The 56,950-nt window shown below is 70.7% G+C and carries 50 protein-coding genes, 4 tRNA genes and 2 pseudogenes (2 of these 56 cut by a window edge); 39 read left to right on the top strand and 17 right to left on the bottom strand.

Annotated elements, in window-relative coordinates; translation table 11 throughout:
* From AC1QRC_RS06075 to pepN, 5 genes are all read left to right on the top strand, one after another.
* Positions 1-567: the end of a complex I subunit 4 family protein gene (locus AC1QRC_RS06075; protein WP_484205898.1), read on the top strand. Its footprint begins 1,026 nt before the window's first position; 567 of the gene's 1,593 nt are visible here — the last part of the coding sequence; the start codon falls outside the window, past its left edge; it ends in the stop codon at positions 565-567.
* Positions 564-2,132, top strand: a complete 1,569-nt coding sequence (locus AC1QRC_RS06080) for an NADH-quinone oxidoreductase subunit N (RefSeq protein ID WP_484205899.1) — start codon at positions 564-566, stop codon at positions 2,130-2,132. The genes AC1QRC_RS06075 and AC1QRC_RS06080 overlap by 4 nt, the downstream gene beginning before the upstream one ends.
* A 152-nt stretch (positions 2,133-2,284) precedes the next feature.
* Positions 2,285-2,416, top strand: a complete 132-nt coding sequence (locus tag AC1QRC_RS06085; protein WP_484206586.1) for a mycothiol transferase — start codon at positions 2,285-2,287, stop codon at positions 2,414-2,416.
* 113 nt (positions 2,417-2,529) lie between these two features.
* Entirely contained in the window at positions 2,530-3,435 is a 906-nt protein-coding gene (htpX, locus tag AC1QRC_RS06090; protein WP_484205900.1) for a zinc metalloprotease HtpX, read from the top strand.
* Between the two features lie 54 nt (positions 3,436-3,489).
* Positions 3,490-5,994 carry an aminopeptidase N gene (gene pepN / locus AC1QRC_RS06095; RefSeq protein WP_484205901.1) on the top strand — a complete coding sequence of 835 codons (2,505 nt, stop codon included), beginning with the start codon at positions 3,490-3,492 and terminating at the stop codon, positions 5,992-5,994.
* Here pepN and AC1QRC_RS06100 read toward each other — a convergent pair.
* The 3 genes from AC1QRC_RS06100 to AC1QRC_RS06110 form a co-directional block, all read right to left on the bottom strand.
* Positions 5,984-7,420 carry a hypothetical protein gene (locus AC1QRC_RS06100; protein WP_484205902.1) on the bottom strand — a complete coding sequence of 479 codons (1,437 nt, stop codon included), beginning with the start codon at positions 7,418-7,420 and terminating at the stop codon, positions 5,984-5,986. The two genes, pepN and AC1QRC_RS06100, sit on opposite strands and share 11 nt — an antisense overlap.
* Before the next feature lie 74 nt (positions 7,421-7,494).
* Positions 7,495-8,019, bottom strand: a complete 525-nt coding sequence (locus AC1QRC_RS06105; RefSeq protein ID WP_484205903.1) for an RNA polymerase sigma factor — start codon at positions 8,017-8,019, stop codon at positions 7,495-7,497.
* Positions 8,020-8,156: 137 nt separating this feature from the next.
* The gene (locus AC1QRC_RS06110) at positions 8,157-8,654 is read right to left on the bottom strand and encodes a YajQ family cyclic di-GMP-binding protein (protein WP_484205904.1); all 498 of its coding nucleotides are present in this window, start codon (positions 8,652-8,654) and stop codon (positions 8,157-8,159) included.
* A 179-nt stretch (positions 8,655-8,833) separates the two neighbouring features.
* On the opposite strand from AC1QRC_RS06110, the gene AC1QRC_RS06115 reads away from it, so the two are divergent.
* Positions 8,834-8,919 (top strand) — tRNA-Tyr (locus tag AC1QRC_RS06115).
* Between the two features lie 149 nt (positions 8,920-9,068).
* Positions 9,069-9,515, top strand: a complete 447-nt coding sequence (locus AC1QRC_RS06120; protein WP_484205905.1) for a hypothetical protein — start codon at positions 9,069-9,071, stop codon at positions 9,513-9,515.
* Between the two features lie 13 nt (positions 9,516-9,528).
* On the opposite strand, the gene AC1QRC_RS06125 is transcribed toward AC1QRC_RS06120, so the two are convergent.
* A complete protein-coding gene (locus AC1QRC_RS06125; protein WP_484205906.1) occupies positions 9,529-10,656 on the bottom strand; it encodes a class I SAM-dependent methyltransferase in 1,128 nt (375 codons plus the stop codon).
* A 126-nt stretch (positions 10,657-10,782) separates the two neighbouring features.
* Between AC1QRC_RS06125 and AC1QRC_RS06130 the strand changes: the two genes are divergently transcribed.
* A complete protein-coding gene (locus AC1QRC_RS06130; protein ID WP_484205907.1) occupies positions 10,783-11,472 on the top strand; it encodes an aminotransferase class III-fold pyridoxal phosphate-dependent enzyme in 690 nt (229 codons plus the stop codon).
* Positions 11,472-11,999 (top strand): aminotransferase class III-fold pyridoxal phosphate-dependent enzyme, encoded by a 528-nt coding sequence (locus AC1QRC_RS06135; RefSeq protein WP_484205908.1) that lies wholly within the window; start codon positions 11,472-11,474, stop codon positions 11,997-11,999. The genes AC1QRC_RS06130 and AC1QRC_RS06135 overlap by 1 nt, the downstream gene beginning before the upstream one ends.
* On the opposite strand, the gene AC1QRC_RS06140 is transcribed toward AC1QRC_RS06135, so the two are convergent.
* The 6 genes and pseudogenes from AC1QRC_RS06140 to AC1QRC_RS06165 all read right to left on the bottom strand — a co-directional run bounded on the left by AC1QRC_RS06140 (position 11,976) and on the right by AC1QRC_RS06165 (position 16,425).
* Complete coding sequence (locus AC1QRC_RS06140; RefSeq protein WP_484206734.1) at positions 11,976-12,242, bottom strand: hypothetical protein; 267 nt, start codon at positions 12,240-12,242, stop codon at positions 11,976-11,978. The genes AC1QRC_RS06135 and AC1QRC_RS06140 overlap by 24 nt on opposite strands.
* 189 nt (positions 12,243-12,431) lie before the next feature.
* Positions 12,432-12,854 (bottom strand): annotated as a pseudogene (locus tag AC1QRC_RS06145) (hypothetical protein); the annotation flags it as partial.
* Positions 12,832-13,392 (bottom strand): annotated as a pseudogene (locus AC1QRC_RS06150) (hypothetical protein); the annotation flags it as partial. The pseudogenes AC1QRC_RS06145 and AC1QRC_RS06150, both read right to left, overlap by 23 nt.
* Before the next feature lie 55 nt (positions 13,393-13,447).
* A complete protein-coding gene (locus AC1QRC_RS06155; protein WP_484205909.1) occupies positions 13,448-14,254 on the bottom strand; it encodes an acyl-CoA dehydrogenase in 807 nt (268 codons plus the stop codon).
* Between the two features lie 27 nt (positions 14,255-14,281).
* On the bottom strand, positions 14,282-15,748 hold the full coding sequence (locus AC1QRC_RS06160) for an acyl-CoA dehydrogenase family protein (protein ID WP_484205910.1): 1,467 nt from the start codon (positions 15,746-15,748) through the stop codon (positions 14,282-14,284).
* Positions 15,745-16,425, bottom strand: a complete 681-nt coding sequence (locus tag AC1QRC_RS06165) for a TetR/AcrR family transcriptional regulator (RefSeq protein WP_484205911.1) — start codon at positions 16,423-16,425, stop codon at positions 15,745-15,747. Before AC1QRC_RS06165 ends, AC1QRC_RS06160 begins: the two co-directional genes overlap by 4 nt.
* A gap of 97 nt (positions 16,426-16,522) precedes the next feature.
* Here AC1QRC_RS06165 and AC1QRC_RS06170 point away from each other — a divergent pair, with 97 nt between their 5' ends.
* The 13 genes from AC1QRC_RS06170 to AC1QRC_RS06230 all read left to right on the top strand — a co-directional run bounded on the left by AC1QRC_RS06170 (position 16,523) and on the right by AC1QRC_RS06230 (position 28,559).
* On the top strand, positions 16,523-17,812 hold the full coding sequence (locus tag AC1QRC_RS06170; RefSeq protein WP_484205912.1) for an acetyl-CoA C-acetyltransferase: 1,290 nt from the start codon (positions 16,523-16,525) through the stop codon (positions 17,810-17,812).
* Between the two features lie 20 nt (positions 17,813-17,832).
* A complete protein-coding gene (locus AC1QRC_RS06175; protein ID WP_484205913.1) occupies positions 17,833-19,212 on the top strand; it encodes a 3-oxoacyl-ACP reductase in 1,380 nt (459 codons plus the stop codon).
* Position 19,213: 1 nt separating this feature from the next.
* Positions 19,214-20,170, top strand: coding sequence for a MaoC/PaaZ C-terminal domain-containing protein (locus tag AC1QRC_RS06180; protein WP_484205914.1), 957 nt, complete (start codon positions 19,214-19,216; stop codon positions 20,168-20,170).
* A 98-nt stretch (positions 20,171-20,268) separates the two neighbouring features.
* Positions 20,269-21,774, top strand: coding sequence for an aldehyde dehydrogenase family protein (locus AC1QRC_RS06185; RefSeq protein ID WP_484205915.1), 1,506 nt, complete (start codon positions 20,269-20,271; stop codon positions 21,772-21,774).
* Positions 21,771-23,501: a choline dehydrogenase gene (betA, locus tag AC1QRC_RS06190; protein ID WP_484205916.1), complete on the top strand. Its 1,731-nt coding sequence runs from the start codon at positions 21,771-21,773 to the stop codon at positions 23,499-23,501. Before AC1QRC_RS06185 ends, betA begins: the two co-directional genes overlap by 4 nt.
* Positions 23,498-25,552 (top strand): choline BCCT transporter BetT, encoded by a 2,055-nt coding sequence (gene betT / locus AC1QRC_RS06195; protein WP_484205917.1) that lies wholly within the window; start codon positions 23,498-23,500, stop codon positions 25,550-25,552. The genes betA and betT overlap by 4 nt, the downstream gene beginning before the upstream one ends.
* A gap of 90 nt (positions 25,553-25,642) precedes the next feature.
* Positions 25,643-25,715, top strand: a tRNA-Thr gene (locus tag AC1QRC_RS06200).
* A 36-nt stretch (positions 25,716-25,751) separates the two neighbouring features.
* A tRNA-Met gene (locus tag AC1QRC_RS06205) sits at positions 25,752-25,825 on the top strand.
* A gap of 123 nt (positions 25,826-25,948) precedes the next feature.
* Positions 25,949-26,119, top strand: coding sequence for a 50S ribosomal protein L33 (rpmG, locus tag AC1QRC_RS06210; RefSeq protein ID WP_170230576.1), 171 nt, complete (start codon positions 25,949-25,951; stop codon positions 26,117-26,119).
* 88 nt (positions 26,120-26,207) lie between these two features.
* Positions 26,208-26,654, top strand: a complete 447-nt coding sequence (locus tag AC1QRC_RS06215; RefSeq protein ID WP_484205918.1) for an FAS1-like dehydratase domain-containing protein — start codon at positions 26,208-26,210, stop codon at positions 26,652-26,654.
* Entirely contained in the window at positions 26,654-27,076 is a 423-nt protein-coding gene (locus AC1QRC_RS06220) for a MaoC family dehydratase (RefSeq protein WP_484205919.1), read from the top strand. The genes AC1QRC_RS06215 and AC1QRC_RS06220 overlap by 1 nt, the downstream gene beginning before the upstream one ends.
* On the top strand, positions 27,069-28,169 hold the full coding sequence (locus AC1QRC_RS06225) for a UDP-N-acetylmuramate dehydrogenase (RefSeq protein WP_484205920.1): 1,101 nt from the start codon (positions 27,069-27,071) through the stop codon (positions 28,167-28,169). The genes AC1QRC_RS06220 and AC1QRC_RS06225 overlap by 8 nt, the downstream gene beginning before the upstream one ends.
* A 3-nt stretch (positions 28,170-28,172) precedes the next feature.
* Positions 28,173-28,559: a DUF3054 domain-containing protein gene (locus AC1QRC_RS06230; protein WP_484205921.1), complete on the top strand. Its 387-nt coding sequence runs from the start codon at positions 28,173-28,175 to the stop codon at positions 28,557-28,559.
* On the opposite strand, the gene AC1QRC_RS06235 is transcribed toward AC1QRC_RS06230, so the two are convergent.
* Both AC1QRC_RS06235 and AC1QRC_RS06240 read right to left on the bottom strand, forming a co-directional pair.
* A complete protein-coding gene (locus AC1QRC_RS06235; protein ID WP_484205922.1) occupies positions 28,537-30,213 on the bottom strand; it encodes an alpha/beta hydrolase in 1,677 nt (558 codons plus the stop codon). The genes AC1QRC_RS06230 and AC1QRC_RS06235 overlap by 23 nt on opposite strands.
* A gap of 23 nt (positions 30,214-30,236) precedes the next feature.
* Positions 30,237-31,268 carry an adenosine deaminase gene (locus tag AC1QRC_RS06240; protein ID WP_484205923.1) on the bottom strand — a complete coding sequence of 344 codons (1,032 nt, stop codon included), beginning with the start codon at positions 31,266-31,268 and terminating at the stop codon, positions 30,237-30,239.
* A gap of 37 nt (positions 31,269-31,305) precedes the next feature.
* Here AC1QRC_RS06240 and AC1QRC_RS06245 point away from each other — a divergent pair, with 37 nt between their 5' ends.
* Genes AC1QRC_RS06245 through AC1QRC_RS06260 form a run of 4 tightly spaced genes read left to right on the top strand, consistent with a single transcriptional unit; the run spans position 31,306 to position 34,739 of the window.
* Positions 31,306-32,235, top strand: a complete 930-nt coding sequence (locus tag AC1QRC_RS06245; protein WP_484205924.1) for an ABC transporter ATP-binding protein — start codon at positions 31,306-31,308, stop codon at positions 32,233-32,235.
* Positions 32,219-33,121, top strand: coding sequence for a hypothetical protein (locus AC1QRC_RS06250; protein WP_484205925.1), 903 nt, complete (start codon positions 32,219-32,221; stop codon positions 33,119-33,121). The genes AC1QRC_RS06245 and AC1QRC_RS06250 overlap by 17 nt, the downstream gene beginning before the upstream one ends.
* Positions 33,118-34,032: an ABC transporter ATP-binding protein gene (locus tag AC1QRC_RS06255; protein ID WP_484205926.1), complete on the top strand. Its 915-nt coding sequence runs from the start codon at positions 33,118-33,120 to the stop codon at positions 34,030-34,032. The genes AC1QRC_RS06250 and AC1QRC_RS06255 overlap by 4 nt, the downstream gene beginning before the upstream one ends.
* Positions 34,029-34,739, top strand: a complete 711-nt coding sequence (locus AC1QRC_RS06260) for an ABC transporter permease (RefSeq protein WP_484205927.1) — start codon at positions 34,029-34,031, stop codon at positions 34,737-34,739. Before AC1QRC_RS06255 ends, AC1QRC_RS06260 begins: the two co-directional genes overlap by 4 nt.
* A gap of 261 nt (positions 34,740-35,000) precedes the next feature.
* On the opposite strand, the gene AC1QRC_RS06265 is transcribed toward AC1QRC_RS06260, so the two are convergent.
* Positions 35,001-36,182, bottom strand: a complete 1,182-nt coding sequence (locus AC1QRC_RS06265) for an AGE family epimerase/isomerase (protein WP_484205928.1) — start codon at positions 36,180-36,182, stop codon at positions 35,001-35,003.
* 19 nt (positions 36,183-36,201) lie between these two features.
* Positions 36,202-37,410 carry a pyridoxal phosphate-dependent aminotransferase gene (locus AC1QRC_RS06270; RefSeq protein ID WP_484205929.1) on the bottom strand — a complete coding sequence of 403 codons (1,209 nt, stop codon included), beginning with the start codon at positions 37,408-37,410 and terminating at the stop codon, positions 36,202-36,204.
* A 162-nt stretch (positions 37,411-37,572) separates the two neighbouring features.
* Between AC1QRC_RS06270 and AC1QRC_RS06275 the strand changes: the two genes are divergently transcribed.
* From AC1QRC_RS06275 to rplA, 5 genes are all read left to right on the top strand, one after another.
* Positions 37,573-37,645 (top strand) — tRNA-Trp (locus AC1QRC_RS06275).
* A gap of 50 nt (positions 37,646-37,695) precedes the next feature.
* Complete coding sequence (gene secE, locus AC1QRC_RS06280; protein WP_484205930.1) at positions 37,696-37,944, top strand: preprotein translocase subunit SecE; 249 nt, start codon at positions 37,696-37,698, stop codon at positions 37,942-37,944.
* Positions 37,945-38,034: 90 nt separating this feature from the next.
* Positions 38,035-38,871, top strand: a complete 837-nt coding sequence (gene nusG, locus AC1QRC_RS06285) for a transcription termination/antitermination protein NusG (RefSeq protein ID WP_484205931.1) — start codon at positions 38,035-38,037, stop codon at positions 38,869-38,871.
* Positions 38,872-38,940: 69 nt separating this feature from the next.
* The gene (gene rplK / locus AC1QRC_RS06290; RefSeq protein WP_484205932.1) at positions 38,941-39,372 is read left to right on the top strand and encodes a 50S ribosomal protein L11; all 432 of its coding nucleotides are present in this window, start codon (positions 38,941-38,943) and stop codon (positions 39,370-39,372) included.
* 118 nt (positions 39,373-39,490) lie between these two features.
* The gene (gene rplA, locus AC1QRC_RS06295; protein WP_484205933.1) at positions 39,491-40,201 is read left to right on the top strand and encodes a 50S ribosomal protein L1; all 711 of its coding nucleotides are present in this window, start codon (positions 39,491-39,493) and stop codon (positions 40,199-40,201) included.
* Positions 40,202-40,297: 96 nt separating this feature from the next.
* Here the strand turns inward: rplA and AC1QRC_RS06300 are convergent, their stop codons facing one another.
* From AC1QRC_RS06300 to AC1QRC_RS06310, 3 genes are read right to left on the bottom strand one after another with little or no spacing between them, the layout of a single operon-like run.
* On the bottom strand, positions 40,298-41,257 hold the full coding sequence (locus AC1QRC_RS06300) for a 2-hydroxyacid dehydrogenase (RefSeq protein WP_484205934.1): 960 nt from the start codon (positions 41,255-41,257) through the stop codon (positions 40,298-40,300).
* Positions 41,254-42,450, bottom strand: a complete 1,197-nt coding sequence (locus AC1QRC_RS06305) for a pyridoxal phosphate-dependent aminotransferase (RefSeq protein ID WP_484205935.1) — start codon at positions 42,448-42,450, stop codon at positions 41,254-41,256. The genes AC1QRC_RS06300 and AC1QRC_RS06305 overlap by 4 nt, the downstream gene beginning before the upstream one ends.
* A gap of 12 nt (positions 42,451-42,462) precedes the next feature.
* Complete coding sequence (locus AC1QRC_RS06310; RefSeq protein ID WP_484205936.1) at positions 42,463-43,200, bottom strand: esterase family protein; 738 nt, start codon at positions 43,198-43,200, stop codon at positions 42,463-42,465.
* 291 nt (positions 43,201-43,491) lie between these two features.
* Between AC1QRC_RS06310 and rplJ the strand changes: the two genes are divergently transcribed.
* The 8 genes from rplJ to tuf all read left to right on the top strand — a co-directional run.
* Complete coding sequence (gene rplJ / locus AC1QRC_RS06315) at positions 43,492-44,070, top strand: 50S ribosomal protein L10 (protein ID WP_484205937.1); 579 nt, start codon at positions 43,492-43,494, stop codon at positions 44,068-44,070.
* Positions 44,071-44,133: 63 nt separating this feature from the next.
* Entirely contained in the window at positions 44,134-44,523 is a 390-nt protein-coding gene (rplL, locus tag AC1QRC_RS06320) for a 50S ribosomal protein L7/L12 (protein ID WP_484205938.1), read from the top strand.
* A gap of 417 nt (positions 44,524-44,940) precedes the next feature.
* Entirely contained in the window at positions 44,941-48,426 is a 3,486-nt protein-coding gene (gene rpoB, locus AC1QRC_RS06325) for a DNA-directed RNA polymerase subunit beta (RefSeq protein ID WP_484205939.1), read from the top strand.
* Between the two features lie 171 nt (positions 48,427-48,597).
* A complete protein-coding gene (locus AC1QRC_RS06330; RefSeq protein WP_484205940.1) occupies positions 48,598-52,506 on the top strand; it encodes a DNA-directed RNA polymerase subunit beta' in 3,909 nt (1,302 codons plus the stop codon).
* A gap of 375 nt (positions 52,507-52,881) precedes the next feature.
* Positions 52,882-53,256, top strand: coding sequence for a 30S ribosomal protein S12 (rpsL, locus tag AC1QRC_RS06335; protein ID WP_141784203.1), 375 nt, complete (start codon positions 52,882-52,884; stop codon positions 53,254-53,256).
* The gene (gene rpsG / locus AC1QRC_RS06340) at positions 53,256-53,726 is read left to right on the top strand and encodes a 30S ribosomal protein S7 (protein WP_484205941.1); all 471 of its coding nucleotides are present in this window, start codon (positions 53,256-53,258) and stop codon (positions 53,724-53,726) included. Before rpsL ends, rpsG begins: the two co-directional genes overlap by 1 nt.
* Before the next feature lie 55 nt (positions 53,727-53,781).
* Positions 53,782-55,884, top strand: coding sequence for an elongation factor G (fusA, locus tag AC1QRC_RS06345; protein WP_484205942.1), 2,103 nt, complete (start codon positions 53,782-53,784; stop codon positions 55,882-55,884).
* Between the two features lie 108 nt (positions 55,885-55,992).
* Positions 55,993-56,950 carry the 5' portion of an elongation factor Tu gene (tuf, locus tag AC1QRC_RS06350; RefSeq protein ID WP_484205943.1) on the top strand. 239 nt of this gene lie beyond the right edge of the window, so 958 of the gene's 1,197 nt are visible here — the first part of the coding sequence; its start codon is at positions 55,993-55,995; the stop codon falls past the right edge of the window.

A 56,950-nucleotide genomic window follows, 5' to 3' on the forward strand; every position in this document is an offset into this window, starting at 1 on the left:
CACCTCGGCTTCGTCGTGCTCGCGCTGGCGGCCGGCACCGCCACGGGCCTGCAGGCCGCACTGTTCGGCAACGTTGCCCACGGCCTGATCTCGGCCCTGCTGTTCGTCGTCGTCGGCGAGCTCAAGCACCAGTGGGGCACCGCGGACCTGGCCACCGCCCGCGCCGCGCTGCGCGAGGTGGCTCCCCGTCTGGGCTTCGCCCTCGTCGTCGGGATGGCCGCCGCGATGGGGCTCCCGGGCCTCGCCGGGTTCTGGGGGGAGTTCGGGGCCCTGTATGCCGCATGGTCACCGGCCGCCGACCGCACCGAGGGGTGGTTCCGGGTGTTCGCCCTCGTCGCGGCCCTCGGGGCCGTGCTGGCCGCGGCCTACGCCGTGCGGGTGCTGCGCGAGGTGTGGGCCGGTGACCGGAGCACGCCGCTGATCGGGGACGCCCGCAGGGTGAACCTGCTGCTGATCTCCGTCCTCGTCGCCTGCATCGTCGGGCTCGGCGTCTACCCGGCCCCGCTGCTGGACCTGACGGAGCCGGCCGTGACCCAGCTGGTCGCGGTGATGGGGGGTTCCCGGTGAACCTGACCCTCAATCTCGGCGCCCTGTGGCCCGTCCTGGCGCCCGCGCTGGGCGCCCTCCTCGTCCTCGTCGTCGAGGCCGTCGCTCCCAAGCTGCGCCAGGTGCACCTGGGCGTGGCCGGCCTGGCGCTGCTCGGTGGCGCCGCCGCCACGGTCCCCGGCCTCCTGCAGTCCTCCGGCGACCGGCGCTCGGCGTTCTGCATCCCCGGCGGCGACTGTCTCTACGGCGCCAGCTCGATCACCTCGGGGCTGCAGTTGCTCGCCCTGGGGGCTGCCGGCGTGGTGCTGGCGCTGGCCTGGACGGACTGGAACTCCCGCGCGCGCGGCTCCGGGGGCACGGCGGTGCTGGTCGTGCTGTTGCTCGCCGCCACCGCGGGGATCACGGCGGTGCCGGCGGCGCGGGACCTGGGGTCGCTCCTGGTCGCCCTGGAACTCGCCACCCTGCCCACGGTCGGACTGGTCGTGCTGGAGCGACGCCGCGGCCGAGAGCAGGTGGCCGTCGAGGGGGCGGTCACCCTGCTGGTGACCTCACTGGTCTCCTTCGCGCTGCTCGCGATGGGCGCCGCGCTGTGGGTCGCCGCCACCGGCACCGGGATGCTGTCGACCGCGGCCGCCGCCACGGCAGCCTCCGAGGGGCGCGCCCCCGTGCTGGTGCTCGCCGCGGTGTTCGCCCTCGCAGGCATCGGGTTCAAGCTGTCCGCCGCGCCTTTCCATGCCTGGACACCCGTCACCTACGGTGCCGCCCCGCTGGCGGTCACCGTCTACCTCGCCGGAGCGTCCAAGGTCGCGGCGCTCGGCGCCCTGATCGTGGTGGTGCAGGCCCTGGCCGGTGCCTCCGGGTTCACCCTCGTCGCGGTGGGCATCGTCGCTGCCCTGAGCATGACGCTGGGCAACGTGGTCGCCCTGCGCCAGACCGACCTGATCCAGCTGCTGGCCTGGTCGGCCGTCGCCCAGGCCGGCTGGATGATGCTGCCGCTCACCGCGGTGTCCAACCGTGCCGTCCACGCCGCGGCCGGCTACCTGGCCGTCTACGTCGTCGCCACGTTGCTCGCCTTCGTCGTCGTGCTCGGCGTGGGCCAGGCGGTCCGGATCCGCGCGGGCGCTGAGGAAGACGAGGCCCGGGAGGACGGGGGCGCGGAGGACGAGGGCCGGGACCTGCCGGCCGTGAGCGGTCACACCCTGGAGGACCACCGCGGGCTGCTCCGCCGCCACCCGTGGACGGCCGCAGCGCTCGCCTTCGCACTGCTTGCCCTCGCCGGCCTGCCGCCGGCGGTCATCGGCCTGGTGGCCAAGGTCGTCGCGCTGCGCCCGGTCGCCGGCGACGGCACCTGGTGGCTCGCGGTCGTCGCCGCGCTCAACGTCGCCCTCGGCATTGCGGTGTACCTGCGCTGGCTGGCCGTCCTCGTCGCCCGGCCCCCGGTGGACGAGCACGGCATACCGGTGCGGTCCCCGGACGACGACGACGTCAAGGTGTCCTACTCCTGGTCCGGCCCACACCCGTGGCTGATCGGCGTGCTCACCACCCTCCTGGTGCTCGGCAGCATCTCGCCCGTGGGCATCTTCTAGCCAATTTTGATAGCGAGTTTGTCGCCCGAGCCCGCCTTTTCGTAGTGGTTCTGCTCCGGACCTCCGCGTGCCATCCCGGGATATGTCGCTCTCTGTGGAGCCGGAGATGAGAACGGGAGGCGGCGGATGCGCGGATCGAGGCCCACCCCGATCTGGCGGTCGTGGCTAAGGGCAACGGCTACTCGGTTCGCTGGAACCTGCAGAAGCTGGTGGGGGAGTACGCCCGGCACAACGGTCACGCGGACCTGATCCGGGAGGCGATCGACGGCCAGACCGGGGAGTGACGGCCCAGCCGGGTGCAGATCCGCTACGAAAAGGCGGGATCGGACGACAAACCCGCTACGAGAATGGGCGGGGGGATGCGGAACACCGGAGGTCAGACGGACGTTTCACCGGCATGCACAGGCACTACAACGGGCTCAAGACGGCGCTGCTCTTCGGCGCCATCTGGGCGTTGCTCCTCGGGATGGGCGCGGTCATCGGCTCCGGCCGGTTCATCTGGCTGTTCGCCCTCATCGGCGTGGCGATGACCTTCTACGGGTATTGGAACTCGGACAAGATCGCGATCAAGGCGATGCGCGCCTACCCTGTCACCGAGCAGCAGCAGCCCGCGATGTACCGCATCGTCCGGGAGTTGTCCGACCGAGCGGGGCAGCCGATGCCGCGGCTCTACGTCAGCCCGACCGCCGCGCCGAACGCGTTCGCGACCGGGCGCAACCCGGACAACGCGGCCGTGTGCTGCACGGAGGGGATCCTGCACCTGCTCGACGAGCGGGAACTGCGTGGTGTCCTGGGCCACGAGCTGATGCACGTCTACAACCGCGACATCCTCACCTCCTCGGTCGCCGCCGCCATCGCCGGCGTCATCACGTCCGTGGCGCAGATGCTGATGTGGAGCAGCGCCTTCGGCGGCAACCGCGGCAACGGCAACCCGATCGCGATGCTGGCCATGGCCCTGCTGGCCCCCTTCGCCGCCACCGTCATCCAATTGGCGATCAGCCGCACCCGGGAGTACGACGCGGATCAGGACGGTGCCGTCCTCACCGGCGACCCGCTCGCGCTGGCCTCCGCGCTGGCCAAGCTGGAGCGGGGCACCCGGGCGGCCCCGCTGCCGCCCGAGCCGCAACTGCAGAACGCCAGCCACATGATGATCGCCAACCCCTTCCGCGCCCAGGACGTGGGCCGGCTTTTCGCCACCCACCCGCCGATGGCGGACCGGATCGCCCGGCTGCAGGCGATGGCCCGGCAGGGTGAGCAGGGTGGGGGTCCCGGGCAGGGCACCGGCCTCGGGCCCGGCGCCTGACCACCCCAGGGGCAGCGTTCCACGGAATGGACGGGGCGTGATTACCTGTCCCGTATGGCCAACCTGACCCGCACCGACGCCCAGGCCCGCGCCGCGCTCGTGGAGGTGACGGCATACTCCGTCGACCTGGACCTGACCGGGGGAGACCGGGGGAGCCAGACCACCTTCGGCTCCACCGCCACCATCGAGTTCGTATGCAAAGAGCCGGGGGCGAGCACGTTCCTGGACGTCGCCGCGGAGCAGGTGCACGAGATCACCCTCAACGGGCGGGCACTCGACCCGGCCGGGGCGGACGGTGCACGGGTGGTGCTGCCCGACCTGGCCGAGCGCAACGAGGTCACGGTCCGCGCCACGATGGCCTACAGCAAGGACGGCCAGGGGCTGCACCGGGCGCTGGACCCCTCGGACGGGCGTTATTACGTCTTCGGGCACCTGTTCCTGGACGCGGCACCCCGGGTCTTCGCCTGCTTCGACCAGCCGGACCTCAAGGCCCCCTACGACGTGACCGTGACCGCGCCGCAGGGGTGGACGGTGCTCGGCAACGGCGCCGCCACGCGCTCCGGCGAGACCCGGTGGGAGCTGGCCACCACCCACCCGCTGGCCACCTACTTCGTCACCGTCTGTGCCGGGCCCTACGTCTCGGTCACCGACGTGCACGACGGCATCCCGCTGGGCATCCACGCCCGGGCCTCGCTGGCCGGGCCGCTGCACGAGCAGGCTCCGCAGATGCTGGAGGTGACCCGGGCCTCGTTCGACTACTACCACCGGCTGTTCGGCATCCGGTACCCGTTCGGGGCCTACCACCAGGTCTTCGTCCCCGAGTTCAACGCCGGCGCCATGGAGAACCCCGGCTGCGTGACCTTCCGGGACTCCCTGCTGTTCCGGGGGGCCGCCACGGAGGACGAGGTGCTGGGCCGCTCCAACACCATCGCGCACGAGATGGCGCACATGTGGTTCGGCGACCTGGTGACGATGACGTGGTGGGACGACCTGTGGCTCAACGAGTCGTTCGCCGAGTACATGGCGCACCGCACCCTGGTCGCGGCGACCGAGTTCCGCAGCGCCTGGCTGGACTCCACCATGTCCCGCAAGACCTGGGGCTACGCCGCCGAGCGGACCCCCTCCACCCACCCCGTCGCCGGCTCACCGGCCCCCGACGCCGACACCGCGCTGCAGAACTTCGACGGCATCTCCTACGCCAAGGGTGCCGCGGTGCTGCGCCAGTTGATCACCCACATCGGGGACGACGCGTTCGTCGCCGGCATCACGGCATACCTGCAGGAGCACGCGTACGGCAACGCCGACCTCGGCGACTTCCTGTCGGCCATGGAACGCGCCGCGGGCGAGGACCTGGGCGCGTGGGCGGACGGCTGGCTGCGGACCGCCGGGCTGGACACCGTCGGCGCGGAGGTGGGGGCAGACCGGCTCACGCTGACCCGGACCCCGCCCGCCGATCGGCCGGCGGACCGGCCGCACACCCTCGACGTCGCCGGGTGGGCCGGCGGCACCCGCACGCTGTATGCCGAGGCGCTGCTGACCCAGGACCGCGTGACCCTGCCGGTGTCCCCCAGCGGGCCGGTGCGCCTGCTCGTGCCCAACGCGGGCGACCTCAGCTGGGCCCGGGTCCGGCTCGACGGGCAGTCCCTCGCCGCGCTGCCCGAGGAACTGCCCGCCGTCGGGGAGCCGATCCAGCGCGCGGTGGTGTGGGTCGCCCTGCTCGACGCGCTGGCGCTCGGCGAGCTCGCTCCCCAGCACCTGCTGAGGGTGTTCGCGGTGGCCTGGCCCGTGGAGGACGAGCCCTCGATCCTGGGCCGGGTGGCGTCCACCGTGGCCTCCCGGGTGCTCGGGGAGTACGTCTGGCCGCAGGACGCGGCGCAGGCCCGCGCGGAGGTCGCGGTCGCGGCCCGCCAGCGGTTGGACACCGCGGAGCCGGGGTCGACCCAGTCGGTCGCGGCGGCGCGGCTGCTGGCCCAGACCACCGACGACACCGGCCTGCTCACCCGGTGGGCGGACGGCGCCGACCTGCCCCAGGCGCTGGACGGTGACGCCGACTTCCGGTGGACGGTGCTGCGCGCGCTCGCCGTGCTCGATGCCGTCGAGGACGACGCGATCGAGACCGCCGCCGAGGAGGACCGTTCCCTGCAGGGACGGCTCGGTGCGCTGGCCGCACGGGCAGCCCGGCCCACCGAGGACGCCAAGGCCTGGGCCTGGGACCAGCTCACCGGCGACCACGGTCGCTCCAACTACGAGATGAACGCGCTCGCCCAGGGCTTCTGGCTCGGCGGGGACACCGGCCTGTTGCGTCCCTACGTGGCGCGGTTCCACGAGGACGTCCCCGCACTGTCGGGCCGGGTCGGGCAGGATGCCCTGGCCCGGGTCGCGGCGCTGGCCTACCCGCGCACCGTGGTCGAGACGGCGACCGACGAGGCCACCACCGCCCGGCTGGGTGATGGTGGCCTGTCGCCCGCCGTGCGCCGGGCACTGGTGGACCAGCAGTCGGTGTTGCGCGAGGTGATCGCCTCGCGGGCGGCCCACCCGCCCCGCCCTGTCACGGGGTGAGGTCGAGCGCCTCCTCGGCCAGCGCCAGCACCGCGTAGTGCCCGCCGTCCTCGTCCACCAGGTCGTAGGCCGGGACGAGGATCTCCGAGCCGTCCGGGAGATACATCACGCCGGTCTCCAGTGAGGCCTCCACGATGGTGGCCGTGTGGACCGGGTAGGGCAGCAGGTCCCCCTCGGCGAGGTCGAGGTCCGTCCACTCCTCCCAGGGGTCGTACTCCTCGGTCAGCAGGAGGTCGGTGTCGTCCACCCCCGGGATCCACACGCCGTCCGCGGCGAACCGCGGGTCGGAGGCCCGCTCCACCGCCTCGGTGGGGGAGATGACGGGGTAGTCGCCCAGGGAGACGTAGTCACCCAGCACCCCGTAGGCGTGGGCAACCCCTGCCCCGGTGACACCGGCGAAGAAGTAGCTGTTCGGTCCGCCGTCACGGGTGCCGACGACGGACACGTAGGGGTCGCCCTCGTAGGTCTCGGTGCTCCACGTGAGGTCGTCGGTGGGCACCCCGGTGGCGACCAGGAACTCCTGGGCCTGGGCGATCGCCTCGTCCTTGCCGGGGCGCTCTCCCACGGGCAGGCAGTCCTGCGCCGAGATGGGACTGCCGCCCGAGAAGAAGGAGACATCGTCCTCGGCCGCCATCTCGGCGCAGAAGGGGTCGGCGAGGTCGTTCTGGTAGTTGAAGTCGGTGGTGGAGCCGGTGCTCACCGTCAGCACGATCCCCTCGGCCTCCAGGACGTAGTACCCGTCGCCGGACTGGTCGTCCACCTCACCGTCCAGGCCCAGGCGGGTCGCCCAGTCCTCAAGGAAGGCGACCCCGTCCACCTCGGCAGCGCGCATCATGCGCACCTCACCCGTGCCTCCGCCCTCGGTGGACAGCCGGGGGTCGGCCACGAGCACGGTGGGACCGAAGGGGTAGTAGCTGGAGGTGCTGTCGTAGCCCCAGGAGCCCTCCGCGCCGTCGCTCAGGATGGACTCCTCAAAGCCCCCGGAATCGGTGGCCCAGTCCTCCCCGACGGCCCCTTCGGTGCCGGCGGCGTCGTCGCCCCCGGACTCGGCGTCGGACCCGGCGTCGGACTCGTCATCCGCCCCCGTGGACGCCACGGTCGAGCCGCCGGTGCCCGGCTGGTCCGCCGACTGCAGGCCCACGGCGTAGCCGCCGGCACCGATGGCCAACGCGGCCACCGCCGCCGCGGCGACCAGCGTGGTCCGGCTCCCGCGGGTGGTCCCGTCGTGCACCCGGACCGCGGTATCGGCATACGCGTCTGGCGCCTGGGGGAAGGGCTGCCCGTAGGGGTCAGCCCCCGAGCCGGCGAGCGGCGCCGGCGTGCGGCCCAGCAGCCTGCGGCGCAGCGACGCCTGGTCGGGGTAGGACCCGTGCGCAGGGTCCGCCGCACGCATCCGCCTCAGGGCCTCGTCGTCTTCGTGGACCATGTCATGCCTCCTTGGTGCGACCCGGGTGCGGCAACCCCTGCGGTGTGGTGGCCCGGGTGGTGTGTGGTGCGCGGTCAGCCCTCATCGGCCCAGGCCTCCCGCAGCCTGGCCCTGGCCCGGGAGAGGGCGGCAGCCGCCCCGCCCCGGCTCACGCCGAGCGCCTTGGCGAGCCCCTCGCCGTCCAGCCCTTCCCAGGCGTGCAGCATCAGGACCACGCGGTCCCGTTCGCTGAGCCGGGACAGCGCCCGGCGCACCTGTTGGTCCTCCACGACCAGGTCGGCCGGGTCGGCGGAGTGGGTGCGGTGCCGACGCCGGTCGTCCTGCTCGTAGTCGCTGAGCAGGGTCAGGGTCGGTCTGCGGCGGTGGTTGGACAGCACGTAGGAGGCCGTCCGGTAGAGCCACGGCAGGACGAACTCCTCCGGGATGCGCTCCCGCCGCTTCCAGGCGGTCGCGAACACCTCGGCGGTGAGGTCCTCGATGTCCTCCCGGGGAGCGCGCCGCACGAAGTACCGGTGCACGGCAGTGCCGTGCTCGGCGAAGATCTGGTCGAACCAGGCGCCGTCACGCGGTTGCGCCTCGGTGCCGCCGGTGGCAGCCATGCCCAGCACCATACGGTCCCCCCTTCGGGGCCGGTACCCCGCGGCGCGGGGCGTCTCACCCGTCCTATGTCACCGGTGGCGGAGGTGTTGCACGGCGCGGGCGACGAATCCGGCCCGCGCTGCCGGGCGGCGCCGCGTCAGCGGTAGTTGGTGAACTGAAGTGCCACGTCCAGGTCGGCGCCCTTGAGCATCGCCTGGACCGCCTGCAGGTCGTCCCGGGACTTGGAGGTGACCCGCAGCTCGTCGCCCTGGATCTGCGCCTTGACCGACTTGGGCCCCTCGTCCCGGATCATCTTGGCGATCTTCTTGGCGTTCTCCGAGGAGATGCCCTCGGTCAGGGCGGCGTCCAGCCGGTACTCCTTGCCGGAGGCGCGCGGCTCGCCGTCGTGGGAGTAGTCCAGGTGCTTGAGCGACACCCCGCGCTTGACCAGCTTGGTCTGCAGCACGTCGAGGACGGCCTTGACCCGCTCCTCGGTGTTCGCCTTCATCGCGATGCTCTCGCCGGACAGTTCCACCGAGGCCCCGACGCCCCGGAAGTCGTAGCGGGTGCTGATCTCCTTGGCGGCCTGGTTGACCGCGTTGGCGACCTCCTGCTTGTCCACCTTGCTGACGATGTCGAACGATGAGTCGGCCATGACCGGTCCCTCCTGGGTGTCTGTGGGGCAGGAACCCGATCGTATGCCGTGGTGCCCACCCTGGAGTCGACCGTCCGCGGGCGGTTCCGCGGAGCCGCCCGCCGATGCCGCGGGCGAGCGTGGCTCGTTTTCGGCGGGGACCAATTCCCTTGCTATGGTGACACTCGCGTTTTGCCTCCGGCAGGTTGTCCGAGCGGCCAATGGAAGCGGACTGTAAATCCGTCGGCGTATGCCTACGCAGGTTCGAATCCTGCACCTGCCACCACGGGATGTCCCCGACATCCGGGACGGCCGGACCCACCAGTGGGGTCCGGCCGTTTCGTCGTTCCCGGGTGCTCACACAACGCAGCCGGTGCCCCGGAGCGTCTCCCCGGTGTGGGCCGGCCGGCCCACACTGAGCGAGGAGGGGATGGCATGAGAACCCGATCGGTGGCGCGGACGACCAGTGTCGCGATGTTGGTCGTGCTCCTGGCGGCGTGCGGGGGCGACGCGGAATCGCCCACGCCACCGGCGCAGGAGACGCCCAGCGCGGAGGCCCCGCCCAGCACAGAGGCCCCGTCAGGCGAGGACGCAGCCGACCTGCCCAGTGAGCCCACGGCATACGTGGAGCTCTTCCTGGATGCCATGCGTTCGGGCGATGAGGACCTTGCTCTCCGCCTCGGCCCCGCCGACGGCTTCGCGCTCGGGGACGACTGGTTCGACCTCACGGCGGGCGCTCCCGAGACGACGGAGGGGGATCCGTCCGAGACGCTTGTGACCGTGCCCTTTGAGGAGGGCGGGGAGCTCCAGGTCTGGGTCGACACGACCGTGATCGCCGACCAGGGTGATCACGGCATCCTCGCCGTGATCCACGCGCAGTAGCGTCCCGGGGCGCTCACCTGAGTCGGTAGAACCGCCAGAGGTCGGCCTCGATGGGCAGCACCTCCACCCGGGTGAAGCCGGCCCGCTCGGCGTACCCGCGCAGCACCGCCTCGCGGATCACCGTGCCGGTCGCGACCGATCCCGGATGCGCCATCGAGTCGGGCAGGCAGACCAGGTTGGAGAACCCGTACATCACCCGCTCCACCTCGTCGCCGATCGCGCCGAACTCGGGGGCGACCTTCTCGTCCATCACGACGACCACGCCGTGGGGCGCGGCCATCGCCCGCATCGAGCCCAGCACCGTGACCGGGTCCGGCATGTCGTGCAGACACTCGAAGGCCGTCACGACGTCGTATGCCGTGTCCGGCACCCGGGTGAGGTCGGACCGGACGAAGCTCACCCGGACCGAGACCCCCGCGGCTCTCGCGTGGCCGTTCGCGGTGTCGACCGAGGGGCCGTCGATGTCGTAGCCGTCGACCCGGATGTCCGGGTACGCCAGGGCCAGGCCGATGGCCGACCATCCGTGGCCGCAGCCCACGTCGGCGACGCGTCCGCCCGCGGTCAGACGGTCGTGCACGTCGGGAACGGAGGGGAACCACTCGGTCCCGAGCAACTGGGTGAAGAACGGGCGATTCATGTCGCCCTGCGCCCACCGCATCTCGTCCCCGAACTGTTCCCACGCGACACCCCCACCGGCCCGGTGCGCCGCCAGGACGCCCGGGAGCTGGAAGGCGGCGGCCACCAGCATCCGGGCGAAGGGGACGAAGAAGTCCAGGGAGTCCGGGTTCGTCAGCGCGCCGCGGTGCTCGGCCGGCAGCGCGAACCGGCGTTCGCCGCCGGGCGCATCCGGCGGCGTCGTGGTCAGCAACCCGGTGATGGCCTGCTGCTCGAGCCACTCACGGGTGTAGCGCTCGACGGTCCCCGCCCGGGCGGCCAGCTCGGCCGGTGTCAGTGCACCGTGATCGGCCAGCAGGCGGTAGTAGCCGAGCCGGTCCCCGAGGTAGATCGTCTCCACATCCATGGTGCCGAGTGCGGCCGTGAACAGCCGCTCGGCCAGGAGCTCTGCGGGCGCCGGCGGTGCCGTGTCGGTGGGCGTAGGCGGCGCGGCGGTGGGTGCGTTCGGTGCGTCGGAGAGTGTCATGGTCGTGCTCCCCAGGGGACGGGAGCGCGCCGTGCGGCCTCGTGGTGGGGTCGGGTCCACGGCGGCTCCTTCCGAGCGTACGCCGGTGCCTTCGGCCCGGCCAGGGCCCTGCCCTAGTCTTTGGGCATGACGACTGAGAACGCGCTGCCCCGCACCAACGCCGCCTTCATCGACCTGGAGGACAAGGTCGCGGCGCACAACTACTCCCCGCTGCCCGTCGTCGTGGCGCAGGCCGAGGGGGTCTGGGTCACCGATGTCGAGGGCAATCGCTACCTGGACGCGCTGGCCGGCTACTCGGCCCTGAACTTCGGCCACCGCCACCCCGGCCTGGTCGAGGCGGCCAAGGCACAGCTCGACCGCTCCACCCTGACCAGCCGGGCGTTCCACAACGACCAGCTCGGCCCCTTCTGCCAGGCGCTGGCCGAGCTCGTGGGCAAGGACATGATCCTGCCGATGAACACCGGGGCCGAGGCCGTGGAGACCGCCCTCAAGCTGGCCCGCAAGTGGGGGTACCGGGTCAAGGGCGTCCCCGAGGGCCGGGCCCACATCATCGTGATGGACGGCAACTTTCACGGCCGGACCACCACCATCATCAGCTTCTCCGACGACCCGGAAGCACGGGACGAGTACGGCCCCTACACGCCGGGCTTCGAGTCGGTGCCTTACGGTGACCTGGCCGCGATCGAGGGCGCGATCACCGACGAGACCGTCGCCGTCCTGGTCGAGCCGATCCAGGGCGAGCAGGGTGTGCAGATCCCCAAGGAGGGGTTCCTGCCGGGCCTGCGCGGAGCCTGTGCACCGAGAAGAACGTGCTGATGATCGCCGACGAGATCCAGTCCGGCCTGGGCCGCACCGGCACCACGCTGGCCTGCGAGTACGAGGGCGTCGAGGCCGACATCTACACGCTGGGCAAGGCCCTGGGTGGCGGCATCGTGCCGGTCTCCGCGGTCGCCGCCGACGCCGAGGTGATGGACGTCATCACGCCCGGCACCCACGGTTCCACCTTCGGGGGCAACCCGCTCGCCGCGCGCCGTCGGCCTCGCCGTGGTGCAATCTGCTCGCGACCGGGGAGCACCAGGCGCACGCCGCCGAGCTGGAGACGCGTCTTCCGCGACGGGCCTGGAGGCGCTCGTGGGCCAGGGCGCCGTGGCCGTCCGCGTCCGCGGGCTGTGGGCCGGCATCGACATCGACCCCGAGCTGATGACCGGCAAGGACGCGTGCAAGGGCCTCGGCCAAGCGCGGCGATCCTCGCCAAGGACACCCACGGGTCCACCATCCGGTTGGCCCCGCCGCTGGTGATCACCCGCGAGGAGCTCACTTCAGGTGGTCGACGCGCTCGGTGAGGTGCTTGCCGAGGCCCGCAGCAACGCCTGACCCATTTCCTGCATCACCTGCCGCAGCTCGGGCGGGTCGAGCACGGTGACCGGGGCGTCGAGCATGCGCCAGGTGGAGCCGCCGATCCACCGCAGGTCCATCGCCCCGGTCACCAGCTCACTGGTCTCGATCGTCGACCGCGCGCACCCGACCCGCGGTCGGCGGGCATCGCGCTCGGCCAGTTCGGCGGCCGGCATGCCGACCACGAGCACCGTCGCCACTTCCCGGTAGGGGGCGCGGCTGCACCGACTGCTGCACGTAGTCCGCGGCGTCCGGGGCCTCCCGGCGGGTGAACCTCCAGCCACGGCCCCGTGCCCGCGTCCATCCGGTCCAGGCGGAAGGAACGCCAGTCGTCCGCGGTCGGTGTCGAAGGCCAGGAGGTACCAGCGCCGCCCGAGGGCCACCAGCCGATAGGGCTCTGCCCGGCGCTCGCTCGTCCCGGCCCTGCGCCGTCGGTGTACCCGAACGCGCACCATGCTCGCAGGTCCCGGCAGGCCCGGGCCAGGGTGAGCAGGGTCTCCGGGTCGACCCCGACCGCGAGTAGCCCTCGATCGCGACCGTGGACTCCTGCACCGCGGTGACGTGCGCCCGCAGCGTCGGTGGCAGCACCTGATCCAGCTTGGCCAGGGCACGGACCGCGGCCTCGTCGGCGCCCGGCGACCGTGCCCCCTGCGGCGAGACGCAGGCAGACCGCGACGGCGACCGCCTCCTCCGGGTCCAGCAGCAGCGGGGGCAGTGCCCTTGCCCCGGCCCCAGCTGGTAGCCGCCCCCGGCGCCGCGGCTGGCCCTGACCGGGTAGCCGAGATCGCGCAGCCGCTCCACATCGCGGCGCACGGTGCGGGTGGTCACGTCGAGCCGCTCGGTCGAGCTCCTCGGCGGTCCAGAGGGTGCGGGACTGCAGCAGCCCGAGGAGCTGCAGCACCCGGGACGGTGGTGTCGGACACGGACCGATCGTCCCACAGACAGCGGACAGATCCTGTCCGGTTGGGGCCCTACGGTGGATCTCGACGGAAGGCCCACACGGCACGCGGCATGCGCCGGTAACCACCGACCGGAGGAGCCACCGATGAGCACGACCCCCGAGAGCGTTCCCCGATGACCGCCCACAGCTTGGCCCGAGGTAGCGCTGGAGCAACTCACCTGGCACTGGGAGTGCACAGTTGCGCCCCCGACTCGATGGACTGACCGACGAGGAGTACCTGTGGGAGCCGGCTGCCCGGAGCGTGGAGCCTGCGTGCTCGGGCGAGCGCCACGACTTCGCACGCCGCGGGGCGGCGGTGACCTCGTGGCCTGGACTTCGCCTTCCCCGAGTCGGACCCCGCTCCCGTCACCACGATCGCCTGGCGCCTCGGCGCACGTCATCGTGGGCGTCTTCGGAGCCCGCAACGCCTGCGCACTTCGGCGGCCCCCCGATGGACTACTTCACCTGGGAGTACGCGGCGACCGCCGAGGAGGCCCTGGCCCAGCTGGACGCGGGTCTACGCAGGACTGGGTGGCGGGGGTTCGCGCGCTCGACGAGGACGCGTGGTGGCGACCGGTCGGTGCCGCCGAGGGCCCGTTCGCCGAGCACCCGATGGCGGCCCTCGTCGTGCACATCCACCGAGAGGCGATCCACCACGGCGTCCGAGATCGCCCTGCTGCGTGACCTCTGGGCGCACCGCTCCTGACCGGCCCTCGCCGGCCCGCGTCCGGCACCCGGCTGCAGCACCGTCCGGTCCGGCGGGGAGGTCAGCGCAGCATCGCCGAGCCGAGCCAGGACTCGGGGACGCCCATGCCCTCGACGATCGGGATGATGTCCGGGCGCAGCTGGCCGCACAACTCGTTGATCTGCCGGGTGATCGCCTTGGCACGCGTCCGGCGGACATCCGCTGGTGGCGTAAGAACCACCCGGCTGTCGGCCTCCAGGTTGGCTCAGCACGTAGAGATCACACAGTCGGTCCAGGGTGGCCCTGGTCGCCTCGTCCTCGCACGCGTCGATCGCGGCGACAAAGGCCTCCAGGACGACCCGGTCCATGTGGGTCCGGGCGGCGAGCAGGACGTGGTCCTGGGTGGTGTTGAAGGCGACGAACGGGTCGTCGCTCTCCTTGGCCAGCGCCTGGATGCGCAACGCCAGCGACTCCAGCACGTGGCTCTCCCGCGACTCGAACATCGTCAGGTGCCAGCCGCGGTCCAGCAGCGTCTCGTCCTCGCTGCGGCCGGCTCGCCGCCTGGATGAGTCGCTCAATCAGCGGGTTGGCCACCGTCCGGGCGATCACCGAGCCGCCGAAGGAGCGCACCGCGAACTGCACCATGCCCGATCATGTCGAGATCGCCGACCAACTCCTTGTAGTTGGTCAGCAGCCCCTTGGACAAGCAACTGCAACAGGACCGTGTTGTCGCCCTCGAAGGTGGCGAAGACGTCGGCGTCCTGACGCAGCACGGTCAGCCCGTTCTCCGCCATGTAGCCGGCACCGCCGCACGCCTCCCGGCACATCTGGATGGTGTCGTTGGCGAAGCGCGTCTGCACGGCCTTCAGACCGGCGGCCCGCGTCTCCAGCTCCCGCTGGTCCGCCAGGTCGTGCTCCGCCGGCTGCTGGACCTCCACCAGGCGTTCGGTCAACGTGTTCTGTGCGAACCCGTACGCATACGCCGTGGCGATGGCCGGCAGCAGCTTGCGCTGGTGGGCCAGGTAGTCCATCAGCAGGATCTCCCCGTCGCGTCCCGGCGCGTCGAACTGGCGCCGCTGCACGGCATACCGGGTGGCGATCGAGAGCGCCTTGCGGGTGGCGACGCTGGCACCACCGCCCACGCAGATGCGGCCCCGCACGAGGGCCCCGAGCATGGTGAAGAAGCGCCGGTTCGGGCTGTCGATGCTGGAGACGTAGGTGCCCTCGTCCGACACGCCGCCGTACCTGTCCAGCAGCATCGAGCGGGGCACCCGCACCTGGTCGAAGTGCAACGTGCCGTTGTCGACTCCTGCCAGCCCGCCCTTGGGCCCGTTGTCCCCGGCGGTGATCCCCGGCAGCGTCGCGCCATCTCGCCGGACCGGGACGACGGCGGCGTGCACGCCGTGCACCTCGCCGTCGACGACCAACTGGCCGAAGACCACGGCGAGCACGGCGTCCTCCGCAGCGTTGCCGATGTAGGTCTTCGTCGAGCTCGAGGTGGGGGAGTGCACCACGATCTCGTCGGTGTCGGGGTCGTAGGTGAGGGTGGTCTCGAGGGAGGCGACGTCGCTGCCGTGCCCGATCTCGGTCATGGCGAAGCAACCGGGGGTGCTCAGGTCGATCACCCCGGGCAGGAACTCCTGGTGGTGCCGGTCACTGCCGAGGGAGGAGACGGCCCCGCCGAAGAGGCCGAAGTGCACGCCCGACTTGACGACGAGCGACAGGTCGAAGTGGGCGAGGGTCTCAAAGTTGATCACGGAGCCGCCCAGGTCCTCGTCCCCGCCGACCGACGCCGGGAACCCGGTGACACCGTGCCCCCGGTCGGCCAGATATTGCAGCCGGTCCCGGGTCCACTGGCGCGCCTCCGGGATGGTCAGGCCGGGGTCCCGCAGCAGTTCGGTGGGGTCCAGCTCCCGGCGTGCGGTCTCCCGGTGCGGCCGGAAAGCGCCGTCCAGGGTGCGGCGCAGCGCGGCACCGAGGTCGGTGAGCTGCTCCGGTGCCGGCCCGGTGCCCGTGCTCTGGTCCACGGGGGCAGCCGCCTCGGTGGCGTGGTCGGTGGTCGTGGCGCTCATGGGGTCTCCCGGGTCGAGGGGATGGTCTGGCCGGTCAGGGCCGGTCGGAACAGGTCGGTCACCGCCGCGACGACGTCGGCGCGCGGCGGGGGGTCGGGGTCGGTGAGCCAGTGGTCGGCGGCGGTGCTCACCGAGGCCACCACCGCCAGCGCCCACACCGTGGCGGGGGCGGGGTCGCGGTCCTGGCGCCGCAGGTGTGCGGCCAGCACCTCGGCCAGCTGCTGCCCGATCCGCCCGGAGATGGTGCGCACCGGGTCGGTTTCGGGGTCCACCAGCGGGCGGGTGAGCACGAACCGGTAGATGTCCGGGTCGCGCTCCACCAGCTGCAGGTAGCCGTCGGTCATCGCGGCGACCAGGGCGACGACGTCCGTCGGGGTGCCGTCGGGCCCGCGGCCCGTCTCGTCCATCGCCCGGGTCAGGTCGGCCAGGATCAGGGCGTCGACCGCCTCGACGACGGCGAAGTAGACCCCGTTGCGATCCCCCAGGTGGCGGTAGAGCACGGTCTTGCTGGTGGCACCCTCGGCGGCGATGTCGTCCATCCCGACGCCGGGTCCGTGCCGACGGATCGCCCGGAGCGCGGCGTCGACGAGCTGCCGACGCCGCTGCAGCCGGTGCTCGGCCCAGCGTGCGTCGCGGCCATCGAGGGCGGCTCCCGCGGGTTGGGGTCGAGAGGACATGGGCCTACAGTACCCAGTACCGGCTGTACCTGCTACGGTCGGTACCGGATATCACCGGAACGGTCGCCCGACCGCCCACCACCAGGAGCCGCGTTCCATGCCCCAGCACAGTGTCCGTACCGCCGTCGTCGTGGGCGGCAACCGCATCCCGTTCGGCAAGTCCGGGGGCGCGTATGCCGCAGCCTCCAACCAGGACATGCTCACCGCAGCGCTGGACGGGCTGGTCGCCCGGTTCGGCCTGGCCGGCCAGCGGGTCGGCGAGGTGGCCGCGGGCGCGGTCCTCAAGCACAGCCGGGACTTCAACCTCACCCGGGAGACCGTCCTGGGGTCGGCGCTGGACCCGGCCACGCCCGCCTACGACCTGCAGCAGGCCTGCGGGACCGGGCTGGAGACCGTGATCCAGGTGGCGAACAAGATCGCCGTGGGCCAGATCGACTCCGGCATCGCCGGTGGCGTCGACAGTGCCAGCGACGCTCCGATCGCCGTCGGTGAGGGACTGCGCCGGGCGCTGATCGCCGCCAACGCCGCCAAGAGCCCGGTCGACCGCCTCAAGGCATTCGCCTCGATCCGGCCCGGCGACCTGGCCCCGGAGGCCCCGCGCAACTCCGAGCCCCGCACCGGCCTGTCGATGGGGGAGCACCAGGCCCGCACCGCCAAGGAGTGGGGGATCACCCGGGAGGCCCAGGACGAGCTGGCGGCCGCGAGCCACCACAAGCTGGCGGCTGCGTGGGACGCCGGGTTCTTCGACGACCTGGTCACCCCCTTCCAGCGGCTGACCCGCGACCAGGGGCTGCGACCCGACACCTCGGTGGAGAAGCTGGCCAAGCTGTCCCCGGTGTTCGGCAAGGGCGAGGGCGCCACGATGACCGCCGGCAACTCGACCCCCCTGTCGGACGGCGCCGCCCTGGTGCTGCTCGCCGAGCAGGAGTGGGCCAGGGAGCACCACCTGCCGGTGCTGGCCCGGTTCGTGGACGCCGAGGTCGCGGCCGTGGACTACGTGAACGGTGATGAGGGATTGCTCATGGCGCCGGCGTATGCCGTGCCGCGGCTGCTCGCCCGGCAGGGGCTGACCCTGGAGGACTTCGACTTCTTCGAGATCCACGAGGCGTTCGCCTCGACCGTGCTGGCCACGCTGGCCGCCTGGGAGGACGAGACGTTCTGCACCGAGAAGCTGGGGCTGGACGGGCCGCTCGGCACCGTCGACCGCAGCAAGCTCAACGTGCACGGGTCGTCCCTGGCAGCGGGGCACCCGTTCGCCGCCACCGGTGGCCGGATCGTCGCCTCGCTGAGCAAGATGTTGTCCGAGAAGGGCCCCGGCGCCCGCGGCCTGATCTCGATCTGTGCCGCCGGTGGTCAGGGCGTCGTCGCAATCCTGGAGGCCGTGTGATGCCCAACCTGATCTCAGCCGTGACGTCCACCCCGGTGGCCAAGGCCGTCGGCAAGCAGCTGGGGCTGCCGCAGCCGGCGACGCTGCGCCGCGGGCGGGACCTGCCCACCGGTGCCGTCGCGTTCGGCACCGCTCCCGAGGCGGCCACCGGCACCGTCGTCGCCGATGCGCTGGCGGCCCTGAGCGTCCCGACAGTGCCCGCCCTGCGCGACGACCCCGCGGCCCGCACGACCGATGACGAGGGCCGGGCCCGGCCCCCGGCATACGAGCAGCGGATCGGCGCCCTGTTCGTCGACGCCTCGGCAGCCACCTCCATCGCCGACCTGGAGACGGTGCGCGCGCTGCTCCGCCCGGCACTCAAGGGGCTGGGAGGATCCGGGCGGGTGGTGCTGGTCGGCACCGCACCCGAGCGCACCGACAGCCCGGAGGCCGCGACCACGCAGCAGGCGCTGGAGGGCATCGTGCGCAGCGTCGGCAAGGAGCTGCGGGCCGGTGCGACCGCCAACCTGGTGTGGACCGCCCCGGAGACCACGGGCGCCGACCTGGCCTCCACCCTGTCCTTCCTGCTGGAGGGCCGCTCCGCCTATGTCTCCGGCCAGCCGTGGCGCGTCGGCCACGCCGCCGACGCTGCGGCAGACAGCGCGGCACCGTTCGAGGACAGGGTCGTGGTGGTGACCGGCGCGGCCCGCGGCATCGGCGCCGACATCGCCCGCGTCTTCGCCCGGGACGGCGCCAAGGTCGTGGTGGTGGACATCCCGGCGGCCGGGGAGGCCCTCGGCAAGGTGGCCAACGAGATCGGCGGCACCGCGCTTCAGCTCGACATCACCGCCACCGGTGCCGGCGACCGGATCGCCGACCACGTCGTCCACCGCTACGGCGCCGACGCTCGCATCCACGCGGTGGTCCACAACGCCGGCATCACCCGCGACAAGCTCCTGGTCAACACCGACGAGGACCGCTGGGGCAGCGTGCTGGACGTCAACCTCGCCTCCCAGTTCCGGATGAACGAGGTGCTGCTGGACAAGGGCCGCGCCGGGGGTCTGGCCGAGGACGGTCGCATCGTCGGGGTGTCCTCGACCAGCGGCGTCGCGGGCAACCGGGGCCAGACCAACTACGCCGCGTCCAAGGCCGGGGTGATCGGGATGGTGCGGTCCCTGGCGCCGGAGGTCGCGGGCCGCGGCATCACGGTGAACGCCGTCGCCCCGGGATTCATCGAGACCGAGATGACCGGCAAGATCCCCTTCGCGACCCGCGAGTTCGCCCGGCGCTTCAACAGCCTGCAGCAGGGTGGCAAGCCGGTCGACGTCGCCGAGACGATCGCCTACCTCGCGTCACCGGCCAGCGGGGCCGTCACCGGCCAGGTCATCCGGGTCTGCGGCCAGGCCCAGATCGGCGCCTGAGGTGACCCCCTCCGACCCTGCCGGCGGCGCACCGGGCACGACAGCGGACCCGGACGTCCAGTTGCTGGAGGCCGTGCCGGGCGGTCCCGGCCTGCTGGCCCGGGGCGCCCTCAGCGCGGCCAAGCGCCCAGGGTCCAGCCCCAGGCTGCCGGCACGCCGGCTGCTGGTCCGGGACGTCGACCAGGACCCCCAAAAGCTGGCCGCCTACCTGCGGACCTGCGGCTTCCCCCTGCGCGATACCGTCCCGCCCACCTGGCTGCACGTGCTGACCTTCGGGCTCCAGATGGACCTGCTCACCGGCCGGGACTTCCCGTTCCCGGCGCTGGGGTTGGTGCATGTCAGCAACACGATGACGCTGCACCGTCCCGTGTCTGCCGAGGAGCAGGTGACCCTGGCGGTGCACGCCGCGGACCTGCGACCGCACCGGGCCGGTGCCAGCTTCGACCTGGTCGAGGAGGTCCGGGTGGGCGCCGAGACGGTCTGGGAGGGGCGCAGCGAGTACCTCGCGCGCGGGGCGAAGCTCGGGGATATCGACGAGCCGGGCCGCGAGCAGCAGGAGGCACCGGCCGCGCGGCCGACCGAGCATGCGGCACCGACCGAGCCCGCCACACCGACCGAGCCCGCCACACCGACCGCGATCTGGAGGCTGCCGGGCGACCTGGGCCGTCACTACGCCACCGTGTCGGGTGATCACAACCCCATCCACCTGCACCCGTTGACGGCTAAGGCGTTCGGGTTCCCGCGGGCGATCGCCCACGGGATGTGGGTCCACGCCCGTGCCCTGGCGGCCCTGGAGGCGCGGCTCCCGGAGCGCTACACGGCCACGGTGCAGTTCCGCAAGCCGGTGCTGCTGCCCTCGACCGTGGGGTTTGCGGCGCGTGCGGACGACGACGGCTGGGCCTTCGCGGTGACCTCCCGGGAAGGGTCCAAGGACCACCTGCTCGGCACCATCAGCTGAGGGGCTGTCGTGCAGCCGAACTGACCGGGACCGTTGACGGCGACCCCCTGCATGCACTGAGGTAAGCCCAGGATGGATGCCGACGGCGGAGGTGCCCCATGTCCGGACTGCTGATCAGGGGGGCGTGGCGCGGGGCGTCCGACGGCGCCACCCGGGAGATCCGGTCCCCGGCCGACGGGTCGCTCGTCGCGACGGTCCCCGAGGCCACCGCCGCCGACGCGGCGGCGGCCGTCGCCGCCGCCAGGGAGGCCTTCGACCACGGCCCGTGGCCCCACACGCCGGCTCCCGAGCGGGCCGCGTTGCTGCACCGGCTCGCCGACCGGCTGGAGGCCGAGAAGGAGCAGGTCGCCCGCCTCGAGTCCGCCGACACGGGCAAGCGCCTGGTCGAGGCCCGGATCGACATGGACGACATCATCGCGGTGTTCCGCCACTTCGCGGGCCTGGCCACCGCCGAGCGAGGACGGGTCATCGAGCCGGGGATGCCCGACGTGTCCAGCCGGGTGGTCTACGAACCGGTCGGCGTGTGCAGCCTCATCACGCCCTGGAACTTCCCCCTGCTCCAGACCTCCTGGAAGGTCGCGCCCGCCCTGGCCGCCGGCAACACGATGGTGCTCAAGCCGAGCGAGCTGACCCCGCAGACCGCGATCTGGCTGGCCCGGACCCTGCAGGATCTGGGGCTGCCGGACGGCGTGCTGAACCTGGTGCTGGGGGCGGGCGACCGCGTGGGCGCGGCGCTCACCGAGGCTCCGGAGGTCGACCTGGTCTCGTTCACCGGGGGGTTGCAGACCGGGCGCAGGATCATGGCTTCCGCCGCCCCCACGGTCAAGAAGCTGGCGCTCGAGCTCGGTGGCAAGAACCCCAACGTGGTCTTCGCCGACGCCGACCAGGAGGCGGCGCTGGACTTCGCGCTCACCGCGGTGTTCCTGGACTCCGGGCAGGTCTGCTCGGCCGGGGCCCGGCTCCTTGTCGAGGAGTCGATCCACGAGCGTTTCGTCGCCGAGCTGGTGCGCCGCGCGGCCCTGATCCGGCTGGGCGGGCCGGAGGACCCGGACGCCGAGGCGGGGCCGCTGATCAGCGCCGCCCACCGGGAGAAGGTCGAGGCCTACGTCGCAGACGCGGTGGCCGAGGGTGCGGTCCTGCGGGTCGGTGGGGCCAGGCCGGATGACCCCGGGCTCGCGGACGGGTTCTACTACCTGCCCACGCTGCTGGACGGCTGCACGACGGGTATGCGGTGTGTCCAGGACGAGTCCTTCGGCCCGGTCCTGACCGTGGAGACCTTCGCGGGCGGCACCCGGGAGGAGGCCGAGGACGCCGCCGTAGCCCTGGCGAACGACACCATCTTCGGCCTGGCGGGGGCGGTGTGGACCACCGACGCCGGGCGCGCAGAGCGGGTGGCCGCCCGGCTGCGGCACGGCACGGTGTGGATCAACGACTACCACCCGTACGTCCCGCAGGCCGAGTGGGGCGGGTTCAAGCAGAGCGGCATCGGCCGCGAGCTGGGCCAGGCCGGGCTGGAGGAGTACCGCGAGGCCAAGCACATCTGGCACAACACCCGTCCCGCCGCCCAGTACTGGTTCGGCTCGACCCGTCCGGAGGAGTCATGAGTAGCAACCATCGGTACGACGTCGTGATCGTCGGCGGAGGGTCGGCGGGCTCGGTGCTGGCCAACCGGCTCAGCGCCGACCCGGGCACCAGCGTGCTGGTGCTGGAGGCCGGGCGCTCCGACGTCCGGATCGACCCGTTCATCCACATGCCCGCGGCGCTGCCGTACCCGATCGGCAACCCGCTCTACGACTGGCGCTACGAGTCCGAGCCGGAGCCGCACATGAACGGCCGCAAGGTCTATCACGCCCGGGGCAAGGTGCTCGGCGGCTCTTCCTCCATCAACGGCATGATCTTCCAGCGGGGCAACCCGTTGGACTACGAGCGGTGGGCCGGCGAGCCCGGCATGGAGCAGTGGGGCTACGCCCACTGCCTGCCCTACTTCAAGCGGATGGAGACCTGCCTCGCCGGGGCCGACGCCTGGCGCGGCGGGTCCGGCCCGCTCGTCCTGGAACGCGGACCGGCCTCCAGCCCCCTGTTCGGGGCGTTCTTCGAGGCCGTGCAGCAGGCCGGGCACCCGCTCACCGACGACGTGAACGGCTACCGTCAGGAGGGCTTCGCCAAGTTCGACCGCAACGTGCACCGGGGGCGTCGGCTGTCGGCCTCCCGCGCCTACCTGCACCCGGTGATGGGCCGCAAGAACCTGACGGTGCACACCCTGGCGCACGTGACGGGCCTGCGCCTGCAGGGCAGCCGCGTCGTCGGGGTCGACTACCTCCGGGCGGGGCGGATCCAGCGCAGCGTGGAGGCCGGCGAGGTCGTGCTGTGCGGTGGGGCGATCAACTCCCCGCAACTGCTCCAGCTGTCCGGCATCGGCGCCCCCGACCACCTCACCGGTCTTGGCATCACCCCCGTCGCCGACCTGCCCGGGGTGGGCGAGAACATGCAGGACCACCTCGAGGTCTACATCCAGCACGCGGCCAAGCAGCCGGTGTCGATCGCCCCGTGGCTCAAGCACCGGCACAAGCCGCGGATCGGGGCGGAGTGGCTCTTCCTGCGCCGCGGCGTCGGCTCCTCCAACCACTTCGAGGCCGGCGGGTTCATCCGCAGCAACGACCAGGTCGCCTACCCGAACCTGATGTTCCACTTCCTGCCCATCGCGATCCGCTACGACGGTTCCCAACCCGCCTCCGAGCACGGCTACCAGGTGCACATCGGGCCGATGTACTCCGACGTGCGCGGGACGCTGCGGATCCGGAGCACCGACCCGCGGGAGCACCCGGCGCTGCGGTTCAACTACCTCTCCACCCCCGATGACCGCCGGGAGTGGATCGAGATGGTGCGTGCCGCCCGCCACATCCTGAGCCAGCCGGCGTTCGCCCCGTTCAGCGCCGGTGAGATCTCGCCCGGGCCCTCGGTGGAGACCGACCAGGAGATCCTGGACTGGGTCGCCCAGGACGCCGAGACCGCGCTGCACCCGTCCTGCACCGCCAAGATGGGCACCGACGACATGGCCGTGGTCGACCCCGGGTCCCTGCGGGTACACGGGGTCGACGGGCTGCGGGTGGTCGACGCCTCCGTCTTCCCGTTCGTCACCAACGGCAACATCTACGCCCCGGTCATGATGGTCGCGGAGAAGGCGGCCGACCTGATCACCGGCGCCACCCCCCTGGAGCCGGTGTCGGTGCCCTACTACCGGCACGGGACGGACACCCCCCTGTGGCCGCCCGGTGACCCCCGCAACGACGCCGCCCCTGGGACCGTCGCACGCGCGGAGGTGCGGTCATGAGCGAGGACACCCGGTCGCGGACCGAGGCCACCGACCCGCCCGAGAGCCGATCCCCGGCGACCTCGTCGGTGAACCGGCCGGTGTTCATCGGCTCGGGCGTGGCGATCGTGGCGATCGCGGTCTGGGCGATGCTCGCCCGGGAGCAGGCCACCGAGGTGCTCGGTGAGGTTGTGGTGTGGGTGAGCGAGTGGTTCGGCTGGTTCTACGTGTTGTTGGCCACGTCGGTGCTCGTCTTCGTGCTGTTCATCGCGTTGTCCCGGTACGGCCGGACCAAGCTGGGGCCCGAGCACTCCAAACCCGAGTTCGGCACCTTCTCCTGGGTGGCCATGCTGTTCGCCGCCGGGATCGGCACCGACCTGATGTTCTTCGCGGTGGCCGAGCCGGTCACCCAGTACCTCGCGCCGCCGTCGGTCACGCCCGAGTCGGTCGAGGCCGCGCGCGAGGCCAACGTGTGGACGCTGTTCCACTACGGCATCAGCGGGTGGGGCATGTATGCCCTGATGGGCATGGCCCTGGGCTACTTCGCCTACCGGCTGAACCTGCCGCTCGCGGTGCGTTCGGCGTTGTACCCCCTGTTCGGGCGACGGGTCGAGGGTGCGCTCGGCCACGGCGTCGACATGGCGGCGATCGTCGGCACCATCTTCGGCGTCGCGACCACCCTGGGGATCGCAGTGGTGCAGCTGAACTTCGGGCTCAACCAACTGGTCGGCCTGCCGATGTCCATCGGCTGGCAGGTCGCCCTCATCGCGCTCGGCGTGGCCATGGCGACCGCCTCGGCGGTCAGCGGTGTCGACCGCGGCATCAAGTGGTTGTCCCAGGCCAACGTGATCCTGGCAATCGGGCTGGCCCTGTGGATCCTGGTCACCGGGCGGACCTCGTTCCTGCTCAACGGCCTGGTCCTGAACATCGGGGACTTCGTCAACAAGTTCCCCGGCATGATGCTGCAGACGTTCGCCTTCGAGGACAACGCCGAGTGGATGTCCGCCTGGACCCTGTTCTTCTGGGCCTGGTGGATCGCATGGGCCTCCTTCGTCGGGCTGTTCCTCGCCAGGATCTCCCGCGGGCGCACGATCCGGCAGTTCGTGGCCGGCACGCTGATAATCCCGTTCCTCTACATCCTGATGTGGGTCTCCATCTTCGGCAACGCCTCGATCGACCTCATCCGGCAGGGCAACCAGGCGTTCGGCGAGCTGGCGCTGAACACCCCCGAGCAGGGCTTCTACACCCTCCTGGCGGAGTACCCCTGGTTCCCGTTCGTGGCGTCCCTGGCGACCTTCACCGCGCTGCTGTTCTACGTCACCTCGGCCGACTCCGGCGCCCTGGTGATGGCGAACCTGTCCTCCCGGCTCTCCGACGTCCGGGCCGATGGAAGCCCGCCGCTGCGGATCTTCTGGGCCACCGTCACCGGGGCGCTGACCATCGCGCTGCTGGCCATGGATGGGATCCCGACGCTGCAGGCCGCCACGGTGATCATGGGACTGCCGTTCGCATTCGTGATGATCCTGGTGATGATCGGGCTCTACCGGGCGCTGCGCGTGGAGCGATACCTCGAGGACTCCCGTGCCGGGACCATGCGCGGCTCCCTCTCCGGGCGGAGCAACGTCGAGCCGCGCCGCCCCACCCCGTGGCAGGCCAGGGTGCACCGGATGACGACCTTCCCGACGGTGGCCGCAGCCGAAGACTACCTGCGCAACACGGCCCTGCCGGTGCTGCAGGAAGTGGCGGCCGAGCTCCAGGGCAAGGGCGTGCCCAGCCGGGCGGAGTCGATCCGTGACGAGGACGGCAAGGCCGGGGTGGAGCTGGTCGCCGAGGATCATCCCGAGCAGCCGTTCTGCTACCGGATCACCCAGCGGGAGAGACCGATTCCGGCGTTCGGGTGGGCGCCGGAGGGCACCGACTACTACTACCGCCTGGAGGTGCACCTGCGGCTCGGTGGCCAGGGCTATGACGTCATGGGCTACAGCCACGCCCAACTGGTCGACGACGTCCTGGACCAGTACGAGAGCCACCTGGAGTTCCTGCACCTGCTGCAGGACGGTGAGGGCAACTAGCGCGCGAGAGGTCGATTTCGTGCCCGCCGGGATCTCCGTGTAAAGTCTGCGGAGCGTTGTGCGCCGGCAGCTCCGGCAATGTCGACGCAGGCCCCTATAGCTCAGTCGGTAGAGCGTCTCCATGGTAAGGAGAAGGTCAACGGTTCGATTCCGTTTGGGGGCTCAGGTGCCCACCGGTCACGGCCGGCGGACCGCCCGAGGCGGGATAGCTCAGCTGGTTAGAGCGCACGACTCATAATCGTGAGGTCGCGGGATCGAGCCCCGCTCCCGCTACGCACGCGATTGGGCCACTTGGCCCTCTGTCGCGTATCCTTGTGTGCTGCCGCCGTCACGTCCGCGTGACGGCTCCCGTACGCAGACAGATTCCACACCGTTTTTCCGAGAGCAGGTTGCCCCGTGGCCAGCAAGAGCGCCGACGTCCGCCCCAAGATCACTCTGGCGTGCACGGAGTGCAAGGAGCGCAACTACATCACGAAGAAGAACCGCCGGAACCACCCGGACCGGATCGAGCTCGCGAAGTTCTGCTCGCGCTGCGGCAAGCACACCGCGCACCGCGAGACCCGCTGAGCACACGACATGCGCACGGCAGGCCGTCACCCCACCGGGGTGGCGGCCTTCGTCGTGCTTGCGAGGGCAGGTCGGTAGGCTCCGTCCCATGGGTGTGAACGCAGACTTCGCGGGGCGCAGCTACCCGCCCACCGAGCCGTATGCCGTGCAGGCCGAGCACATCGCGCAGTTCGCCGATGCGGTGGGCGCCGCGAGCGCGCTGCACCGGGACGGCGAGGCCGCCCGTGCGGCTGGCTACCGCGACGTGGTGGCCCCCCCGACGTATGCCGTGGTGATCGCCCAGCAGTGCGACGCCCAACTCATCGTCGACCCGGAGGCGGGGATCGATTTCACCCGGGTGGTGCACGGCCAGCAGGCCTTCGAGCACCACCGTCCGATCGTGGCCGGCGACGAGGTGGTCGGGGTGCTGCACGTCGACGCCGTCCGGGAGGCCGGGGGTCATGCGATGGTCACCACCCGCAGCGAGCTGGCCACCGTGGCCGGCGAGGCGCTGTGCACGGCCACGTCGACGATCGTGATCCGGGGAGGCGAGTGATGACCGACGCACCGCAGGACGTGACGGCCGGCACCGAGTTGCCGGGCCGGGTCATCGAGGTCGACCGGCAGCGGCTCGTGGAGTATGCCGGCGCCAGCGGCGACCAGAACCCGATCCACCAGGACGAGGACTTCGCCCGCTCGGTCGGGTTGCCCGACGTGATCGCCCACGGCATGTGGACCATGGGCGCCGCGATCGAGGTCGTGAGCGACTGGGTCGGCGACCCCGGCCGGGTGGTGTCCTACTCCACCCGGTTCACCAGCCCCGTCGTGGTGCCCGCCGAGGGTGGCGCCCGGATCGAGGTGGGCGGCACCGTGAAGTCCGTCGACGAGGCGACGGGGCGGGCGACCGTGGAGTTGCAGGTGACCAGCGGCGGCAGCAAGGTGCTCGGGAGGGCCGTCGCGGTGGTCGACCTTGGGTGATGTCGCCGCCGACACCGCCCTCGCGCCGCTGACCACCATGCGGGTGGGCGGTCCGGCCCGGCACCTGGTGTCGGCCGGGTCCGCGGAGGAGGTGGTCGACGCCGTCCGGGCGGCCGACGCCGAGGGGACGCCCCTGCTCGTGCTGGGTGGCGGGTCCAACGTGGTCGTCGCGGACGAGGGCTTCGACGGGACGGTGGTGCGGCTGCTGGCCCGGGGGATCACCGTGGAGTCCGACGACGCGTGCGGCGGGGTGCACGTCACGGTCGCCGCCGGTGAGGTGTGGGACGACCTGGTGGCCCGCGCCGTGGCGGAGGGGTGGTCCGGGATCGAGGCGCTGTCCGGCATCCCCGGCAGCGTCGGCGCCACCCCGGTGCAGAACGTCGGCGCCTACGGCCAGGAGGTCGCGCAGACCATCGCGCAGGTGCGCACCTGGGACCGTGCGGAACGCCGCATCCGCACCCTGTTCGCCTCCGACTGCGGGTTCAGCTACCGCCACTCGGTGCTCAAGGAGTCCATGGGGGCCTCCGGGGAGTTCACCCCCCGCTACGTCGTGCTCAGCGTGACCTTTGCGCTGCGCCCCACGGGGTTGTCCCAGCCGGTCGGGTATGCCGACCTGGCCCGCGGCCTGGACGTGGCCGTGGGGGAGCGGGTCCCCCTCGGGGAGGCCCGGGAGGCGGTGCTGGAGCAGCGGCGGCGTCGCGGCATGGTGCTGGAGGAGACCGACCACGACACCTGGTCCTGCGGGTCCTTCTTCACCAACCCGATCCTGCCGGCGGCCGAGTTCGAGGCGCTCACCCGACGGGCTGCCGAGCGGCTCGGCCCGGAGGCCCCCACGCCCCCGCAGTTCCCGTCGGCGCAGGGCACGGTCAAGACCTCGGCCGCCTGGCTGATCGACCGGGCCGGATTCGGCAAGGGGCACGGACTGCCCGGCCCGGCCGCGCTGTCCACCAAGCACACGCTGGCCGTCACCAACCGGGGGGACGCCCGGGCCGGGGACGTCGTGGCCCTGGCCCGCGAGGTGCGCGACGGCGTGCAGCAGGCCTTCGGCGTGACGCTGGTCAACGAGCCGGTCCTGGTCGGCCTGTCCCTCTGAGCCGTGCCCTCCTTCGGCTACGCCCTCGACGTCCTGATCGTCCTCGCCTTCGCGGTGGCCGGGCGGGCCAGCCACGAGGAGGGCCTGACACCCGCCGGGGTGGCCGACACGGCCTGGCCGTTCCTGCTCTCGTGGGCGCTCGCGCGGCTCGCGGTCGGGGCCCTGCGCCTCCGGCCGGAGTCGGTCCGCGCCGGGCTGGTGATCTGGTCGTCGACGGTCGCCGGGGGCATGCTGCTGCGGCAATTGACCGGCGACGGGACCGCGCTGCCCTTCGTGCTCGTCGCGGCCGCCGTGCTGGGTGCTGGCCTGCTCTCCTGGCGCCTGATGCTCGCGCTGGCCCGACGCAGGCAGACGCCGACCGTTCGGCTCAGGGCTGGATCGACTCGCTGATGGCCACCTGGATCGCGCCGTAGTCGGCCTGAGGGTCCAACCCCAGCACGGCGGCCCACACCGGCACCATCTCCGAGTGGTAGTTGTGGCCGTGCCCGCCCGGAGGCTCGCCGGAGATCGGCATGTCGCTGGCGATCTGCCAGAACGTCGCCCACGGTGCCCACCACACCGTCGGGGTGACGTCCCGTCCCACCGCCTCGCGCAGCCAGTCGGGCTCGGTCCACAGCAGGTCCGGGGACCACCAGACGACGGGGTCCGAGGCGTGTTGCACATAGACCACCCGGGGCTCTCGCCACGTGTCGTAGGCGCCCCCGTAGTAGTCACGGACCAACTCCACCGGGCGGGTGACGAACCGGATGTGCCGGCCGTTGTCCACCACCGGCGCGATTTCGGGTGAGCCGGGCCGGCGCCCTTCGGTGAGATCGGACCACAGCGGTGAGAAGCGCGGTGTCCCCGACCAGACCGCGCCGTCGACCCTGGCCAGCATGTCGTCGGCGTCCGCGAAGGCCTCCTGCCCCCCGAAGGACCCGAGCGACTCCCCGGAGACGAGCAGCATCGGACGGTCCGCCTCGGGCAGGGCCGACCACTCCGCATACACCGCCTCGAAGAGCGCCTTCCCGGCCACCGAAGGGGTGGTTCGGTCGGTGATGTAGGCCAGGCCGCTGGGGAAGTAGGAGTACTGCATCGACGCCGTCGCCAGGTCGCCGCCGGTGAGGTACTCCAGGGCCTGCACCGACCACTCGGAGACCCAGCCGGTCCCGGTGGAGGTGAAGACCAGGAGCACCTCGCGGTCGAAGGCCCCCGTGCGCTGCAGTTCGGCCACCACGGCGTCCGCGGTCTCGGGGATGTCCCGGTCGTCCTGCTTGCCGGCGTAGACCCGGATCGGCTCCAGGGCGCCCTGCCCGGTGACCCGCTCGATGTCGGCCTGGCGCGGGCCGCTCGAGGCGAACAGCTGGCCCTGGGCGCCCAGGGTGCCCCAGTCCTCGGGGGAGGACCGGCTCCCCGAGCGCTCCGGCTCGGGCGGCAGGCTCGCACCGGGCAGCAGCTCGGCGTTGCGTGACAGCGACGTCGACAGGGCGAGCTCCATCGCCTGCCGGTAGAGCACCTGGTTGGTCACGAAGAGGACGGCGACGGCGAAGACGACCGTGGTGAGCACGGGGACCACGACACGGGGGACGCGGGGGCTGATCACCCCCTGCACCGCCCGCCAGAAGTGGCGCAACCCCCGGCACAGCAGGACCAGCACGAGGCAGAGCAGGCACCCGGCCAGGATGCCGACCAGTTGTGGCAGCCAGCCGCCGTAGTCGACCTGCAGCAGCTCGGCGATGCGGCCTTGCTCCTGGAGCCCGAGGGACCAGGCGAGCACGGTGGCCAGCGTCAACCCGGTGTACCAGGCGCGCCAGAGCCACAGCGCGGCCCGCGGGTCGACCTGCACCCGCAACCCCAGGAGGGCGGCCACGCGGTGGGCGACCCACCCGATCAGCACCCCCACGGCATACCCGAAGGCGGTGCTCAGCCCGACGTTGCCCGCCGTCATCCACCAGGTCCGGGGCAGCAGGCTGGGCGAGAGCGCCACCCAGCCCATGAGCAGGGCCACGGTCAGCCCGACGTCGTCGAACCCGGCGCGGAAGCGGGTCCGGGACAGACGGGGCACGGTCCCTAGGCTACGTCGCCGCGTCAGTCGGCAGGGGCCGCCAACCAGGTGTCCACCGCGGCCAGCATGCGGTCCCGCCGGTCGTCCGGCGCCCGGGACCCGAGGATGGAGCCGCGCGCCAGGTCGGCCAGTTCACCGTCGGTGAGCTCGTGGTCCTCCCGGGCGCTCTCGTACTGCGCGGCCAGCCGCGGGCCGAACAGCAGCGGGTCGTCGGCGCCCAGGGCGAGCCGTGCCCCCGCCCCCAGGAGCGTGCGCATCGGCACGTCGGCGAGGTGCTCGTAGACGCCCAGGGCCACGTTGCTGCAGGGGCAGACCTCCAGGGTGGTGCCGCGGCGCACGAGTTCCTCCAGCAGTGCCGGGTCCTCGGCGCTGCGGACCCCGTGACCCAGGCGGTCGGGGGACAGGTGGTGCAACGCGTCCCGGACGTGCTCCGGGCCCAGGAGTTCGCCGGCGTGCGGCACGCAGGCCAGCCCCGCCCGCCGCGCGATGGAGAACGCCTTGGCGAACTCCGCGGTGTCCCCCCGCCGCTCGTCGTTGGACAGCCCGAAGCCGACGACGGTGCCCGGGCCCTCCCCGGCGTAGCGGGCCGCCAGGCGGGCCAGTGCCCGGGCGTCGAACGGGTGCCGGGTCCGACTCGCCGCCACGACCACGGCGACCCCCACCCCGGTCGCCTCGGTCGCGAGCCGCGCCTCGTCCAGCACGATCTCCAGCGCCGGGGTGATCCCACCGAGGAAGGGGGCGTAGGACGTGGGGTCGACCTGGATCTCCAGCCACCGCGACCCCTCGGCCGCGTCGTCCTCGGCAGCCTCGCGCACGATGCGTCGCATGTCCTGCTCGTCCTGCACGCAGGCGCGGGCCGTGTCGTAGAGCCGCTGGAATCGGAACCAGCCGCGCTCGTCGGTGGCCCGCAACCGGGGCGGCCAGTCCGCCGTCAGGGCCGCGGGCAGCCGCAGGCCGTGCTTGTCGGCCAGCTCCTGCAACGTCTCGATCCGCATGGACCCCGTGAAGTGCAGGTGCAGGTGGGCTTTGGGCAGGGAGTGCACCGGCCGCGTCATGGCACGTGTCTACCGCATGGCCGGATACGCTGGCGGGGTGGGCGTGATTCAGACCGAGGGTCTGACCAAACGGTATGGCGAGGTGACCGCCCTCGACACGCTGACGGTCGACGTGGGCGCAGGGGTCACCGGGCTGGTCGGTGCCAACGGTGCCGGCAAGTCGACGCTGATCAAGATCCTGCTCGGGCTGCTCCGGCCCACCGAGGGCCGGGCCCAGGTCCTCGGCATGGACATCGCCGCCCAGTCCCAGCAGATCCGGGCGGCGGTGGGCTACATGCCCGAGCACGACTGCCTGCCGCCGGATGTGCGCGCCATCGACTTCATCGTCCACATGGCGCGGATGAGCGGCCTGCCGGCCCACACGGCCCGGGAGCGGGCGGCCGACGTGCTGCGCCACGTGGGGTTGGCCGAGGAGCGCTACCGGCTGATGGGTGGGTACTCCACCGGCATGAAGCAGCGCGCCAAACTGGCGCAGGCCCTGGCCCACGACCCGCAGCTGGTGCTGCTGGACGAGCCGACCAATGGCCTGGACCCTGCCGCCCGCGACGACATGCTGCACCTGGTGCAGCGCATCGGTCACGACTTCGGCATCGCGGTGCTGGTCACCTCCCACCTGCTCGGCGAGCTGGAGCGGGTCAGCGACCACGTCGTGGTGCTGGACAGCGGTCGGCTGCTGCGCTCCTCGGCCACCGAGGACTTCATGGGCGACACCGGGATGGTGCTGGTCGAGGTGCTGGGCGAGGGCGACGCGCAGACCCGGATGGGGGAGGCGCTGGCCCGTGCCGGGCTGCTGTGCCGCCCCCGCGGGCGGATGATCGAGATCGATACCCGGGGTCGCCCGCCGGTGCACGACCTGGTCCGCGACACCGCTGTCGCCGAGCAGGTGGGCATCGTCCGGATCCAGGTCGACCACGCCCGGATCGAGGACATCTTCCGGGAGGAGGCGCCGCATGGCCAGCCAGCCTGAGCAGGGGGTGGGTGCGCGCGGCGTCATCCACGACATCGGCTACCGGCCGTATGCCGGGCCGCGGCTGGGCGGCGGCGCGATCGCCCGGTCCCTCTTCCTGACGGGCCTGCTCAACGCGTTCGGGCTGGGCCGTTCGGGCAAGGCCAAGATCTTCCCCGCCCTGCTGACGGTGGTGATGGTCATCCCGGCCGTCATCATGGTCTCGATCATGGTCTTCGTCGGGCTCGGCGAGGGCTTCCTGGACTATGCCACGTACCCGCTGTCCCTGTCGGTGGTCGTCGCGGTGTTCGTCGCCTCACAGGCGCCGGTCCTGTTCTCCCGGGACCTGCGCTCCGGGGCGATCGTGCTCTACCTGGCCCGCCCGCTGAGCGTCACCGCCTTCGCGATGACCCGCTGGATGTCGCTGTTCGTCGCGGTCCTGGCCTTCATCACCCTGCCGGTGCTGACCCTCTACGTCGGGGCGCTGGCCGCAGAGGGCGACATCAGCGACCACACCCGCGACTTCCTGGTCGCCTGGGTGGGCATCATCCTGCTCAGCGCCCTGCTCGCCACCCTGTCCGGTCTGGTCAGCGCGTTCACCACGCGACGCGGCCTGGCGGTCGGCGCGACCATCGTCGTGTTGCTGGTCAGCCTGGGCGTGGCGACCGCGGTCCAGGGCATCGCCTCCGAGACCGGCAACGACACCGTGGCCGAGCTCGCCGGCCTGATGTCACCGTTCACCATGGTCGACGGGGTGACCTACAGCCTGCTCGACGGGACCTCCGCCTACCCGGCGGCGCCGGACTCCGTCGGCATGGGCCTGCTCTACCTGGTCGTCGCCCTCGGCTGCGTCGTCGGAGGGTGCTGGCTGTTGATCCGGCGCTACCGGAAGGAGGCGTCGAAGTGAGCCAGCTCGAGCTGGACCACGTGTCGCGCTGGTACGGCAACGTGGTCGCCGTCAACGACGTGAGCATGCAGATCGGCCCCGGCGTCACCGGCCTGCTCGGGCCCAACGGCGCCGGCAAGACCACCCTCCTGGCGATGATGTCGGGCTTCCTCGCGCCGTCGGCGGGCTCGGTGACCCTGGACGGCGTGCCGGTGTGGCGCAACACCGAGATCTACCGGACGCTCGGCCTGGTCCCGGAGCGGGAGGCCAGCTTCGGCTACCTCACGGGACGCCAGTTCGTCGTGGCCAACGCCGAGCTGCACAAGCTGCCCTCGCCCGGGCAGGCGGCCGAGCGCGCTCTGGAGACCGTGGAGTTGCTCGAGCCGGCTGGCCGGCCGATTGGCACCTACTCCAAGGGGATGCGGCAGCGGGTCAAGCTCGCCGCCGCCCTCGTGCACGACCCTGCGGTGCTGCTGCTGGACGAGCCCTTCAACGGCGTCGACCCGCGGCAACGGATGCACTTCATGCAGCTGCTCACCCGGATGGGCGAGGAGGGCAGGACCGTCCTGTTCAGCTCCCACATCCTGGAGGAGGTCGAGCAGATCGCGCGCCACATCGAGGTGGTCGTCGCGGGGCGGCACGCCGCGTCGGGGGACTTCGGCGCCATCCGGCGGATGATGACCGACCGGCCCAACCAGTACGCCATCCGCAGCAGCGACGACCGGGCCCTGGCCGCCGCCCTGATGACGCTGCCCTCGGTCGGCGGGGTGGAGCTCGCCGGGCGCCGCGGCCTGGCCGTGCAGGTGACCGACTTCGGCGCCTTCGCGGTCGCGCTGCCGGTGCTGGCGCAGGAGCGGGGCATCTCGCTGCGCGAGGTCACCCCGACCGATGAGTCCCTGGAGTCGGTCTTCACCTACCTGGTGTCGGCATGAACCGGACCATCGCCCGGCTCAGCTTCCAGGCGCTCTACGGCCAGCGCAAGGGGATCGTGCTCGGGGTGCTGCCCAGCGTGCTGGTGCTGCTCGCGCTCATCGTCAGCCAGTTGACCGACGGAGCCCCAGCGTTCGGCCCCGTCGTGGAGGGTCTCGGCTTCACCCTGATCCTGCCGCTCATCGCGCTCCTGGTCACCGGCAGCGTGCTAGGCCCCGAGATCGACGACGGCTCGATCGTCTTCCTGCTGTCCAAGCCGGTGTCCCGCTTCGTGGTCGCCGCGAGCAAGTTCCTGGTGGCCGTGCTGGTCACGGTGGCCCTGGGGTCGGGGTCGTTGCTGGGCGCCGGGCTGCTCCTGGACCCGGGCGAGCCGGCACGGGCCGTCGGGGTGGCCGTCGGGGGAGCGGTCGCCGGCGCTGCCTACTGCGCGGTGTTCGTCATGCTCTCGGCGCTGAACCGGCACGGCACGGTGACCGGGCTGATCTACATCCTGATCTTCGAGGGCACGCTCGCCTCCCTGTTGTCCGGATTGCGCTACCTCAGCGTGCGGTCCTTCGGCCGCCGGGTCGCGGAGACGTTCCACGCCGACCTCGCCGGAGCCGACATGAGCCTGCTGTATGCCGTGCTGGCCAGCGTCCTGGTCGTCGCCGGCGGGGTGGTGCTGGCGGGGCAGCGGCTGCGCTCCTTCCAGCTGCGCGGCGACGAGTGACCCCCCAATTTTCGTAGCGAGTTTGCTGGCGCCTCCGGCAACCTCGTAGCGAGTTTGCTGGCGCTGCCGGCAACGGCGCTGGGTGGGGTGACTTCGCTACCGACGTGGCGACTCTGCTACTGACGTGGCGACTCTGCTACTGCGATGGTCACTGTGCGCCTGTCCGGACCGACGCACAGTGACCATCGCAGTAGCACAGTGGCGTCCCGACGTTCGGCCGTGGACCGGGCCAGTGACCGTGGTGAATTGGCCCTCCGCGCCTCAGCGCAGTTGGGCGCTGAGGCCGCGCAGCGGGTCGAGCCGGGCGAGCAGGGTCGCCTGGTAGGCGTGGTACACGTCCGGTTTGCCCGGCCAGGTGCGGACCGTAGGACGGTTCTGCTCGTCGAGCTCGTGGTGCCAGCTGCCGTGCCGCACGTCGAGGAGGTGCTCCTGCGCGAACCCCCACCAGCGGCGGGCGTGCTCGACATACGGCTCCTCACCGGTGCGACGGTGCAGCGCCGCGGCCGCGGAGAGCCCCTCGGCCAGCACCCAGTGCATGCGGCGGCGGACGACGGGACGGTCCTGCCAGTCTGCGGTGTAGACGAAGCCCGGGGCCCCGTCGACGTCCCAGCCGTGGCGGACCGAGACGTCGAACAGGCGCCGGGCCGCGGGCAGCAGCCACCCCGCCGGCTCCGGGGAGCCGGCCTCCAGGTGCAGTAGGAGCCGGGACCACTCCAGCCCGTGGCCGGGGGTCCAGCCGAACGGGCGGAACGGATCGTCGGGGCGGTCCCGGTGGTGGTCCGGCAACGGGGTCCAGTCCTCGGCGAAGTGCTCGGGGAGCCGGTAGTCGTGCTCCCGGGCGACCTGCCCGATCAGGTGCGTCGCGATGGACAGTGCCGTGGCCCGGCGGCCCTCCTCCCCGGTGATGTCGGCCACCGCGAGGAGGGCCTCCACGGTGTGCATGCTCGAGTTGGCGCCCCGGTAGGCCTCGGGAGCCGACAGGTCGCGGGGATAGCTGTCGACCACCCGGCCGGCCTCGTCGAGGAAGTGCCGGTCGAAGGTCTCCAGCGCCAGGGCCAGGAGGTCGTCGGCGTGGGGCACACCGGCCGCGACGGCGCTCGAGGCCGCCAACACCACGAAGGCGTGGTCGTAGGCCCGCTTGGCGTCGTCGACGGGGCCGCCCCGCAGGTCGACCGCGGCGAACCACCCGCCGGACTCGCGGTCCCGCAGCGGGCCGTCGATCAGGTGACGCACGCCGGCGTGGGCCAGGTCGGCCGCCGCGCGATCTCCCCGGAGCGCAGCCAGGGCGAACACGTGCACCATCCGGGTGGTGATCCACAGGTGGACCGGGTGGGTGGGATCCAGGCGCCCGGTCCCGTCCAGCCACCCGAAGCCGAGGTCCTCGACATACGAGCCCCGGGCGAAGGCGACCAGCCGACGCTCTTCCGCCGCGAGGTCGATCATTCCTGGCCCAGGGGCGCGGTCAGGAGAAGAGCTGCTGGATGCGGCCGACGCCCTCGGCGAGGTCGTTGTCGCCCAACGCGTAGGACAGACGCAGGTAGCCGCTGGGCCCGAACGCCTCGCCGGGCACCACGGCGACCTCAACCTCGTCCAGGATGAGCTCGGCCAGCTCCGCCGAGGTCTGCGGGGTGCGGCCCCGGACCGTGCGGCCGAGGAGCCCCTCGACGGTGGGGTAGGCGTAGAAGGCGCCCTGCGGGGTCGGGCACTCGACCCCATCGATGGCGCTCAGCATCTCCACCATCGTGTGCCGCCGCCGGTCGAAGGCCGTGCGCATCTCCTCGACCGGCTCCAGGGATCCCTGCAGCGCCGCGATCGCTGCCCGCTGGGAGACGTTGGCCACGTTGGAGGTGGCGTGCGACTGCAGGTTGGTCGCCGCCTTGATGACGTCGGTAGGGCCGACCATCCAGCCCACGCGCCAGCCCGTCATCGCGTAGGTCTTGGCCACGCCGTTGAGGACCACGCAGGTGTCTGCGAGCTCGGGGACGAGGGTCGGCAGCGAGGCCGCGGTGGCGCCGTCGTAGAGCAGGTGCTCGTAGATCTCGTCCGTCACCACCCAGATGTCGTGCTCGAGCGCCCACCGCGCGATCGCCTCGGCCTGCTCCGGCGGGTAGACGGCCCCGGTCGGGTTGGACGGCGAGCAGTACAGCAGCACCTTCGTCCGCGGGGTGCGGGCCTGCTCCAGCTGCTCCACCGTGACGAGGTAGCCCTGGTCGGCCCCGGCGAACACCTCGACCGGGGTGCCGCCCGCCAGGCGGACCGCCTCGGGGTAGGTGGTCCAGTAGGGCGCGGGCAGGAGGACCTCGTCACCGGGGTCCAGCAACGCCGCGAAGGTGTTGTACACCGCCTGCTTGCCCCCGTTGGTGACGAGCACGTTTGCCGGCTCCACGGCATACCCGGAGTCGCGCTGGGTCTTGGCGACGATGGCTGCCTTCAGGTCCGGCAGCCCGCCCGCGGGGGAGTACCGATGGTTCACCGGGTCCTGCGCGGCGGCGACGGCCGCCGCCACGATGTGGTCCGGGGTGGGGAAGTCGGGCTCACCGGCGCCGAAGCCGATGACCGGCCGGCCCTGCGCCTTCAGGCCCTTGGCCTTGGCGTCGACGGCCAGCGTGGCGGACTCGGCGATGGAGCCGATGCGGCTGGAGATGCGGGACGTGGCGTTGCTCTGGGTCACCGGGCCATTCAACCACCGGCCGGCAGGGACGTGCCCGGCCACGGTGCCTGGGGCGACCGGAGTCTGACGGGTTCGCGCAACCGCCGGACCATCGCGTAGACTGCTGCGTCGGGTGTGACAGCACCCCCGCTGGTGGCTGCCCCACGGCCACCCGCGACCCCTAGGGCAATAGCTCAATTGGTAGAGCACTGGTCTCCAAAACCAGCGGTTGGGGGTTCGAGTCCCTCTTGCCCTGCGTAGTACTAGTAGAACCGAGCACGACGACCAGATCGAGGAAGGTACCCCGTGGCGAACAGCAGCGCCTCCGACACCCACGGTGTCGAGAAGGCCGGCTCCGGTGCCGGCAAGTCGGCGCGCCCGGGCACCTTCGTGGCCCAGGTCATGGCCGAGCTGCGCAAGGTCGTCCCGCCGACCCGTCGCGAGCTGATCACCTACACCCTCGTGGTGTTGGTGTTCGTCGCCGTGATCATGGCGTACGTGTTCGGTCTGGACCAGGTCTACCGCCAGGTCATCTCGTTCATCTTCGGGAGCTGACGCTCCCGATCAGCCCCCGGCCGGCCGCCTGTCGCCCGGGACTCGCAGGCCGTCCGCGGCGGCCGCACACCTGAAGTGAGGAAGTAGGTCATGTCGCAAGAGTGGACCGAGACCGACGAGGTCCCGGAGACCCCGAACGCCGTCGAGGAGACCCCGGCCGCGCCGGAGCCTGCCGACGACGCCGACGCGACCCCCGCGGCTGTCGAGGAGACGGCCGAGACCGAGGAGCCCGCGGCCGACGACGCCGCCGAGGAGCCCGCGGCCGAGGACGCCTCCGAGGAGCCCGCGGCGGACGAGCCGGTCGACCCGGTGGCCGAGCTGCGCGCCACCCTGCAGTCGCAGTTCGGCGACTGGTACGTGATCCACTCCTACGCCGGCTACGAGAACCGGGTGAAGGTCAACCTGGAGACCCGGATCACCAGCCTCAACATGGAGGACTACATCTTCGCCGTCGAGGTGCCGATGGAGGAGGTCACCGAGATCAAGGGCGGCCAGCGCAAGCAGGTCCGCCGGGTCCGGATGCCCGGGTACGTCCTGGTCCGGATGGACCTCACCGACGAGTCCTGGGGCGCCGTGCGGCACACCCCGGGCGTCACCGGGTTCGTGGGCAACGCCCACCAGCCGGTCCCGCTGAGCCTCGACGAGGTCATGACGATGCTGGCTCCGACCGTGCAGGCGCCGGCCGCCGTCCCCTCCGGGACCACCTCGGCTCCCGCCGCGTCCGGTGCGGCCTCCAGCAGCACCGCCCAGCCGCAGGTCGACTTCGAGGTCGGCGAGTCGGTCACCGTCATGGAGGGTCCGTTCGAGACCCTGCCCGCCACCATCTCCGAGATCATCCCCGAGAGCCAGAAGCTCAAGGTGCTCGTCTCGATCTTCGGCCGGGAGACCCCGGTCGAGCTCTCGTTCAACCAGGTCGCCAAGATCTGAGCCCGCGGGAGCACTGCAACCGGGTCATCGCCCACGGCGTCGGCCCACAACAGGTAAGGAAACCAACGAATGCCCCCCAAGAAGAAGGTCTCCGGCTTCATCAAGCTGCAGATCCAGGCCGGTGCCGCCACCCCGGCCCCGCCCGTCGGCCCGGCGCTGGGTCAGCACGGCGTCAACATCATGGAGTTCGTCAAGGCGTACAACGCCGCGACGGAGAGCCAGCGCGGCAACGTCATCCCGGTCGAGATCACGGTCTACGAGGACCGCTCGTTCACCTTCATCACCAAGACGCCGCCGGCCGCAGAGCTGATCAAGAAGGCCGCCGGCGTTGCCAAGGGCTCCGGTGAGCCGAACAAGACCAAGGTCGGCAAGCTCACCCAGGACCAGGTCCGGGAGATCGCCGAGTCCAAGATGCAGGACCTGAACGCCCACGACGTGGACCAGGCCGCCAAGATCATCGCCGGCACCGCCCGGTCGATGGGGATCACCGTCGAGGGCTGATCCCCGCACCGGGGGTATGCCGTCGCTCACCGCGGGCGCACGGCATACCTCCTCCCCGTGGCAGGGCCTGCGCTGGCCCGTCTGACCACACCTCCACCACGCAACCCGAGGAGTACCCATGAAGCGCAGCAAGGCCTACCGCGCCGCCGCCGAGAAGATCGAGGACGGCCGGTTCTACAGCCCCACCGAGGCCATCGGCATCGCCAAGGGCGGTGCCAGCGCCAAGTACGACGAGACCATCGAGGTCGCCCTCCGCCTGGGCGTCGACCCGCGCAAGGCCGACCAGTTGGTCCGCGGCACCGTCAACCTGCCGCACGGCACCGGCAAGACCGCCCGCGTGCTGGTCTTCGCCAACGGCGACAAGGCCGAGGCCGCCCGGGAGGCCGGCGCGGACTACGTCGGCTCCGACGACATGATCGAGAAGGTGTCCGGCGGCTGGCTGGACTTCGACGCCGTGGTCGCCACCCCGGACCTGATGGGCAAGGTCGGCCGGCTCGGCAAGGTGCTGGGCCCCCGCGGCCTGATGCCGAACCCGAAGACCGGCACGGTCACCATGGACACCGGCAAGGCCGTCTCCGACATCAAGGGCGGCAAGATCGAGTTCCGCGTCGACAAGCACGCCAACCTGCACTTCATCATCGGCAAGGTGAGCTTCGACGAGAAGGCCCTGGCGGAGAACTACGCCGCGGCCATGGACGAGATCCTGCGCCTCAAGCCGTCGGCCTCCAAGGGCCGCTACGTCACCAAGGCCACGCTGAGCACGACGATGGGCCCCGGCATCCCGCTGGACACCTCCGCCCGTGCCGGCGCCGTGGCCGCGGAGGCCTGAGCCGACGCACCACCCGGATTGGCCCGGGCAGTTTTCACGGCAGCGCCCCCGACCGCATGGTCGGGGGCGCTGCCGTGTGTGTGGGCGGTGGGCCGGTTAGCGGACGGGCGTGAGCGGCTCCTCGCCGCGCAGCACCGCCAGGGCGTTGTCGGCCGCCAGTTGTGCCATGGCTGTCCGGGTCTCCACCGTGGCCGAGCCCAGGTGCGGGGCCAGCGCCACGTTGTCCAGCTCCAGCAGGCCCTCGTGCACCTCGGGCTCGTGCTCGAAGACGTCGAGCGCGGCACCGGCGATAGTGCCCCCGCGCAGCGCCTGCACCAGGGCGTCCTCGTCGACGATCGGACCCCTCGCGGAATTGACCAGGTAGGCGGTGTCCTTCATCAGGGCCAACTGCTCGGCCCCGATCAGGTGGTGGGTCGCCTCGGAGTAGGGGCAGTGCAGCGACACCACGTCGGCGGTGCGCAGCAACTCGTCCAGGTCCAGCCGGGTCGCATCCAGTTCCTGCGCCAGCTCGGGGGCGCACGGACGCCGGGAACTGTAGGCCACGTCCATCCCGAAGGCGCGGGCCCGCCGGGCCATCGCCGCGCCGATCGCGCCGAGTCCGACGATGCCGATCGTCTTGCCCTGCAAGCCCTGGCCGAGCAGGTAGAACATGCCCCATTTCCACGGGGTGCGGGAGCGGATCACCCGTTCGCCCTCACCCAGCCGGCGACTCACCGCCAGGAGCAGGGCGAACGCGGTGTCGGCCGTCGCGTCCGTGAGCACGTCGGGGGTGTTGGTCACCACGACGTCGCGCTCCCGGCAGGCGTCCACGTCGATGTTGTTGTAGCCGACCGCGACGTTGGCGACGACCTGGAGCTGGGGTCCTGCCGCGTCGAGGAGCTGGGCGTCGACCGTTTCGGTGAGGAGGGTGACGAGGGCGTCCGCGCCCGCGACCTTCTCGAGCAGCCGCCCGCGGGAGATGGCCTCCTCCTCGTCGTGCAGATCCACCTCGTGCTCGGCGGTCAGGGAGTCGATCGCCGGCTGCGGGACGCGGCCGGTCACCACGACGCGGCTCATGCCGACTCCACCCACTCGCGCAGCCGGCCCAGTCCCTCGTGGATGTCGGCCAAGTCGATGCCGGAGTAGGCCAGCCGGATGTACTGCCGGTCCTCACCGGCCACCGGCCGTCCGAAGTGCCGCCGGGTGCAGAACGAGACGCCGGTGGCGTGCAGCGCCTGCTCGGCGAAGTTGGCGAGGTCGGTGGTCCCGACCTGCTCCATCACCTCGGTGACGTCCGGGAAGACGTAGAACGTCGACCGGGGGACCTCGACCGACATGCCGGGGGTGGCATTGACCAACTCACAGGTGGCGTCCCGCCGCTCGCGGAGCACCTCGAGCATGTCGGCGACGGGTTGCTGGGTCCCGCGCAACGCCTCGATCCCGGCCCATTGCACGTAGTGCGTGGTGCACGACTCGTCGTTGGTGTTCAGCGTGGCGAACACCTTCGCCACCTCCGGCGGCGCCACCGCACACCCCAGCCGGGAGCCGGTCATCGCGAACTTCTTGCTGAAGGTGTAGAGGATCACGGTGCGCTCGGCCATCCCCGGCAGCGCGGCGATGGAGGAGGATTCGCCCTCGTAGCGCATCTCGAAGTAGGCCTCGTCGGAGAGCACCCACAGGTCGTGCTCGATCGCCAGCTCGGCGATCGCCTCACGCTCCTGCGGGGTGGACTCGGCGGAGATGGGGTTCTGCAGGTCGTTGTAGATGATCGCGACGGTGCGGTCGGTGATCGAGGCCCGCACCTGGTCCAGGTCGATCCGGAAGCCGTCGTCGGTCGGCAGGTAGCGGTAGGGGACGGCCGTGCCGCCGTGGTACTCGATCTGCGACTCATAGATCGGGAAGCCGGGGTTGGGATAGAGGACCTCACGACCCGGGTCCATGACGGTCTGGATGAACTTGGTGATCACCGGCTTGCCGCCGGTCATCACGACGACGTCGCCGGGGTCTACCGCGATCCCGCGTCGCCCGCCGATGTCCTCGGCCAGGGCCTCCCGCAACTGCGGTATGCCGGCGCCCGGGCAGTAGCCGGTCTTGCCGTCGGCGATGGCGCGGTTCATCGCCTCGATGATGTGCGGGGCGGTGGGCAGGTTGATGTCCCCCAGGTGGAAGGGGTACACGGTGTTGCCGCGGGAGGACCAGTCGGCGGCGGCCAGGGCCACCGCGAACGCGGTCTCAGTGCCCAACTGGTCGAGTCTGCGGGCCAAGGTCATGTCAGCTCCTGATCAGTGGTGTGCGGGCAGGCCGAGGAGTTCACGCAGGTACTGGGGCAGCATGGCCCACCAGGTCGGCCACTCGTGCTCGTAGTCCGGGCCCCAGTCGTCCACTCGGTTGGGGATGCCCTTGGCGCCCAGCACCCGGGCGATCGACCAGGACTCCTCGATGTTCTCCCAGGCGCCGGTGCCGGAGGCCAGCAGCACGAAGCGCTGGCGCAGCACCTCCAGTTGCGGCCCCTCCAGGCCGGGGAGGAACTTGGTGGGGGAGGAGAAGTAGAGGTCGTCGGTGTAGCCGCCCAGGAAGCGCTCGATGTCGTAGGTCCCGGACATCCCGATCGCTGCACCGAACAACTCGGGGAAGCGGCAGATGAGGGCCACCGAGTTGAACGCCCCGATGGAGGCTCCCGCCACGATCACCGAGCGGCTGCTGCCGGAGTCGGCCCGGATCGCCGGGACCACCTCGTGGGCGACGGCCTGGTGGAACTGGTTCAGCAGGGCGTTGCGGTAGGTCACCGTCCCGGTGCCCAGGGTCATCGCCTTGCCGGCCACACTGTCGCAACTGAAGAGCCGGATCGCGCCCGCCTCGATCAGATCGCCCAGGTGGGTGACCAGGTGGTGTCGCTCGATCTCCTCGGCGTCCCCACCGGCGGTCGGCAGCACCAGGACGGGGACACCGTCATGGCCCCACCGGGCCAGCGAAATCTCCTGCTGCAAACGGGGCGAGGCCCAGCGCTCGACGGCTTTCATGGACTACACGTACCGGACTATCTGCGCCAGCACCAGCCCCGCCGCACAGATTTGGTCACCTCGCAGGGCGACCGGTACAGTGGATGCCATACCCATGACCGCCGGTTGTCGGCGTGCCCGCTCGCGAGAGCAGCGGGTGCCCGGCCGAAGGTCCCGCTCGACGGGCGACCCGCGCAGGTGAACGTGTTTCGTCGCACGCCGTATGTCGTGCCCCGAGCCCCGTGCGCCCGCGCCGGGGCTCTTGTCGTGTGTGACCCGGAGGGTGACCGGCACCACGATGAAGGAGGCCCCATGGCGACTGCTGAGAAGGCTGCTGCCATTGCCGAGTTGACGGACCGGTTCCGCAACTCGGATGCGGCCGTGCTCACCGAGTACCGCGGACTCACCGTCGCGCAGCTCGGCGAGCTCCGCACCGCGCTCCGCGAGCACGCGACCTACGCCGTGGTGAAGAACACGCTCACCAAGCGGGCTGCCGCCGAAGCCGGCGTGGCCGGCCTGGACGAGCACCTGCAGGGCCCGACGGCCATCGCCTTCGTCACCGGTGACCCGGTCGAGGCGGCCAAGGGCTTGCGTGACTTTGCCAAGGCTAACCCCCACCTGGTGATCAAGGCCGGAGTCCTCGACGGCAAGCCGTTGAGCCCGGAGGAGATCACCAAGCTCGCCGACCTCGAGTCGCGCGAGACGCTGTTGGCCAAGCTGGCGGGCGCCATGAACGCCTCGCTGAGCCAGGCCGTCTACTTGTTCGCCGCTCCGCTGTCGCAGGCCGCTCGCACGGTCGACGCACTGCGGGCCAAGGTCGAGCAGGAAGGCCCCGCGGCAGACGCCGCGCCGGCCCCCACCGACGTCGCCGAGGGTGGCGACGACAGCTGACGCGACCCGCGTCGGCATCACCACACAACGCCACTCACGGCACCACACGGAAGGAACGCCACCATGGCGAAGCTGAGCACTGACGAGCTCCTTGACGCGTTCAAGGAGATGACCCTGATCGAGCTCTCCGAGTTCGTCAAGCAGTTCGAGGACACCTTCAACGTCACCGCCGCGGCCCCGGTTGCCGTTGCGGGTGCGGCTCCGGCCGCCGGTGGCGGCGACGCCGCCGCCGCGGAGGAGCAGGACGAGTTCGACGTCGTCCTCGAGGCCGCTGGCGACAAGAAGATCCAGGTCATCAAGGAGGTCCGCGCGCTGACCTCCCTGGGCCTGAAGGAGGCCAAGGACCTCGTCGACGGGGCCCCGAAGCCGGTCCTGGAGAAGGTCGACAAGGAGGCCGCCGAGAAGGCCAAGGAGGCCCTCGAGGGCGCCGGCGCCACCGTCACCCTCAAGTGACACCGTCCGGGGCCAGGCCCCGGACTGCATGACCCGCTGCGGGCGGGACGAACCAGTTGGTTCGTCCCGCCCGCAGTCTTTGTCGGGGGTTGTGGCGCGGTGCCCGCCGCCCCGTCCGGGCGGGGACACGCCGGGAGGGGGCTTGACGTGGCCGCGGGGGAGGAGACATCCTGCTGGTCAACAACGGGTGCAGCGGAGTATTCGCGGGGGGTGGGCCGGCGCCCGAGAGCCCGGTTTGGACTGGGGTAGGGGATCCGTGTATGCTGTCGCTTTGCGCTGCCCTTCACCCGTCCTGTCACCGTCGACCGCCGCCGTGTCCCGTCCCTGTCGCGGGGCGTCCGCGCGCGAAGAGTCTGTTTCCGGATGGGTGTGGGCCGTTGACCCTGCACGCTTGTTAGGCCCGTGGAAGGACCATCCTTGGCTGCCTCGCGCACTGCGAAGAAGACTGTGTCCACCGCTCGGATGGCTTCTGGCCGTCTGAGCTTTGCAAAGATCCGGGAGCCCCTTGAGGTCCCCGACCTCTTGGCGCTCCAGACCGAGAGTTTCGACTGGTTGCTCGGAAACGAGGACTGGCAGGCCCGCGTGGCCGACGCCAAGGAGCACGGGCGTGAGGACGTGCCCGACCGCTCCGGCCTCGAGGAGATCTTCGAGGAGATCTCCCCGATCGAGGACTTCTCCGGCTCCATGTCGCTGTCGTTCCGCGACCACCACTTCGAGGAGCAGAAGTACTCCCTGGAGGAGTGCAAGGAGCGGGACATGACCTACTCCGCGCCGCTCTTCGTGACGGCGGAGTTCATCAACAACAACACCGGTGAGATCAAGAGCCAGACGGTCTTCATGGGCGACTTCCCGCTCATGACCGACCGCGGCACCTTCATCATCAACGGCACCGAGCGGGTCGTCGTCTCCCAGCTCGTCCGGTCCCCCGGGGTGTACTTCGAGCGGGCGCTGGACAAGACCTCCGACAAGGACGTCTACACCTCCAAGGTGATCCCGAGCCGCGGCGCCTGGCTGGAGTTCGAGATCGACAAGCGCGACATGGTGGGCGTGCGCGTGGACCGCAAGCGCAAGCAGTCGGTCACCGTGCTGCTGAAGGCCCTCGGCTGGACCGAGGCGCAGATCCTGGAGGAGTTCGGCGACTACGAGTCGATGCGGCTCACCCTGGAGAAGGACCACACGGCCGACCAGGACGAGGCGCTGCTGGACATCTACCGCAAGCTGCGCCCGGGCGAACCGCCCACCAAGGAGGCCGCGCAGACCCTCCTGGACAACCTGTACTTCAACCCCAAGCGCTACGACCTGGCCAAGGTCGGTCGCTACAAGATCAACAAGAAGCTCGGCATCGAGGCCCCGCTGAACGAGTCCGTGCTGGGGGTCGACGACATCGTCGCCACCATCCGCTACCTCGTCGCGCTGCACGACGGCCAGACCGAGCTCCCGGTGGTCTCGCACGGCGAGACGGTCCAGCTGCCGGTCGAGGTCGACGACATCGACCACTTCGGCAACCGTCGCCTGCGCAGCGTCGGCGAGCTCATCCAGAACCAGGTGCGCACCGGCCTGTCCCGGATGGAGCGTGTCGTCCGCGAGCGGATGACCACCCAGGACGTGGAGGCGATCACGCCGCAGACCCTGATCAACATCCGTCCCGTGGTGGCGGCGATCAAGGAGTTCTTCGGCACCAGCCAGCTGTCCCAGTTCATGGACCAGAACAACCCGCTCTCCGGGCTGACGCACAAGCGCCGCCTGTCCGCGCTGGGTCCGGGCGGTCTGTCCAGGGACCGGGCCGGCATGGAGGTCCGTGACGTCCACCCCTCGCACTACGGCCGGATGTGCCCCATCGAGACCCCCGAGGGTCCGAACATCGGCCTCATCGGCTCGCTGGCCTCCTACGGGCGGATCAACCCCTTCGGGTTCGTCGAGACGCCCTACCGCAAGGTGGAGAACGGCCGGGTCACCGACGAGGTGCACTACCTGTCCGCCGACGAGGAGGACCGGTTCATCATCGCGCAGGCCAACGCCCAGCTCAACGATGACGGCACCTTCGTGGAGGAGCGGGTCCTGGTCCGCACCAAGGGTGGTGACGCCGGTGACGTGCCGAACGGTGACGTCGACTACATGGACGTCTCCGCGCGGCAGATGGTGTCCGCGGCGACCGCGATGATCCCGTTCCTGGAGCACGACGACGCCAACCGCGCCCTGATGGGCGCGAACATGCAGCGCCAGGCGGTGCCGCTGGTCCGGGCCGAGGCCCCGCTGGTGGGCACCGGCATGGAGTACCGCGCCGCCATGGACTCCGGCGACGTCGTCCGGGCCGAGAAGGCCGGCGTGGTGCAGGAGGTCTCCGCGGACCTGCTGACCGTTGCCAACGACGACGGCAGCTACCAGTCCTACCGGGTCGCCAAGTTCACCCGCTCCAACCAGGGCAACTGCTACAACCAGCAGGTCCGGGTCGACGCCGGTGACCGGGTCGAGGCCGGCCAGTTGCTGGCCGACGGTCCGGCGACCGACGGCGGCGAGATGGCGCTGGGACGCAACCTGCTCGTGGCGTTCATGCCGTGGGAGGGCCACAACTACGAGGACGCGATCATCCTGAGCCAGCGCCTGGTGCAGGACGACGTGCTCTCCTCGATCCACATCGAGGAGCACGAGATCGACGCCCGGGACACCAAGCTGGGCCCGGAGGAGATCACGCGGGACATCCCGAACGTCTCCGACGAGGTCCTGGCCGACCTGGACGAGCGCGGCATCATCCGGATCGGTGCCGAGGTCCGCGACGGCGACCTGCTGGTCGGCAAGGTGACCCCCAAGGGTGAGACCGAGCTGACCCCGGAGGAGCGCCTGCTGCGCGCCATCTTCGGGGAAAAGGCCCGCGAGGTGCGCGACACCTCGATGAAGGTCCCCCACGGTGAGACCGGCACGGTCATCGGCGTCAAGGTCTTCGACCGCGAGGACGGCGACGAGCTCGCTCCCGGGGTGAACCAGCTGGTCCGCGTCTACGTGGCCAACAAGCGCAAGATCACCGACGGTGACAAGCTCGCCGGCCGCCACGGCAACAAGGGCGTCATCTCCAAGATCCTGCCGGTCGAGGACATGCCGTTCCTGGAGGATGGCACGCCGGTCGACATCGTGCTCAACCCGCTGGGTGTGCCCAGCCGGATGAACATCGGGCAGGTGCTCGAGCTGCACCTGGGCTGGGCCGCGGCCCAGGGCTGGGACGTCGACGCCGCCGCCGAGTGGGCGCGCAACCTGCCCGAGGACCTGCTGCAGGTCGAGGCGGGCAGCCGGGTCGCCAGCCCCGTCTTCGACGGCGCGAGCGAGACCGAGATCACCGGTCTGCTGGACTCCACCATGCCCACGCGGGACGGTGACCGACTGATCGGGTCCTCCGGCAAGGCCCGGCTGCTGGACGGTCGCTCCGGCGAGCCGTTCCCGGAGCCGGTGTCCGTCGGCTACATGTACATCCTGAAGCTGCACCACCTGGTGGACGACAAGATCCACGCCCGCAGCACGGGGCCGTACTCGATGATCACCCAGCAGCCGCTGGGCGGTAAGGCCCAGTTCGGTGGTCAGCGGTTCGGCGAGATGGAGGTGTGGGCCCTGGAGGCCTACGGCGCCGCCTACGCGCTGCAGGAGCTGCTCACCATCAAGTCCGACGACGTCACGGGCCGGGTCAAGGTCTACGAGTCGATCGTCAAGGGTGAGAACGTCCCGGAGCCGGGCATCCCGGAGTCCTTCAAGGTGCTCATCAAGGAGATGCAGTCGCTCTGCCTGAACGTGGAGGTGCTCTCCAGTGACGGCACGCAGATCGACCTGCGCGACGCCGACCAGGAAGTGTTCCGGGCGGCCGAGGAGCTGGGTATCGACCTGTCCCGCCGCGAGCCGAGCAGCGTCGAGGAAGTGTGACGCGAGCCCGTATGCCGTGGTGCCGGTCCCGCGTCAACCCCCGAGGTGCGCGGGGCCGGTGCCCCACGACATACCTGGTCCCCACGGATGGATGTCCGGGGAACCCGACCACCTACTGACTTTTAGAACTACCTGAGAATCTTTCAGTTCTCACACGAAAGAAGGATCCACGTGCTGGACGTCAACTTCTTCGACGAGTTGCGCATCGGCCTGGCCACTGCGGAGGACATCCGCAAGTGGAGCCACGGCGAGGTCAAGAAGCCCGAGACCATCAACTACCGGACCCTGAAGCCGGAGAAGGACGGGCTGTTCTGCGAGAAGATCTTCGGTCCCACCCGGGACTGGGAGTGCTACTGCGGCAAGTACAAGCGGGTGCGCTTCAAGGGCATCATCTGTGAGCGCTGCGGCGTCGAGGTGACCCGCGCCGGCGTGCGCCGCGAGCGGATGGGCCACATCGAGCTGGCCGCCCCCGTCACCCACATCTGGTACTTCAAGGGCGTGCCGAGCCGCCTGGGCTACCTGCTGGACCTGGCGCCGAAGGACCTGGAGAAGGTCATCTACTTCGCGGCCTACATGATCACGCATGTCGACGAGGACGGGCGGCACGAGGACCTGCCCTCGCTCGAGGCGCAGATCGAGACCGAGCGCAAGGAGCTGCAGAACCGTCGTGACTCCGACGTCGAGACCCGCGCGCAGAAGCTCGAGTCCGACATCGCCGAGCTGGAGGCCGAGGGTGCCAAGGCCGACGCCAAGCGCAAGGTGCGCGACGGTGCCGAGCGGGAGATGAACCAGATCCGTCGTCGCGCCGACCAGCAGGTCGAGCGACTCGAGCAGGTCTGGGACCGGTTCAAGAACCTCAAGGTCCAGGACCTGGAGGGCGACGAGATCCTCTACCGCGAGATGCGGGACCGCTTCGGCATGTACTTCGAGGGCGGGATGGGCGCCGCCGCGCTGCAGAAGCGGCTGGAGACCTTCGACCTGGAGGCCGAGGCCGACGCGCTGCGCGAGATCATCGCCACCGGCAAGGGCCAGAAGAAGACCCGGGCCATCAAGCGGCTCAAGGTCGTCACCTCCTTCCTGTCCACGGCCAACAACCCCTCCGGCATGGTGCTGGACTGCGTCCCGGTGATCCCGCCGGACCTGCGCCCGATGGTGCAGCTGGATGGTGGCCGCTTCGCGACCTCGGACCTGAACGACCTCTACCGCCGCGTCATCAACCGGAACAACCGCCTCAAGCGGCTGCTGGACCTTGGCGCGCCGGAGATCATCGTCAACAACGAGAAGCGGATGCTGCAGGAGGCCGTCGACTCCCTGTTCGACAACGGCCGCCGCGGTCGCGCCGTCACCGGCCCGGGCAACCGGCCGCTGAAGTCGCTGTCCGACATGCTCAAGGGCAAGCAGGGCCGGTTCCGTCAGAACCTGCTGGGCAAGCGCGTGGACTACTCGGGCCGTTCGGTCATCGTGGTCGGTCCGCAGTTGCGTCTGCACCAGTGCGGTCTGCCCAAGCAGATGGCGCTGGAGCTGTTCAAGCCGTTCGTGATGAAGCGGCTGGTCGACCTGGACCACGCCCAGAACATCAAGTCCGCCAAGCGGATGGTCGAGCGTGGCCGCTCCGTGGTGTGGGACGTGCTCGAGGAGGTCATCACCGACCACCCGGTGATGCTGAACCGTGCGCCCACCCTGCACCGCCTGGGCATCCAGGCCTTCGAGCCGCAGCTGGTCGAGGGCAAGGCCATCCAGATCCACCCGCTGGTCTGCACCGCGTTCAACGCCGACTTCGACGGTGACCAGATGGCGGTGCACCTGCCGCTGTCCGCCGAGGCGCAGGCCGAGGCCCGGATCCTGATGCTGTCGAGCAACAACATCCTCAAGCCGGCCGACGGTCGCCCGGTGACCATGCCCACCCAGGACATGATCATCGGCCTGTTCCACCTGACCAGCGAGATGGCCGGCGACCCGGTCGTCGACGAGGACGGCGGCGAGCACCTGCGCAGCTTCACCTCGGTGGCCGAGGCGCGGATGGCCTTCGACGCCGGCACGATCGACGTGGGCACCCCGATCTCGCTGCGGGTCACCGGAACCGCGCCGCCGGCCGGTCACGAGCTGCCCGAGGAGACCGAGGTTACCGAGGACGGTGTGGCCTCCGCCTTCACCCTGGAGACCACGCTGGGCCGGGCGCTGTTCAACGACGCCCTGCCGCAGAACTACCCGTACGTCAACGCGGTGGTCGACAAGAAGCGGCTCTCCGGCATCGTCAACGACCTGGCCGAGCGCTACACCAAGGTCGAGGTCGCGGCGTCCCTGGACAGCCTCAAGGACACCGGCTTCTACTGGGCGACCCGCTCGGGCACGACCGTGGCCATCTCCGACGTGATGACCCCGGAGCGCAAGGGCGAGATCGTGGCGGGCTACGACAGCAAGGCCGCCAAGGTCCAGAGCCAGTACGAGCGCGGTCTGATCACCGAGGACGAGCGTCGCCAGGAGCTCATCGAGATCTGGACCCAGGCCTCCAACGAGGTGGCCAAGGAGCTGGAGAACTCGATGCCGAAGGACTCCACCATCTACAAGATGGTCACCTCCGGTGCCCGCGGTAACTGGTTCCAGCTGCGCCAGCTGGCCGGCATGCGTGGCCTGATGGCCAACCCGCAGGGTGAGATCATCCCGCGTCCGATCAAGTCCAACTTCCGTGAGGGCCTGTCCGTGGTGGAGTTCTTCATCTCCACCCACGGTGCCCGTAAGGGCCTGGCCGACACCGCGCTGCGGACCGCCGACTCGGGTTACCTGACCCGTCGTCTGGTGGACGTCAGCCAGGACGTGATCATCCGTGAGGACGACTGCGGCACCGACCGCGGCCTGACCATGCCGATCGCGGTGCGGACCGAGTCCGGCCTGCGGGAGCACGACGACGTGGAGACCTCGGTCTACGCCCGCACCCTGGCCGAGGACGTCACCCACGAGGGCAGCGTCCTGGCCGAGGCCGGGATGGACCTGGGCGACGTCGTGATCGACGCGCTGGTCGCCGCCGGGGTCGAGGAGGTCAAGGTCCGTTCGGTCCTGACCTGCGAGTCCCTGGTCGGCACCTGCGCGAAGTGCTACGGCCGGTCGCTGGCCAGCGGCAAGCTGGTCGACATCGGCGAGGCCGTCGGCATCGTCGCCGCACAGTCGATCGGTGAGCCCGGCACCCAGCTGACGATGCGCACCTTCCACACCGGTGGTGTGGCCGGTGACGACATCACCCAGGGTCTGCCGCGTGTGGTCGAGCTGTTCGAGGCCCGCACCCCCAAGGCGGTGGCCCCGATCGCCGAGGCTGACGGCCGGGTGCAGATCGAGGACACCGACAAGGCGCGCCGCATCCTGTTGGTGCCGGACGACGGCTCCGAGGAGCACGCCTACCCGGTCAGCAAGCGGGCCCGCCTCCTCGTGCAGGAGGGCCAGCACGTGGCCGTCGGCACCCAGTTGGTGGTCGGCGCCATCGACCCCAAGCAGGTGCTCCGCATCCTGGGCCCGCGCCAGACCCAGATGCACCTGGTCGACGAGGTGCAGAAGGTCTACCGCCAGCAGGGTGTGTCGATCCACGACAAGCACATCGAGGTCATCGTGCGCCAGATGCTGCGCCGGATCACCATCATCGAGGCGGGCAACGCCAGCGTGCTGCCCGGCGAGCTGGTGGAGCGCGGCCGGTTCGAGACCGAGAACCGCCGCGTCGTGTCCGAGGGTGGCAAGCCGGCCTCCGGCCGTCCCGAGCTGATGGGCATCACGAAGGCGTCGCTGGCGACCGACTCGTGGCTGTCCGCCGCCTCCTTCCAGGAGACCACCCGGGTGCTGACCGAGGCCGCCATGCAGGCCAAGTCGGACCCGCTGCTGGGCCTGAAGGAGAACGTCATCCTGGGCAAGCTGATCCCGGCCGGCACCGGTCTGCCGCGCTACCGCAACCTCACCGTGGAGCCCACGGAGGAGGCGAAGGCTGCCGCGTACGCGGTGCCGGAGTACGAGCAGTTCGACTACCCGGCCACGTTCGGGGAGGGCTCGCGGGAGGCCGTCCGACTGGACGATCTGTCGCTGGGCGACGACCGCTACTGATCCCACCGGGTCCGTGACGAACGGGCGGGTGTGCACCTGGGCGACCAGGCTGCATACCCGCCCGTCGTCGGTGCCGGGGCGATTTGGAGGAGCCGGTCCGCTGCCGGTATCGTGGTCAACCGTGTGTGCGGTCCTGCCGCATGCCATCGTCAGGTCACGGGAAGCCCCCACGGCCTGGCACACCTCTCGCCGGGCAGTCCGGCCGGAACCCACCCGCCTCCTGCAGCGCAGGACGGTGCCGCGGGCAGCCGGTCGGGAAGTGCAGGGGAGAGCGCCGGCACGATCCCCTCGACGGGGGACGGATCGGCTACACCAAGGAGCGTAACCCACCGGGAACGGCGGGGAGCGCGGACAACATCGACTGACGGAGAATCAGTGCCCACAATCAACCAGCTGGTCCGCAAGGGGCGGCAGGACAAGGTCAAGAAGACCAACAGTCCCGCCCTGAAGGGGAACCCCCAGCGTCGCGGTGTCTGCACCCGCGTGTACACCACCACCCCGAAGAAGCCGAACTCTGCCCTGCGCAAGGTCGCTCGCGTGAAGCTGACCAGCGGCATCGAGGTCACGGCCTACATCCCGGGCGTCGGCCACAACCTGCAGGAGCACTCGATCGTGCTCGTGCGTGGTGGTCGGGTGAAGGACCTGCCCGGTGTCCGCTACAAGATCATCCGCGGGTCCCTGGACACCCAGGGCGTGAAGGGCCGCAACCAGGCCCGTTCCCGTTACGGCGCGAAGAAGGAGAAGAAGTAATGCCTCGCAAGGGCCCCGCTCCGAAGCGCCCGCTGATGGCCGACCCGGTCTACGGGTCGACCCTGGTGACCCAGCTGGTCAACAAGATCCTGGTGGACGGCAAGAAGTCCGTCGCCGAGACCATCGTCTACGGCGCCCTCGAGGGCTGCCGCGCCAAGACCGGCACGGACCCGGTGGCCACGCTCAAGCGTGCGCTGGACAACGTGAAGCCGGCCCTGGAGGTCAAGAGCCGCCGCGTCGGTGGCGCGACCTACCAGGTGCCGATCGAGGTCAAGGGCAACCGCGCCACGACCCTGTCGCTGCGCTGGCTGGTCGGCTACGCCCGGCAGCGTCGTGAGAAGACGATGACCGAGCGGCTGATGAACGAGATCCTCGACGCCAGCAACGGCCTGGGTGCCGCGGTCAAGCGCCGCGAGGACACCCACAAGATGGCCGAGGCCAACAAGGCCTTCGCGCACTACCGCTGGTGACGCGGGTCCCCGGACCCCGCACCGACACCCGCACCAACGTTAGGGAAGAGAGACTGTGGCACAGGACGTTCTGACGGACCTCAAGCAGGTCCGCAACATCGGCATCATGGCGCACATCGATGCTGGCAAGACCACGACGACCGAGCGCATCCTTTTCTACACCGGTGTCAAGCACAAGATGGGTGAGACCCACGACGGGGCCTCGACGACGGACTGGATGGAGCAGGAGAAGGAGCGGGGGATCACCATCACCTCCGCTGCGGTCACCAGCTTCTGGAAGGACCACCAGATCAACCTGATCGACACGCCGGGTCACGTCGACTTCACCGTCGAGGTGGAGCGCAACCTGCGTGTGCTGGACGGTGCGGTCGCCGTGTTCGACGGCAAGGAGGGCGTCGAGCCCCAGTCGGAGACGGTGTGGCGCCAGGCCGACAAGTACGGCGTGCCCCGCATGTGCTTCATCAACAAGATGGACAAGATGGGCGCCGACTTCTACTTCTCGGTGCAGACCATGGTGGACCGCCTCGGCGCCACCCCGCTGGTCATGCAGCTGCCGATCGGGGCGGAGGCCGACTTCATCGGCGTCGTCGACCTGATCCGGATGAAGGCCCTGGTGTGGCGCGGCGAGACCAAGCTCGGTGAGGACTACGAGGTCGAGGACATCCCCGCGGACCTGCAGGACAAGGCCGAGCAGTACCGCAGCGAGCTCCTCGAGAGGGTCGCCGAGTCCGACGAGGAGCTGCTCGAGAAGTACCTGGGCGGCGAGGAGCTGACGGCTGAGGAGATCAAGGCCGGCGTGCGTGCGCTGACCCTGGCCGGCGAGGTCAACCCGGTGTTCTGCGGCACGGCGTTCAAGAACAAGGGTGTCCAGCCGCTGCTGGACGCGGTGATCGACTACCTGCCGAGCCCGGTGGACCTGCCCCCGACCGAGGGGCACAAGCCGGGTGACGAGGAGTCGGTGATCGACCGTCCCGCGGACGCCAGCGCGCCGTTCGCGGCGCTGGCCTTCAAGATCGCCACGCACCCCTTCTTCGGCACGCTCACCTACATCCGGGTCTACTCCGGTCAGATCACCGCCGGCCAGCCGGTGCTGAACGCGACCAAGGGCAAGAAGGAGCGTCTGGGCAAGCTGTTCCAGATGCACGCCAACAAGGAGAACCCGGTCGAGAAGGCCTCCGCGGGTCACATCTACGCGGTGATCGGCCTGAAGGACACCACGACGGGTGACACCCTGAGTGACCTCGGCGAGCCGATCATCCTGGAGTCGATGACCTTCCCGGAGCCGGTGATCCACGTCGCGATCGAGCCCAAGACCAAGGGCGACCAGGAGAAGCTGTCCACCGCGATCCAGAAGCTGGCGCAGGAGGACCCGACCTTCACCGTCCGTCAGGACGAGGAGACGGGCCAGACCGTCATCGGCGGGATGGGCGAGCTCCACCTGGACATCCTGGTCGACCGGATGCGGCGCGAGTTCAAGGTCGAGGCCAACGTGGGTGCTCCCCAGGTGGCCTACCGGGAGACCATCCGGCGCACCGTCGAGAAGTACGACTACACCCACAAGAAGCAGACCGGTGGCTCCGGCCAGTTCGCCAAGGTGCAGGTCACCTTCGAGCCGCTGGACACCGCCGAGGGTGAGCTGTACGAGTTCGACAACGCCGTGACCGGTGGACGCATCCCCCGGGAGTACATCCCCAGCGTCGACCACGGCATCCAGGAGGCCATGCAGCTCGGTGTCCTGGCCGGCTACCCGCTGGTGGGCATCAAGGCGACCCTGGTCGACGGTGCCTACCACGACGTCGACTCCTCGGAGATGGCGTTCAAGATCGCGGGGTCGATGGTGCTCAAGGAGGCCGTCCGCAAGGCGGACCCGGTCCTGCTGGAGCCGATGATGGCCGTCGAGGTGCGCACGCCCGAGGACTACATGGGCGACGTCATCGGCGACATCAACTCCCGTCGCGGGCAGATCCAGGCGATGGAGGACATCAGCGGCGCCAAGGTGGTGCGGGCAACCGTGCCGCTGTCGGAGATGTTCGGGTACGTTGGTGACCTTCGGTCCAAGACCCAGGGTCGTGCCAACTACACCATGCAGTTCGACTCCTATGCCGAGGTTCCGCGGAACGTCGCCGAGGAGATCATCAAGAAGATCCGTGGTGAGTGAGCAGTAGACTCACTCCCTGCGGAACACGGACCAGATCAGTATCCAAACAGACATCGTCACGTCCCAAACCAGTGACGATACGCACAACCAGTCCTGAGGAGGACCCCAGTGGCGAAGGCTAAGTTCGAGCGGAGTAAGCCGCACGTCAACATCGGCACCATCGGTCACATCGACCACGGCAAGACGACGCTGACGGCTGCGATCTCCAAGGTCCTGCACGACAAGTACCCGGACCTCAACGAGGCGTCTCCGTTCGACTCGATCGACAAGGCGCCCGAGGAGAAGCAGCGCGGTATCACGATCTCCATCGCGCACATCGAGTACCAGACCGAGCAGCGGCACTACGCCCACGTCGACTGCCCCGGTCACGCGGACTACGTGAAGAACATGATCACCGGTGCCGCCCAGATGGACGGCGCGATCCTGGTGGTCGCGGCGACCGACGGCCCGATGCCGCAGACCAAGGAGCACGTCCTCCTGGCCCGCCAGGTCGGCGTCCCCTACATCGTCGTGGCGCTGAACAAGTCCGACATGGTCGACGACGAGGAGATCATGGAGCTCGTCGAGATGGAGGTCCGCGAGCTGCTGTCCTCCTATGAGTTCCCGGGTGACGACCTGCCGGTCGTCCAGGTCTCGGCGCTGAAGGCGCTCGAGGGCGACGCCGAGTGGGGCGACAAGATCGTCGAGCTGATGACCGCCGTGGACGAGTACATCCCGGAGCCGGAGCGCGACATCGACAAGCCGTTCCTGATGCCCGTGGAGGACGTGTTCACGATCACCGGTCGTGGCACCGTCGTCACCGGTCGTATCGAGCGCGGTGTGCTGAAGGTCAACGAGGAGATCGAGATCGTCGGCATCCACGACGGTCCGCCCGCCAAGACCACCGTCACCGGCATCGAGATGTTCCGCAAGCTGCTCGACGAGGGCCGCGCGGGTGAGAACGTCGGTCTGCTGCTGCGTGGCACCAAGCGCGAGGAGGTGGAGCGCGGCCAGGTCATCTGCAAGCCGGGCTCGATCACCCCGCACACCGAGTTCGAGGGCAACGTCTACATCCTGTCCAAGGACG

This window comes from Ornithinicoccus sp. (assembly GCF_057176825.1).

Excerpts from the sequence above, each read along its gene's own strand:
- htpX (WP_484205900.1), top strand. The coding sequence starts at position 2,530 with ATGCACAGGCACTACAACGGGCTCAAGACGGCGCTGCTCTTCGGCGCC.
- pepN (WP_484205901.1), top strand. The coding sequence starts at position 3,490 with ATGGCCAACCTGACCCGCACCGACGCCCAGGCCCGCGCCGCGCTCGTG.
- AC1QRC_RS06100 (WP_484205902.1), bottom strand. The coding sequence starts at position 7,420 with ATGGTCCACGAAGACGACGAGGCCCTGAGGCGGATGCGTGCGGCGGAC.
- AC1QRC_RS06105 (WP_484205903.1), bottom strand. The coding sequence starts at position 8,019 with ATGGCTGCCACCGGCGGCACCGAGGCGCAACCGCGTGACGGCGCCTGG.
- AC1QRC_RS06110 (WP_484205904.1), bottom strand. The coding sequence starts at position 8,654 with ATGGCCGACTCATCGTTCGACATCGTCAGCAAGGTGGACAAGCAGGAG.
- AC1QRC_RS06120 (WP_484205905.1), top strand. The coding sequence starts at position 9,069 with ATGAGAACCCGATCGGTGGCGCGGACGACCAGTGTCGCGATGTTGGTC.
- AC1QRC_RS06125 (WP_484205906.1), bottom strand. The coding sequence starts at position 10,656 with ATGACACTCTCCGACGCACCGAACGCACCCACCGCCGCGCCGCCTACG.
- AC1QRC_RS06130 (WP_484205907.1), top strand. The coding sequence starts at position 10,783 with ATGACGACTGAGAACGCGCTGCCCCGCACCAACGCCGCCTTCATCGAC.
- AC1QRC_RS06135 (WP_484205908.1), top strand. The coding sequence starts at position 11,472 with ATGATCGCCGACGAGATCCAGTCCGGCCTGGGCCGCACCGGCACCACG.
- AC1QRC_RS06160 (WP_484205910.1), bottom strand. The coding sequence starts at position 15,748 with ATGAGCGCCACGACCACCGACCACGCCACCGAGGCGGCTGCCCCCGTG.
- AC1QRC_RS06165 (WP_484205911.1), bottom strand. The coding sequence starts at position 16,425 with ATGTCCTCTCGACCCCAACCCGCGGGAGCCGCCCTCGATGGCCGCGAC.
- AC1QRC_RS06170 (WP_484205912.1), top strand. The coding sequence starts at position 16,523 with ATGCCCCAGCACAGTGTCCGTACCGCCGTCGTCGTGGGCGGCAACCGC.
- AC1QRC_RS06185 (WP_484205915.1), top strand. The coding sequence starts at position 20,269 with ATGTCCGGACTGCTGATCAGGGGGGCGTGGCGCGGGGCGTCCGACGGC.
- betA (WP_484205916.1), top strand. The coding sequence starts at position 21,771 with ATGAGTAGCAACCATCGGTACGACGTCGTGATCGTCGGCGGAGGGTCG.
- betT (WP_484205917.1), top strand. The coding sequence starts at position 23,498 with ATGAGCGAGGACACCCGGTCGCGGACCGAGGCCACCGACCCGCCCGAG.
- AC1QRC_RS06215 (WP_484205918.1), top strand. The coding sequence starts at position 26,208 with ATGGGTGTGAACGCAGACTTCGCGGGGCGCAGCTACCCGCCCACCGAG.
- AC1QRC_RS06220 (WP_484205919.1), top strand. The coding sequence starts at position 26,654 with ATGACCGACGCACCGCAGGACGTGACGGCCGGCACCGAGTTGCCGGGC.
- AC1QRC_RS06240 (WP_484205923.1), bottom strand. The coding sequence starts at position 31,268 with ATGACGCGGCCGGTGCACTCCCTGCCCAAAGCCCACCTGCACCTGCAC.
- AC1QRC_RS06250 (WP_484205925.1), top strand. The coding sequence starts at position 32,219 with ATGGCCAGCCAGCCTGAGCAGGGGGTGGGTGCGCGCGGCGTCATCCAC.
- AC1QRC_RS06260 (WP_484205927.1), top strand. The coding sequence starts at position 34,029 with ATGAACCGGACCATCGCCCGGCTCAGCTTCCAGGCGCTCTACGGCCAG.
- AC1QRC_RS06265 (WP_484205928.1), bottom strand. The coding sequence starts at position 36,182 with ATGATCGACCTCGCGGCGGAAGAGCGTCGGCTGGTCGCCTTCGCCCGG.
- nusG (WP_484205931.1), top strand. The coding sequence starts at position 38,035 with ATGTCGCAAGAGTGGACCGAGACCGACGAGGTCCCGGAGACCCCGAAC.
- rplK (WP_484205932.1), top strand. The coding sequence starts at position 38,941 with ATGCCCCCCAAGAAGAAGGTCTCCGGCTTCATCAAGCTGCAGATCCAG.
- rplA (WP_484205933.1), top strand. The coding sequence starts at position 39,491 with ATGAAGCGCAGCAAGGCCTACCGCGCCGCCGCCGAGAAGATCGAGGAC.
- AC1QRC_RS06300 (WP_484205934.1), bottom strand. The coding sequence starts at position 41,257 with ATGAGCCGCGTCGTGGTGACCGGCCGCGTCCCGCAGCCGGCGATCGAC.
- AC1QRC_RS06305 (WP_484205935.1), bottom strand. The coding sequence starts at position 42,450 with ATGACCTTGGCCCGCAGACTCGACCAGTTGGGCACTGAGACCGCGTTC.
- AC1QRC_RS06310 (WP_484205936.1), bottom strand. The coding sequence starts at position 43,200 with ATGAAAGCCGTCGAGCGCTGGGCCTCGCCCCGTTTGCAGCAGGAGATT.
- rplJ (WP_484205937.1), top strand. The coding sequence starts at position 43,492 with ATGGCGACTGCTGAGAAGGCTGCTGCCATTGCCGAGTTGACGGACCGG.
- rplL (WP_484205938.1), top strand. The coding sequence starts at position 44,134 with ATGGCGAAGCTGAGCACTGACGAGCTCCTTGACGCGTTCAAGGAGATG.
- rpsG (WP_484205941.1), top strand. The coding sequence starts at position 53,256 with ATGCCTCGCAAGGGCCCCGCTCCGAAGCGCCCGCTGATGGCCGACCCG.